Source organism: Peptacetobacter sp. (assembly GCF_029264495.1).
Classification (GTDB): domain Bacteria; phylum Bacillota; class Clostridia; order Peptostreptococcales; family Peptostreptococcaceae; genus Peptacetobacter.
On the sequence record NZ_JARIBH010000007.1, the window covers coordinates 1 to 57,671 of the forward strand.

The 57,671-nt window shown below is 27.8% G+C and carries 60 protein-coding genes (1 of these 60 running past the window's edge); 55 read left to right on the forward strand and 5 right to left on the reverse strand.

The annotated features are described in order from the left end of the window. The 21 genes from Q1J78_RS00290 to Q1J78_RS00390 all read left to right on the forward strand — a co-directional run. A partial coding sequence (locus Q1J78_RS00290) for a Ppx/GppA phosphatase family protein (protein ID WP_330683261.1) occupies nucleotides 1-422 on the forward strand: 422 nt, incomplete at its 5' end. Between the two features lie 500 nt (nucleotides 423-922). Then, nucleotides 923-1,825 carry a UTP--glucose-1-phosphate uridylyltransferase GalU gene (galU, locus tag Q1J78_RS00295; protein ID WP_300280180.1) on the forward strand — a complete coding sequence of 301 codons (903 nt, stop codon included), beginning with the start codon at nucleotides 923-925 and terminating at the stop codon, nucleotides 1,823-1,825. Between the two features lie 217 nt (nucleotides 1,826-2,042). After that, on the forward strand, nucleotides 2,043-3,428 hold the full coding sequence (gene rho / locus Q1J78_RS00300) for a transcription termination factor Rho (protein WP_300280381.1): 1,386 nt from the start codon (nucleotides 2,043-2,045) through the stop codon (nucleotides 3,426-3,428). 102 nt (nucleotides 3,429-3,530) lie between these two features. Beyond that, a complete protein-coding gene (rpmE, locus tag Q1J78_RS00305; RefSeq protein ID WP_300280183.1) occupies nucleotides 3,531-3,731 on the forward strand; it encodes a 50S ribosomal protein L31 in 201 nt (66 codons plus the stop codon). A 175-nt stretch (nucleotides 3,732-3,906) separates the two neighbouring features. Continuing rightward, on the forward strand, nucleotides 3,907-4,806 hold the full coding sequence (locus tag Q1J78_RS00310; protein WP_300280186.1) for a DUF1385 domain-containing protein: 900 nt from the start codon (nucleotides 3,907-3,909) through the stop codon (nucleotides 4,804-4,806). 27 nt (nucleotides 4,807-4,833) lie between these two features. After that, complete coding sequence (gene prmC, locus Q1J78_RS00315; RefSeq protein ID WP_300280189.1) at nucleotides 4,834-5,712, forward strand: peptide chain release factor N(5)-glutamine methyltransferase; 879 nt, start codon at nucleotides 4,834-4,836, stop codon at nucleotides 5,710-5,712. Nucleotides 5,713-5,764: 52 nt separating this feature from the next. Then, entirely contained in the window at nucleotides 5,765-6,829 is a 1,065-nt protein-coding gene (prfA, locus tag Q1J78_RS00320) for a peptide chain release factor 1 (RefSeq protein ID WP_300280192.1), read from the forward strand. A 138-nt stretch (nucleotides 6,830-6,967) separates the two neighbouring features. Then, nucleotides 6,968-7,651 (forward strand): ZIP family metal transporter, encoded by a 684-nt coding sequence (locus tag Q1J78_RS00325; protein WP_300280195.1) that lies wholly within the window; start codon nucleotides 6,968-6,970, stop codon nucleotides 7,649-7,651. Nucleotides 7,652-7,693: 42 nt separating this feature from the next. After that, nucleotides 7,694-8,752, forward strand: a complete 1,059-nt coding sequence (locus Q1J78_RS00330; protein WP_300280198.1) for an L-threonylcarbamoyladenylate synthase — start codon at nucleotides 7,694-7,696, stop codon at nucleotides 8,750-8,752. An 88-nt stretch (nucleotides 8,753-8,840) separates the two neighbouring features. Next, on the forward strand, nucleotides 8,841-9,293 hold the full coding sequence (gene rpiB, locus Q1J78_RS00335; RefSeq protein WP_300280201.1) for a ribose 5-phosphate isomerase B: 453 nt from the start codon (nucleotides 8,841-8,843) through the stop codon (nucleotides 9,291-9,293). A 214-nt stretch (nucleotides 9,294-9,507) separates the two neighbouring features. Then, on the forward strand, nucleotides 9,508-9,957 hold the full coding sequence (locus Q1J78_RS00340) for a deoxycytidylate deaminase (protein ID WP_300280204.1): 450 nt from the start codon (nucleotides 9,508-9,510) through the stop codon (nucleotides 9,955-9,957). A gap of 357 nt (nucleotides 9,958-10,314) precedes the next feature. Next, a complete protein-coding gene (locus Q1J78_RS00345) occupies nucleotides 10,315-10,746 on the forward strand; it encodes an ATP synthase subunit I (RefSeq protein ID WP_300283077.1) in 432 nt (143 codons plus the stop codon). A 3-nt stretch (nucleotides 10,747-10,749) separates the two neighbouring features. After that, on the forward strand, nucleotides 10,750-11,514 hold the full coding sequence (locus Q1J78_RS00350; protein ID WP_300280210.1) for a F0F1 ATP synthase subunit A: 765 nt from the start codon (nucleotides 10,750-10,752) through the stop codon (nucleotides 11,512-11,514). Between the two features lie 105 nt (nucleotides 11,515-11,619). Next, nucleotides 11,620-11,865 (forward strand): ATP synthase F0 subunit C, encoded by a 246-nt coding sequence (gene atpE / locus Q1J78_RS00355; protein WP_178411376.1) that lies wholly within the window; start codon nucleotides 11,620-11,622, stop codon nucleotides 11,863-11,865. A gap of 56 nt (nucleotides 11,866-11,921) precedes the next feature. After that, the gene (gene atpF / locus Q1J78_RS00360) at nucleotides 11,922-12,422 is read left to right on the forward strand and encodes a F0F1 ATP synthase subunit B (RefSeq protein ID WP_300280213.1); all 501 of its coding nucleotides are present in this window, start codon (nucleotides 11,922-11,924) and stop codon (nucleotides 12,420-12,422) included. Beyond that, entirely contained in the window at nucleotides 12,419-12,958 is a 540-nt protein-coding gene (locus Q1J78_RS00365; RefSeq protein WP_300280216.1) for a F0F1 ATP synthase subunit delta, read from the forward strand. Before atpF ends, Q1J78_RS00365 begins: the two co-directional genes overlap by 4 nt. Before the next feature lie 18 nt (nucleotides 12,959-12,976). After that, entirely contained in the window at nucleotides 12,977-14,470 is a 1,494-nt protein-coding gene (gene atpA / locus Q1J78_RS00370; RefSeq protein WP_300280219.1) for a F0F1 ATP synthase subunit alpha, read from the forward strand. Continuing rightward, nucleotides 14,471-15,364 (forward strand): ATP synthase F1 subunit gamma, encoded by an 894-nt coding sequence (gene atpG, locus Q1J78_RS00375; RefSeq protein WP_300280222.1) that lies wholly within the window; start codon nucleotides 14,471-14,473, stop codon nucleotides 15,362-15,364. Nucleotides 15,365-15,379: 15 nt separating this feature from the next. Next, entirely contained in the window at nucleotides 15,380-16,774 is a 1,395-nt protein-coding gene (gene atpD / locus Q1J78_RS00380) for a F0F1 ATP synthase subunit beta (RefSeq protein ID WP_300280225.1), read from the forward strand. 30 nt (nucleotides 16,775-16,804) lie between these two features. Then, nucleotides 16,805-17,068, forward strand: a complete 264-nt coding sequence (locus Q1J78_RS00385) for a hypothetical protein (RefSeq protein WP_300280228.1) — start codon at nucleotides 16,805-16,807, stop codon at nucleotides 17,066-17,068. 301 nt (nucleotides 17,069-17,369) lie between these two features. Then, on the forward strand, nucleotides 17,370-18,749 hold the full coding sequence (locus Q1J78_RS00390; protein WP_300280230.1) for a peptide MFS transporter: 1,380 nt from the start codon (nucleotides 17,370-17,372) through the stop codon (nucleotides 18,747-18,749). 106 nt (nucleotides 18,750-18,855) lie between these two features. Here Q1J78_RS00390 and Q1J78_RS00395 read toward each other — a convergent pair whose 3' ends face one another. Then, nucleotides 18,856-19,605: a GntR family transcriptional regulator gene (locus Q1J78_RS00395; protein ID WP_300280233.1), complete on the reverse strand. Its 750-nt coding sequence runs from the start codon at nucleotides 19,603-19,605 to the stop codon at nucleotides 18,856-18,858. Between the two features lie 320 nt (nucleotides 19,606-19,925). Here Q1J78_RS00395 and udp point away from each other — a divergent pair, with 320 nt between their 5' ends. The 6 genes from udp to acpS all read left to right on the forward strand — a co-directional run bounded on the left by udp (nucleotide 19,926) and on the right by acpS (nucleotide 25,012). Beyond that, complete coding sequence (udp, locus tag Q1J78_RS00400; RefSeq protein ID WP_300280236.1) at nucleotides 19,926-20,711, forward strand: uridine phosphorylase; 786 nt, start codon at nucleotides 19,926-19,928, stop codon at nucleotides 20,709-20,711. A gap of 32 nt (nucleotides 20,712-20,743) precedes the next feature. Further along, a complete protein-coding gene (locus tag Q1J78_RS00405) occupies nucleotides 20,744-21,946 on the forward strand; it encodes a NupC/NupG family nucleoside CNT transporter (RefSeq protein ID WP_300280241.1) in 1,203 nt (400 codons plus the stop codon). Between the two features lie 48 nt (nucleotides 21,947-21,994). Next, complete coding sequence (locus Q1J78_RS00410; RefSeq protein WP_300280244.1) at nucleotides 21,995-23,179, forward strand: phosphopentomutase; 1,185 nt, start codon at nucleotides 21,995-21,997, stop codon at nucleotides 23,177-23,179. Nucleotides 23,180-23,213: 34 nt separating this feature from the next. Beyond that, nucleotides 23,214-23,849 carry a deoxyribose-phosphate aldolase gene (gene deoC / locus Q1J78_RS00415; RefSeq protein WP_300280247.1) on the forward strand — a complete coding sequence of 212 codons (636 nt, stop codon included), beginning with the start codon at nucleotides 23,214-23,216 and terminating at the stop codon, nucleotides 23,847-23,849. A 306-nt stretch (nucleotides 23,850-24,155) separates the two neighbouring features. Next, a complete protein-coding gene (locus Q1J78_RS00420) occupies nucleotides 24,156-24,623 on the forward strand; it encodes a CBS domain-containing protein (RefSeq protein WP_300280250.1) in 468 nt (155 codons plus the stop codon). Between the two features lie 14 nt (nucleotides 24,624-24,637). Further along, entirely contained in the window at nucleotides 24,638-25,012 is a 375-nt protein-coding gene (gene acpS, locus Q1J78_RS00425; RefSeq protein ID WP_300280253.1) for a holo-ACP synthase, read from the forward strand. Nucleotides 25,013-25,041: 29 nt separating this feature from the next. Here the strand turns inward: acpS and Q1J78_RS00430 are convergent, their stop codons facing one another. Further along, on the reverse strand, nucleotides 25,042-25,626 hold the full coding sequence (locus Q1J78_RS00430; RefSeq protein ID WP_300280256.1) for a 5-formyltetrahydrofolate cyclo-ligase: 585 nt from the start codon (nucleotides 25,624-25,626) through the stop codon (nucleotides 25,042-25,044). A 218-nt stretch (nucleotides 25,627-25,844) separates the two neighbouring features. Between Q1J78_RS00430 and Q1J78_RS00435 the strand changes: the two genes are divergently transcribed. From Q1J78_RS00435 to Q1J78_RS00455, 5 genes are all read left to right on the forward strand, one after another. After that, nucleotides 25,845-27,008, forward strand: coding sequence for a S41 family peptidase (locus tag Q1J78_RS00435; RefSeq protein WP_300280259.1), 1,164 nt, complete (start codon nucleotides 25,845-25,847; stop codon nucleotides 27,006-27,008). Nucleotides 27,009-27,334: 326 nt separating this feature from the next. Continuing rightward, on the forward strand, nucleotides 27,335-28,381 hold the full coding sequence (cobT, locus tag Q1J78_RS00440) for a nicotinate-nucleotide--dimethylbenzimidazole phosphoribosyltransferase (protein WP_300280262.1): 1,047 nt from the start codon (nucleotides 27,335-27,337) through the stop codon (nucleotides 28,379-28,381). A 28-nt stretch (nucleotides 28,382-28,409) separates the two neighbouring features. Next, nucleotides 28,410-28,967, forward strand: a complete 558-nt coding sequence (cobU, locus tag Q1J78_RS00445; RefSeq protein WP_300280266.1) for a bifunctional adenosylcobinamide kinase/adenosylcobinamide-phosphate guanylyltransferase — start codon at nucleotides 28,410-28,412, stop codon at nucleotides 28,965-28,967. A 51-nt stretch (nucleotides 28,968-29,018) separates the two neighbouring features. Continuing rightward, a complete protein-coding gene (cobS, locus tag Q1J78_RS00450; protein ID WP_300280269.1) occupies nucleotides 29,019-29,810 on the forward strand; it encodes an adenosylcobinamide-GDP ribazoletransferase in 792 nt (263 codons plus the stop codon). A 104-nt stretch (nucleotides 29,811-29,914) separates the two neighbouring features. Continuing rightward, the gene (locus tag Q1J78_RS00455) at nucleotides 29,915-30,526 is read left to right on the forward strand and encodes a histidine phosphatase family protein (protein WP_300280272.1); all 612 of its coding nucleotides are present in this window, start codon (nucleotides 29,915-29,917) and stop codon (nucleotides 30,524-30,526) included. 41 nt (nucleotides 30,527-30,567) lie between these two features. Here the strand turns inward: Q1J78_RS00455 and Q1J78_RS00460 are convergent, their stop codons facing one another. Next, on the reverse strand, nucleotides 30,568-31,248 hold the full coding sequence (locus Q1J78_RS00460) for a Crp/Fnr family transcriptional regulator (RefSeq protein ID WP_300280275.1): 681 nt from the start codon (nucleotides 31,246-31,248) through the stop codon (nucleotides 30,568-30,570). A gap of 201 nt (nucleotides 31,249-31,449) precedes the next feature. Between Q1J78_RS00460 and Q1J78_RS00465 the strand changes: the two genes are divergently transcribed. Then, nucleotides 31,450-32,217: an ATP-binding protein gene (locus Q1J78_RS00465; RefSeq protein ID WP_300280278.1), complete on the forward strand. Its 768-nt coding sequence runs from the start codon at nucleotides 31,450-31,452 to the stop codon at nucleotides 32,215-32,217. An 81-nt stretch (nucleotides 32,218-32,298) separates the two neighbouring features. Further along, a complete protein-coding gene (gene hcp, locus Q1J78_RS00470) occupies nucleotides 32,299-33,945 on the forward strand; it encodes a hydroxylamine reductase (protein WP_300280281.1) in 1,647 nt (548 codons plus the stop codon). Between the two features lie 82 nt (nucleotides 33,946-34,027). On the opposite strand, the gene Q1J78_RS00475 is transcribed toward hcp, so the two are convergent. Both Q1J78_RS00475 and Q1J78_RS00480 read right to left on the reverse strand, forming a co-directional pair. After that, nucleotides 34,028-34,693: a DUF4318 domain-containing protein gene (locus Q1J78_RS00475; protein WP_300280284.1), complete on the reverse strand. Its 666-nt coding sequence runs from the start codon at nucleotides 34,691-34,693 to the stop codon at nucleotides 34,028-34,030. A gap of 1 nt (nucleotide 34,694) precedes the next feature. Then, a complete protein-coding gene (locus Q1J78_RS00480) occupies nucleotides 34,695-35,144 on the reverse strand; it encodes a LytTR family DNA-binding domain-containing protein (protein ID WP_300280287.1) in 450 nt (149 codons plus the stop codon). Between the two features lie 279 nt (nucleotides 35,145-35,423). Here Q1J78_RS00480 and Q1J78_RS00485 point away from each other — a divergent pair, with 279 nt between their 5' ends. The 21 genes from Q1J78_RS00485 to Q1J78_RS00585 all read left to right on the forward strand — a co-directional run. After that, complete coding sequence (locus Q1J78_RS00485) at nucleotides 35,424-36,035, forward strand: DedA family protein (RefSeq protein ID WP_300280290.1); 612 nt, start codon at nucleotides 35,424-35,426, stop codon at nucleotides 36,033-36,035. 96 nt (nucleotides 36,036-36,131) lie between these two features. Further along, on the forward strand, nucleotides 36,132-37,061 hold the full coding sequence (locus Q1J78_RS00490) for a CobW family GTP-binding protein (RefSeq protein ID WP_300280293.1): 930 nt from the start codon (nucleotides 36,132-36,134) through the stop codon (nucleotides 37,059-37,061). A 144-nt stretch (nucleotides 37,062-37,205) separates the two neighbouring features. Further along, nucleotides 37,206-37,931, forward strand: a complete 726-nt coding sequence (locus tag Q1J78_RS00495; protein WP_300280296.1) for a pentapeptide repeat-containing protein — start codon at nucleotides 37,206-37,208, stop codon at nucleotides 37,929-37,931. A 129-nt stretch (nucleotides 37,932-38,060) separates the two neighbouring features. Continuing rightward, nucleotides 38,061-38,234, forward strand: coding sequence for a hypothetical protein (locus tag Q1J78_RS00500; protein ID WP_300280301.1), 174 nt, complete (start codon nucleotides 38,061-38,063; stop codon nucleotides 38,232-38,234). 451 nt (nucleotides 38,235-38,685) lie between these two features. Beyond that, on the forward strand, nucleotides 38,686-39,162 hold the full coding sequence (gene purE, locus Q1J78_RS00505) for a 5-(carboxyamino)imidazole ribonucleotide mutase (RefSeq protein WP_300280304.1): 477 nt from the start codon (nucleotides 38,686-38,688) through the stop codon (nucleotides 39,160-39,162). Nucleotides 39,163-39,259: 97 nt separating this feature from the next. Further along, nucleotides 39,260-40,615 (forward strand): amidophosphoribosyltransferase, encoded by a 1,356-nt coding sequence (gene purF / locus Q1J78_RS00510; protein WP_300280306.1) that lies wholly within the window; start codon nucleotides 39,260-39,262, stop codon nucleotides 40,613-40,615. 58 nt (nucleotides 40,616-40,673) lie between these two features. Beyond that, nucleotides 40,674-41,750: a phosphoribosylformylglycinamidine cyclo-ligase gene (purM, locus tag Q1J78_RS00515; protein ID WP_300280309.1), complete on the forward strand. Its 1,077-nt coding sequence runs from the start codon at nucleotides 40,674-40,676 to the stop codon at nucleotides 41,748-41,750. After that, a complete protein-coding gene (purN, locus tag Q1J78_RS00520) occupies nucleotides 41,744-42,340 on the forward strand; it encodes a phosphoribosylglycinamide formyltransferase (RefSeq protein WP_300280312.1) in 597 nt (198 codons plus the stop codon). The genes purM and purN overlap by 7 nt, the downstream gene beginning before the upstream one ends. Next, entirely contained in the window at nucleotides 42,333-43,868 is a 1,536-nt protein-coding gene (purH, locus tag Q1J78_RS00525) for a bifunctional phosphoribosylaminoimidazolecarboxamide formyltransferase/IMP cyclohydrolase (RefSeq protein ID WP_300280315.1), read from the forward strand. Before purN ends, purH begins: the two co-directional genes overlap by 8 nt. Nucleotides 43,869-43,888: 20 nt before the next feature. Continuing rightward, entirely contained in the window at nucleotides 43,889-45,139 is a 1,251-nt protein-coding gene (gene purD, locus Q1J78_RS00530) for a phosphoribosylamine--glycine ligase (protein WP_300280318.1), read from the forward strand. Nucleotides 45,140-45,170: 31 nt separating this feature from the next. Further along, nucleotides 45,171-48,956: a phosphoribosylformylglycinamidine synthase gene (locus Q1J78_RS00535; RefSeq protein WP_300280321.1), complete on the forward strand. Its 3,786-nt coding sequence runs from the start codon at nucleotides 45,171-45,173 to the stop codon at nucleotides 48,954-48,956. A 250-nt stretch (nucleotides 48,957-49,206) separates the two neighbouring features. Further along, complete coding sequence (locus tag Q1J78_RS00540; RefSeq protein ID WP_300280324.1) at nucleotides 49,207-49,941, forward strand: hypothetical protein; 735 nt, start codon at nucleotides 49,207-49,209, stop codon at nucleotides 49,939-49,941. A 242-nt stretch (nucleotides 49,942-50,183) separates the two neighbouring features. Continuing rightward, nucleotides 50,184-51,317 (forward strand): iron-containing alcohol dehydrogenase, encoded by a 1,134-nt coding sequence (locus Q1J78_RS00545; protein ID WP_300280326.1) that lies wholly within the window; start codon nucleotides 50,184-50,186, stop codon nucleotides 51,315-51,317. A 203-nt stretch (nucleotides 51,318-51,520) separates the two neighbouring features. After that, nucleotides 51,521-52,378: a DUF5685 family protein gene (locus Q1J78_RS00550; RefSeq protein ID WP_300280329.1), complete on the forward strand. Its 858-nt coding sequence runs from the start codon at nucleotides 51,521-51,523 to the stop codon at nucleotides 52,376-52,378. A 24-nt stretch (nucleotides 52,379-52,402) separates the two neighbouring features. Next, nucleotides 52,403-52,843 (forward strand): tetratricopeptide repeat protein, encoded by a 441-nt coding sequence (locus tag Q1J78_RS00555; RefSeq protein ID WP_300280332.1) that lies wholly within the window; start codon nucleotides 52,403-52,405, stop codon nucleotides 52,841-52,843. A 28-nt stretch (nucleotides 52,844-52,871) separates the two neighbouring features. Further along, nucleotides 52,872-53,378, forward strand: coding sequence for a hypothetical protein (locus Q1J78_RS00560; protein ID WP_300280335.1), 507 nt, complete (start codon nucleotides 52,872-52,874; stop codon nucleotides 53,376-53,378). A 202-nt stretch (nucleotides 53,379-53,580) separates the two neighbouring features. Beyond that, nucleotides 53,581-55,452, forward strand: a complete 1,872-nt coding sequence (locus Q1J78_RS00565; protein ID WP_300280338.1) for a BglG family transcription antiterminator — start codon at nucleotides 53,581-53,583, stop codon at nucleotides 55,450-55,452. Nucleotides 55,453-55,483: 31 nt separating this feature from the next. Further along, nucleotides 55,484-56,500, forward strand: a complete 1,017-nt coding sequence (locus Q1J78_RS00570) for a zinc-binding metallopeptidase family protein (RefSeq protein WP_300280342.1) — start codon at nucleotides 55,484-55,486, stop codon at nucleotides 56,498-56,500. Between the two features lie 17 nt (nucleotides 56,501-56,517). Next, complete coding sequence (locus tag Q1J78_RS00575) at nucleotides 56,518-56,829, forward strand: PTS lactose/cellobiose transporter subunit IIA (RefSeq protein ID WP_300280345.1); 312 nt, start codon at nucleotides 56,518-56,520, stop codon at nucleotides 56,827-56,829. Nucleotides 56,830-56,841: 12 nt separating this feature from the next. Next, on the forward strand, nucleotides 56,842-57,168 hold the full coding sequence (locus Q1J78_RS00580) for a PTS sugar transporter subunit IIB (protein ID WP_300280348.1): 327 nt from the start codon (nucleotides 56,842-56,844) through the stop codon (nucleotides 57,166-57,168). A gap of 29 nt (nucleotides 57,169-57,197) precedes the next feature. Continuing rightward, a protein-coding gene (locus Q1J78_RS00585; protein ID WP_300280351.1) for a PTS sugar transporter subunit IIC crosses the window boundary here: on the forward strand, nucleotides 57,198-57,671 show its 5' end (the start). It continues 855 nt past the right edge of the window; the window shows 474 of its 1,329 coding nt (coding positions 1-474); the start codon lies at nucleotides 57,198-57,200; the stop codon falls past the right edge of the window.

Sequence of the window (57,671 nt, forward strand, 5' to 3'; positions counted from 1 at the left end):
TTACTGAAAAATTTTTAGCTTCAGGATATACTGATGAAGCATTTTTGAAAATGAATAGATTTATAAATGATCAAATAAAAGAGATAATATCAGATTTAAAAAAAGAAAATATAAATTGTATCTGTGGAATAGGAGGTACAATAACATCATTATCAGCTGTAAATCAGAATTTAAAAATATATTCTATGGAAAAAGTACACAAAAGTAAAATAAGTAGATATGAAGTAGAAAAAATGAGAAATAGATTTAAAAATAGTACTGATAAAGAAAGAAAATCTATAAATGGACTTCAAGCTAAAAGAAGCGATATAATTGCAGCAGGAACAGAAATACTAGTGTGTATAATGGATAGCCTCAATATAAAAGAAGTTATTGTAAGTGAGTATGACAATTTAGAAGGTATGATTTACACAAAAATTTAATATATATATATGATATACTTATTATAAAGGTAAATATATATTTTTTGTAAAAAGATGTATTTTATCAACAAAATTAACTGATTTAATCTTAATAAAATGTGGATAATTATGTTGAAAATGTTGATAACTATGTACTTTTTAAGTTCTTCTTTTTTTAGATGGTGGTGAAAACATTCAAAAATGGACGAAAAATAAAAAAATATATATGTGGATATGTTGATTGTTTTGTGGATAATATATAATGTGTATATTTAAAAATAATATAATAAAATATATTTTAATTCTAGAAAATAGTATATTATATACAAATATATAAACTGAAATAGTATATATTTAGTTTTTAAAGATTGAAATATAATTAATTTTAAAATAGATTTTTATTTTTAAATAAAAATAGAATTGATATAGAAAAATAGCTATATCAGTGTTAAAATATACGGTGATACTTTATATATTAAAATTTAAATAAAAATTGATGACAAATAAACGGAGGAGAAAAAATGCAAAGAAAAGTAAGAAAAGCTGTTATACCAGCTGCGGGTCTTGGTACTAGATTCCTTCCTGCGACAAAAGCACAACCTAAAGAAATGTTACCAATAGTGGATAAACCAACATTACAATATATAATAGAAGAAGCAGTAGCTTCTGGAATAGAAGAAATACTTATAATAACAGGTAGAAATAAAAAATCTATAGAAGATCATTTTGATAAGTCAGTAGAACTTGAATTAGAACTTGAAAATAAAGGGAAAAAAGAGTTGTTAGAAATAGTTCAAAATATATCTAATATGATAAATATACATTATATAAGACAAAAAGAACCAAGAGGTTTAGGAGATGCTATATATTGTGCTAGACATTTCATAGGAGATGAACCATTTGCAGTGATGCTAGGAGATGATATAGTAGACAATAAAGTACCTTGTTTAAAACAATTAATGGACGCATATGAAGAATATAGAACTACTATATTAGGTGTACAAAAAGTTGCAAAAGAAGATACAAATAAATATGGGATAATAGATGCTAAATTTATTGAAGATAGAGTTTACAAAGTAAAAGATTTAGTTGAAAAACCTGATGCAGATAAAGCACCTTCAAATATAGCTATCTTAGGTAGATATATAATAACTCCAGAAATATTTGATGTACTTTCAGACTTACCACCAGGAAAAGGTGATGAAATACAGTTAACTGATGCATTAAAAGAATTGTCTAAAAAGGAAGCTATGTATGCATATAACTTTGAAGGAAGAAGATATGATGTAGGTGATAAGCTAGGTTTCCTTGAAGCAACAGTTGATTTTGCATTAAAAAGAGATGAATTAAAAGATGGATTTATCGATTATTTAAGAGATGTTTGTAAAAAATACGATTCAAAAAATAAAAAAATCGAAAAATAGATAAAAAATAATAATTATATAGTATAATAGATAATTAAATATAATATATAACTCTAAAATAAAGGAGTGATAATATTGGCAAATAAAAAATTAATGACAAAAGTAATAGCGATAGGTGCTGCTGGAGTAATGGTACTTACAAGTATAACAGTATTATTATCTTTGATAGCTGGGGTATAAAAGCTATTAGAGAGGAGGTTTAAGATTGAGTATAGATATGCAGCTAGAATCAAAAACTCTTAATGAGCTTAGAGAGACTGCTAAAGAATTAGGTATAAAATCAGTTACAAAGTATAAAAAAATAGAGTTGATTGAAAAAATATTTGAAAAAGTAAGAAATGAAAAGAATCAAAATAATAATGAGGATATTGATTTAAATAAAGATGTAGATAATAATACTTTACAAAACAAAAATCAAGAAAATTATTATAAAGTTAATAAAGATGATAGAAATTTAGATACAAAACTCAAAGAAGAATCAAAAAATCCTGAAGATGATAGAGAAGATGCAGAAGGTGTTTTAGAAATGTTACCGGACGGATTTGGTTTTTTAAGGGGTTCTAATTATTTATCTACACCAAACGATATATATGTATCTCCTTCACAAATAAGAAGATTTAATATGAAAACAGGAGATAAGATAAAAGGAATTACAAGATTACCCAAAAATGGAGAAAAATTTAGAGCATTAATCTATGTAAAAAAAATCAATGATGAAAATCCTGAAACATCTAAAAATAGAAGAAATTTTGAACTACTTACACCGATTTATCCTGATGAAAGACTTACTCTTGAAACTACACAAAGCAATATAGCAACTAGATTGATAGATTTGATATCTCCAATAGGGAAAGGTCAGAGAGGTCTAATTGTTGCACCACCTAAAGCTGGAAAAACTATGCTTTTAAAGAGTATAGCAAATAGTATAACTAAAAATAATCCAGATGTAGAGCTAATAGTACTTCTTATAGATGAAAGACCAGAAGAAGTAACAGATATTAGAGAATCTATTGATGGAGATGTAATATATTCTACATTTGATCAAGTTGCAAGCCATCATGTAAAAGTTGCTGAAATGGTTCTTAATAGAGCAGAAAGATTAGTTGAACATGGTAAGGATGTTGTAATACTACTTGATAGTATAACTAGATTAGCTAGAGCATATAATCTTACTATATCTCCAACGGGAAGAACTCTTTCTGGAGGGATAGACCCAGGTGCTCTTCATGGCCCTAAGAAATTCTTTGGTGCAGCTAGAAACATAAGACAAGGTGGTTCTTTAACAATATTAGGTACAGCACTTGTTGAAACTGGTTCTAGAATGGATGATGTAATATATGAAGAATTTAAAGGTACAGGAAATATGGAGCTCCATCTAGATAGAAAGTTAGCAGAAAAAAGAATTTATCCAGCAGTGGATATATATAAATCGGGAACAAGAAGAGAGGATCTACTACTTACAGATGAAGAAAAATCAGCTCTATGGCAACTTAGAAGACAGATGAGCAACGAATCTGTATTAGAAGTTACAGATAAAGTATTAGAATTATTGAAAAGAACAAAGAATAATAGTGAATTTATAAGTATGTTAAAGTCATTATAAAATCTTCTTGAATCATACGATTAGTTGTGTTATACTAATGTAGTTGATATTGTAAAAGACAAGTTTACATACTTATTAAAAATAAAGAAAGAGGTGAAATAAATGAAAAAAGATATACAGCCAAACTACAAACCAGTTGAAGTTAGATGTGCATGTGGAAATACTTTCACAGCTGGATCAACTAAGGACGAAATAAGAGTTGAAATATGTTCTGAATGCCACCCATTCTATACTGGAAAACAGAAAAACATAGAAAAAGGTGGAAGAATCGACAAATTCAAAAAAAGATTCAACATGGAATAAGAATAATAGACATAGAGCTATCAGAAGGCAGATGTTTATATGTTTTCAATTTAAATTTGAAGATATATAAACATCTGCCTTTATTTTTATTTATTTAAAATTAATAAATAAATTAATAAAAAATAAAAAAACTTATGTTATAATACATTAAGATATATCATAAAGGGGGGATTTTATGTCGTATAAAGCAGTTGGAGGACAAGCGGTTATAGAAGGTGTTATGATGCAGTCTGATAAGAAAAAGGCTATAGCTGTTAGAACCCCAAGTGGAGAAATTAAAGTGAAAACAAATCCTATAAACAGTTGGGTTAAAAATAAACATATAGATAAAATACCTTTTCTAAGGGGAATGTTTATTCTTATAGAAACCATGATAGATGGAATAAAAAGTCTAAATTATTCTTCAGATGTTTTTATACAAGAAACAGGAGAAGATGAAGAAGATGCGATAGATAAATTTATTAAAAAAATATTTGGAGATAGAGCAAATGATATATTAATAATTATATCTATGATAATAGCGATAATTTTATCGGTTGGACTTTTTATAATGTTGCCTACTTTTATAGGAGGTATTTTTATAAAAATAACCGATAATAAAATAATATTAAATCTGATAGAAGGAATTATAAGAATTTTAATATTATTTATGTATATATATTTAATATCTAAAAATAAAGATATAGAAAGAGTATACCAATATCATGGAGCAGAACATAAAAGTATACATTGTTATGAAAGTGGAAAAGAACTTACTGTAGAAAATGCAAGGAAATTCAAACGATTACATCCTAGATGTGGTACAAACTTTTTATTTATAGTAATGGCTACATCGATAATATTATTTGCATTTTTCGGTTGGCCAAATCCATTTTTAAGAATAGTTATGAGGATAGTATGTATACCTATAGTAGCTGGAATTGCATATGAAATAATAAGATTGCTTGGGAAATATGATAATATAATTACAAAAATTATAGCTTATCCTGGGATGATGTTACAATATATGACAACAAAAGAACCAGATGATGAGCAATTAGAGGTTGCAATAGAATCATTAAAAGCAGTATTATAATAACAAATAAAATATAAAGGTGATTTAATGACTATAAGAGAGATTATTTTAAAATTTACAAATGAATTAAGTGACATAAGTGATACACCAAGATTAGATGTAGAAGTGATGCTTATGAATGTACTTGGAAAAGTAGATAAATTATATTTACACATGAATCTAAATAAAGAAATAGAAAAAGAATTATTAGAGAAACTTCAAAAAATGGTAAATGAAAGAAAATTAGGCAGACCAGTAGCATATATAGTTGGTAATAGAGAATTTATGGGACTTGATTTTTATGTACAAGAAGGAGTGCTTATTCCAAGACCAGATACAGAAATATTGGTAGAAGAAATTATAAATATTTGTGTAGAAGAAGAATATAGAAAAAAAGAAAGAATAGAAATTTTAGATATAGGAACAGGTTCAGGAGCGATAACTGTAAGTTTAGCACATTATATAAAAAATGGATTTTTGAAATCATTTGATATATCTGATATAGCTTTAAAAATAGGCAAAAAAAATGCAATAGATAATTCTGTTGAAGATAAGATAGAATTTATAAAATCAGATGTATTTTCAGCTATGGAAGAAAAAGACTCTTTAAAGGAATTAAAATTTGATATAATAGTATCTAATCCTCCATACATAAAAAAAGATGTAATACCAACTTTACACACACAAGTGAAAGATTTTGAGCCATATAATGCTTTAGAGGGTGGAGTAGATGGATTAGATTTTTATAGAAAAATAACAGAAGAATCTTCAAAATATATAAAAAAAGGTGGAGTTCTTGCATATGAAGTAGGACATGATCAAGCAGAAGATGTTTATAATATAATGAATAATAATGGATTTGAAAAAATATATATAAAGAAGGATTTAGCTGGTATTGATAGAGTTGTTATAGGACTAAAACTATGATATAATGATAAATTGACGGAATACGAGAATAATTGATGAGGTGAATATATAAATGCTAAAAAAATTAGGTGTATTAGAAGATACATATAAAGATTTAACAGAAAAAATATCTGATCCAGAAATAATAAATGATCAGAAAGTTTGGCAAAAGTACATGAAAGAACATGCAGATTTAGAGCCAATTATAATGAAATACAGAGAATACAAAACTGTATTAGACAGTATTGCTGAATCTAAAGAAATTCTTCAAGAAGAATCAGATGAAGAATTAAGAGAATTAGCAAAAATGGAATTATCTGAAATGGAGTGTCAAGTAGAACCATTAGAAGATGAGTTAAAATTACTTTTAGTTCCAAAAGACCCTAACGATGAAAAGAACGTTATAGTTGAAATAAGAGGTGGAGCAGGTGGAGATGAAGCTGCTTTATTTGCTGGGGACTTATTAAGAATGTATTCAAGATATGCAGAAAGAAGAGGATGGAAAGTATCTATGCTTAGTGCCAATGAAACTGGTGTTGGTGGATACAAAGAGGTTTCATTCATGATAAAAGGTAAAGGTGCATATTCTAGATTAAAATATGAATCAGGTGTTCATAGAGTTCAGAGAATACCTTCTACTGAATCAGGTGGTAGAATACATACTTCTACAGCGACAGTTGCTGTTTTACCAGAAGTAGAAGATGTAGAAGTAGAAATTAATGATAATGATATAAGAATAGATGTTTTCAGAGCTTCTGGAAATGGTGGTCAGTGTGTCAATACTACTGACTCAGCTGTAAGAATAACACATTTACCAACAGGTGAAGTTGTATCTTGTCAGGATGAAAAATCACAGCTTAAAAATAAAGAAAAAGCAATGAAAGTTTTAAAAGCTAGACTTTACGATAGAGCTCTTGCAGATCAGCAAAAAGAAATATCAGCAGAAAGAAAAAGTCAGGTTGGTACTGGAGATAGATCTGAAAGAATAAGAACTTATAATTTCCCTCAAGGAAGAATAAGTGACCATAGAATAAATCTTACTCTATATAAATTAGATTCATTCCTTGATGGAGATATAGATGAGATGATAGATGCTTTAATAACTGTTGATCAAACTGAAAAAATGACAGCTATATAATTTAATATTATAAAAATAAAATAATATTTATTAGAAATTTGATGTAAATAAAAGTGTCTTATTGGAATTAACTTCGAAATGAGACACTTTTTTTAGATATTTTTATTTGATTATTAAGTAATAAAGGGGGAAAAAATTTTGATTATAAAAATAACTCTTATTGGGTTGATTATAGGAGTAATTGGAACAGGAATAGGTGGAATTCTTGCTGTAATATTTAATGAAAAAGCTTCTAAGTATATGAAATTTTTTATGGGATTATCTGGAGGGATAATGCTTTCAATAGTATCGTTTGATTTGATACCAGAAGCCACAGAGAGTATAGGGTTAACAAAATCGATACTATTAATTTTAATAGGAGCAGTATTAACAAAAATTATCAAAGAAAAAGTTAAGATTAATGGTGAAAATTCATCTGGATATTTAATGCTTCTAAGTATAATAATGCATAATTTACCAGAAGGACTTGCAATAGGAACAACTTTTTTAGCAGAACCAAAACGGGGAATTGCTATGGCAACAGCAATTGGTATACACAATTTACCAGAAGGATTAGCATTGGCACTTGGATTTATATGTAATAAAGCAAATAGAAAAAAAGCAATTATAATGTCTATGATTGCCGGACTTCCAATAGCTGTTGGCTGCTTTGTTGGAGCAGCTTTTGGTAGTATTTTTGTTTCTATTACAGGAATATTATTATCTTTAGCAGCAGGAATGATGCTTTATGTAGTTTTAGATGAAATGATTCCAGAGTCAAAAAGTATATATACTATAGTAGGATTTTTAATAGGAATTATTATAGTCAATATGGTGATATAGATTTATAACTTAAATAAATTATAAAAGAAAGTTGGTAGATTTATGGAAACAGTTATAAGAAAGATAGATGAAAATAATATAGATATAAATGTAATAAAAGAAATGGCTGAAAAGATAAAAAATGGAAAAACTGTTATATTTCCAACTGAAACAGTATATGGATTAGGTGCAGATGCCATGAATGAAGATGCCACAAAAAAGATATATGAAGCAAAAGGTCGTCCAAGCGATAATCCATTAATAGTTCATATAGCAGATATTAAAGATGTTGAAAAAATAGCTCTTGAAATAGGAGAAAAAGCGAAAATTGCAATGGAAAAATTTTGGCCAGGACCACTTACTATAATATTAAAGAAAAAAGATATTGTACCAAATGTGACTAGTGGTGGTTTAGAAACAGTTGCTATAAGAATGCCTTCAAATAAAATTGCAAATGCATTAATAAAAGAATCTAAAACACAAATAGCAGCACCTTCAGCAAATATTTCAGGAAGACCATCTCCTACTAAGGCAGAACATGTTGTAAAAGAGATGGATGGAAGAGTATCAGGTATAATAATGGGTGGAGATTGTAATTTCGGACTTGAATCTACAGTTGTAGATTTTACAGAAGAAATACCCATGATATTAAGACCTGGAAGTATAACTAAAGAAATGCTAGAAGAAGTTTTAGGAAAAGTTGAAATAGATCCATCTTTAAGTAAAAAAGAAGATAATAAAAAAGCAAAAGCACCTGGAATGAAATACAAACACTATTCTCCAAATGCACAAGTATATATAGTAAAAGGTGAAGAAAATAAAGTAGTGAAAAAAATGAATGAATTATACTTAAAAAATCATGCAGAATCAAAAAAAACTGGCATAATGTGTATGCATAAAGATATTGATAAATTTAACTGCGAAAAGGTTATAGATTTAGGGGAAACATATGAAGAAGTAGCATCAAATTTATTTGCTGCACTTATAAAGATGGATGAATATGAAATGGATATTGTATACTCAGTCAGTTTTGAAAATTATGGAGTTGGACAGGCAATAATGAACAGACTATTAAAATCTGCTGCATATAAAGTAATTGATGCAGATGAAACTATTTTGTAATATACTATAAAATAAATTATGTTATAATTAAATAGTAAAGTCTATAAAATACAAATGTAAAAAATTACATCGATATGGAGGATTTAAAATGAAAATAGCATTAGCTTGTGACCATGGTGGTTATGATTTAAAAGTAGCTATAATAGCTCATCTTAAAGAAAGAGGTATAGAAGTAATAGATCTTGGAACAAATAATGGTACAGATTCTGTTAACTACCCAGAATATGGAGAAGCAGCAGCACTAAAAGTTGCTAATGGGGAAGCAGATTGCGGTATAGTTGTTTGTGGAACAGGAATAGGAATATCTTTAGCAGCAAATAAAGTTCCAGGAATAAGATGTGCTGTAGTAAGTGATACTTTCTCAGCTAGAATGACAAAAGCTCATAATAATGCAAATATGCTTGCTATGGGTGGAAGAGTAGTAGGAGTAGGATTAGCACTTGATATAGTAGATGCATACCTTGATACAGAATTTGAAGGTGGAAGACATCAAAAAAGAATAGATATGTTAATGGATATAGAAAAAAAATACACAAAATAAATCAATAAAAAAACTGCCTTTTTAAAGGCAGTTTTTTTATTGATAATTTAACAAATAAAGTAATTCTATTTGTTTCATCGTAGTATTTTATATAATAAATTTTAAATATAATTTACTTAACGATAAAAACTAATAATGCATATATAAGAAAAATAGTATAATATAAACATATGACTTGATGATACAATAAATAATGGAAGAAGAGGTGCAATATATGAGACCATCTTGGGATGAATATTTTATGGAAATAGCAGAAGTAGTAAAAAAAAGGTCTACATGCATAAGAAGACAAGTAGGAGCAATTATTGTAAAAGATAAACAAATTCTTACGACAGGATACAATGGTGCTCCTAAAAATTTAGAACATTGTCAGAATATAGGATGTAAGAGACAGGAAATGAATATTCCATCTGGAGAAAGACATGAACTTTGTAGAGCATTGCATGCAGAACAAAATGCTATAATACAAGCTGCATATAATGGTGTAAGTATAAAAGATGCCACACTTTATGTAACAACAAGACCTTGTGTTTTATGTGCTAAGATGTGTATAAATGCAGGGATTAAAAAAATAATTTATAAGGGTGATTATCCGGATGAATTATCATCTGTTTTATTAAAAGAAGCAAATGTAGAAATGGTAAAATATCCAGAAGAATTATAATATATTTAATATATCAATTATTGAAAATACATTAAAATATTTTTATATCTATAAAAAAATATTTTTGATGAAAATGAGAAAAATTTTAAATTAGATAGAATTTAGTTTGAAATTTCTTTGAAAATAAATTAATACTCTTGATAACTTAAAAAAAATATTCTATAATAAGTTAGTTTTCAAGAAGGTATATTCACAAATATGAAAAAAATAAATATTTTTTTTCAAAAAATATAAAAAATAATCTTGAATATTTAAAAATAAATTGTAAAATAAGATATAAAATATATTAAATCTATTTTAGTTTAATTAATAAATAAAGCAATGAATTTAGAAGGAGCTTTAAAAGGATGTGATTTTATGGATAAGAATATAATAAAACAGATTAAAGCTGTTGTAAAAGGAATAGTAATTTTTGACATAGTAGTAATTATAGCTTTAGGAGTACATTCTAAAATAGCTCCAGAAGGAAATACTATTATCAATAATGCTTTAAATTTAAATATTGCAGCTGTACTAGGGCTTTTAATAGGTAGTTTGGTTTCAATATTTAATTTTTATATGCTTGCATCATCAACAGAAAATATGGTGAATCAAGCAGGAAAAACAATGGTCCAATTAAAATTTGTTGGAGGATATTTTCTTCGATTTATGATATATGCTGTTGTATTATTTATATCAGCAAAATTGGACTCAATAAGCATGTTTACTGCAGTATTAGGACTTTTGAGTACACAAATAGTTTTATTAGTACAGAAAACAGCGGCTATTTTTATGAGAAAGGAGGCATAATGGATGAATACACAGGCAAGATGGTTAGTAAATATTCATGGATTTAGAATAAGTGAAACAGTAATAGTTAGTTGGTTAATAATTGCAGGTCTTGCCCTAGCATCGTATTTTTTAACTAGAAATCTAAAAAAGATTCCAGAAAGTAAAGTTCAGGTATTCCTCGAATATGCTGTTCTCAAACTTTATAATCTAGTCGAGACTACGATGGGAAAAGAGTTAGTTGAAAGGATACCGAATATAGTTCCTTACATAGGAAGTTTATTCATGTACTTTTTATGCTCAAATTTAGTTCCATTATTAGGTCTTAGATCGCCTACAGTTGATTTAGATACAACATTAGCATTATCAACTATAACAATTGTATTGATATATGCAGTATCTATAAGATTTAATGGTGGAGCATGCTTCAAAGATATGATAGAACCAACACCAATATTATTGCCAATAAACTTAGTTGGAGAGATAGCGAGACCTATTTCGTTGAGTTTCCGTCCATTTGGTAATATTTTAGGTGGAACACTTATAATGATGTTATTCTATCAGCTTATGGGATTTCTTTCTACACTAATACCTGGGGTGAATATACCTTTTGCACAATTTTTAGTGCCAGTACCACTTCATTTATACTTTGATATATTTGCAGGTACAATACAAGCATTTATATTTATAATGCTAACAATGGTATTTATAAGTAACTCAGTAGATATTGGTTTATTAAAAGAAAGAGAATCTAAAAAATTAAAAAATAAAAATGCAAAACATGCATAGTGTAAAAAATATATGAAATTAAGTTTGAAAAATTGACTAAAAAATGTCAATAAAAAGTTTAGATAAAAATAAAAGGTGAAATCAGAGGAGGAAATTATTATGGATATGGCTACAGCAATAGCAGTTGCAGGATCAGCAATAGGAGCAGGTATAGCAGTATTTACAGGTATAGGAGCAGGTTTAGGTCAAGGTTACGCAGCAGGTAAACTAGCAGAAGCAGTTGGTAATCAACCAGAAGCTAAAAGTGAAATAATGTCTTCATTTATAGTAGGTGCAGCAATAGCAGAATCAACAGCTATATACGGACTTATAATAGCAATAATCCTTATATTCGTTAACCCATGGTTATAAAATAATAGAGTAATTTATATACTGTGATTATTTTCACAAAATAGGAGGTATAGAGTATGGAATTTAAGCCATTAGTTTCACTAACTTATGAGTACTTTTTCCAGTTGGCTAATGCAGTCGTAATATTCCTTATACTTAAACATCTATTATTTAAACCTGTTATGGCTATAATAAAAGAAAGAGAAAATGATATAGCTATGGATGTACGGGAAGGTAAAAAGATAAAAGAAGAAGGAAAAGTCTTCAAAAAAGAATATGAAGAAAAACTTGGAAAAGTAGAAGAAGAAGGAAGAAATATAATAAATTCAGCGGTAGAATCTGCAAAAGAAAAATCGTATATGATAAAAGATGAAGCCAAAAAAGATGCTGAAATAATAAAAGAAAGAGCTAGACGTGAGTTAGAAGAAGAAAGAATCCAAGCTATGAATGATATGAAAGATGAAATGTCAGATCTTGTAATACTTGCAGCATCTAAAGTAATAGAAAAAGAAATAGATAAACAAAAACATCAAGAACTGATAAATGAATTTATAGATAAAACAGGTGATATAGTATGATGGATGAATCAACTCCAATATATGCTAAAGCTATGTTTGATATAGCAGAAGAAACTGAAACTACAGATTTAATATTAAATCAGTTTTCAGATGTTGTAAAAACAATAAGAGAAAACAAGGATCTTTCAAATGTATTAAAAACTCCTTTTATAGATAATGATGATAAAAAAGCTATATTAGAAAAAGTCTTTTCGAATGACATAAGTATATATCTAACAAATTTTTTAAAAGTTTTAATAGACAGAAAAAAAATTAGATACATAGATGAAATACATACAAGATTTATAAAGTTAGTCGATGATAAAAATACTTTAGAAAAAGGTACAGTTTATAGTGTCGTAAAATTATCTGATTTAGAATTAAAAGAGTTAGAAGCAAAACTTTCTAAGAAATTAAGTAGAGTTATAGAATTAGAAAATAAAATAGATGAATCTCTAATGGGAGGAGTCTTTATAAAAATTGGAAATAAAGAAATAGACGGTACTGTTAGAAGTAGAATTAAAGGATTGAAAAAAGAACTGTCTAAAATGATATAAAGAAATGGCGGTGAGAGTATGGGTTTAAATCCTGAAGAAATAAGCTCGATAATCAGACGGCAAATAAAAGATTATGACAATAGAGTTGAATTATCTGACACTGGAAGAATATTCAATGTAGGTGATAATATAGCAAGTATTTACGGACTTGATGATGTAATGGCTGGAGAACTTCTTGAATTCCCTGGAGAAGTATATGGTATGGCTCTAAATCTAGAAAAAGAAACTGTTGGTGCAGTTCTTCTTGGAGATGAAGACGGTATAAAAGAAGACGATATAGTAAAAAGAACAGGTAAGATAGTAGAAGTTCCAGTAGGAGATGCTTTAATAGGAAGAGTTGTAGATCCACTTGGAAATCCAATAGATGGAAGAGGTAGTATAAAGAGTGATAAAACTAGACCTATAGAAGCAGAAGCTCCTGGAATAATGGATAGAAAATCTGTATATCAGCCACTACAGACTGGAATAAAAGCAATAGATGCTATGGTTCCTATTGGTAAGGGACAAAGGGAACTTGTAATAGGTGATAAACAAACAGGTAAAACATCTATACTTACTGATACAATATTAAATCAAAAAGGAAAAGATATAATATGTATATATGTAGCTATAGGACAGAAAAAATCTACAGTTGCACAGTTAGTAAGTTCTCTTAGAGATTATGGTGCGATGGATTATACAATAGTAGTGTCTGCAACAGCATCAGAATCAGCACCATTACAGTATTTAGCACCTTATGCAGGTACTGCAATGGGTGAAGAATTTATGTACCAAGGAAAAGATGTACTTATAATATATGATGATTTAAGTAAACATGCAGTTGCTTATAGAGAAATGTCATTATTATTAAGAAGACCACCAGGTCGTGAAGCATATCCTGGAGATGTATTCTATCTTCATTCAAGACTTTTAGAAAGATCTGCAAAACTTTCTGATGAACTTGGTGGAGGTTCAATGACAGCAATACCAGTAATAGAAACACAAGAAGGTGATGTTTCTTCATATATACCAACAAATGTTATATCAATAACAGATGGACAGATTTATCTACAGCCAGAATTATTCCACTCAGGAATAAGACCAGCAGTTGACCCTGGTATATCAGTTTCTAGGGTTGGTGGTGCAGCTCAGATAAAATCTATGAAAAGATTATCATCAGAATTAAAACTAGCGTATTCTCAGTATAGAGAATTAGTAGCATTCTCTCAATTTGGATCTGATCTAGATAATGATACTAAAACTAGATTAGAACAAGGAGAAAGAATAGTAGAAATATTAAAACAGGATGAACATAGACCTCTTCCAGTAGAAGAACAGGTTGTAACAGTTTATTCTGTACTTAATGGATTATTTGATGATGTAGAAATTAAAGAAATACATAATTTTGAAAAAGAATTATGCTTCTATATAAGAAAAAATAAACCAAGCATATATGACAAAATTCTTAATGGAGAAGACTATGGAAAAGAACTCACTGAAGCAGTAAAAAGCTTTAAAAAAGAGGTGAGATAAATGTCAGGAGTCGGAACTAAAGAGATAAAAAGAAGAAAAAATAGTATTGAAAATACTAGACAGATAACAAGTGCAATGAACCTTGTTTCATCTTCTAAATTAATGAAAGCTAGAGAGAAGGCAGAAAAATCAAAGCCTTATGCATATGCACTATATGATATGATGATAAATACTGGTGCAGATGTAAAAACATCTTGTAAAGAATTTGTTGAAAAAAGAGAAGTTAAGAAAAGATGCTTTATAGCTGTAGCTGGAGATAGAGGTCTTGCTGGTGGATATAATGTAAATATATTTAAATCAGTTATGGAACTTCGGGATAGCGATAAAGATATGGTTGTTCCTGTTGGGAAAAAAGCATGTGAATATTTTACAAAAAAAGGATTTGAAATTCCTTATAAGATAGAAAGCACAGAACACTGTGTTTTTGAAGAAATGTATGATATAACACAAAATTTAATAAAGCTTTATGAAGATAAAGAAATAGATGAGATATACTTTATATATACAAAATTTAGATCTGCTCTTATACAGACAGTAAGATTTAAAAGATTATTTCCAATAGAACTTGAAATGCTAAAGAAAGATGAAAAAAAATCAGAAGAAAGTAGTCGAAAAAAAGAAGTTAAAAAAGTTGAACCTAGAAGACAGTATCTTCCGTCTGCAGAAGCACTTTTCAAAAGACTTATTTCTGAATATACAGCATCTCAAGTATATAATGGAATAAGAGAATCTTTCGCATCTGAACAAGCTTCTAGAAGAAATGCAATGCAGTCTGCAACTGAGAGTGCAGATGATATGTTAAATAAACTGGAAGCAGAATACAACAGAGCTAGACAGTCATCTATAACACGGGAAATAACAGAAATAGCCGGTGGGGCAGAGGCTCTGAAGTAAGGAGGTTATAATCAGATGTCAAACAAAGGTAAAGTAGTACAGGTAATAGGTGCAGTAATAGATATTAAATTTAATAGTGGAAAAGAACTTCCAAATCTATTTAATGCAATTGAGATAGAAATGGGAAATGGCCAAAAAGTAGTAGCAGAGGTTACTCAGCATATAGGTGATGATATTGCTAGATGTATATCTATGAATGCTACAGATGGAATGGTGAGAGGTGTAGATGCAATAGATACAGGTGCACCTATAAGTGTTCCAGTTGGTAAAGAAACTTTAGGAAGAGTATTTAATGTATTAGGAAATGCGGTTGATAGAAAAGGAGAACTTGAAGGTGTAAAAAGAATGCCTATACACAGACAGTCTCCAGATTTTGATGACCTAGAAACAAATTCTGAAATACTTGAAACAGGAATAAAAGTAGTAGACCTTTTAGCTCCATATTTAAAAGGTGGTAAAATAGGTTTATTCGGTGGTGCAGGTGTTGGTAAAACTGTATTAATACAAGAGCTTATAAATAATATAGCAAAACAACATGGTGGTATATCAGTATTCTCAGGTGTTGGAGAAAGAACTAGAGAAGGAAATGACTTATATCAAGAAATGACTGAATCTGGGGTTATAGAAAAAACAGCTATGGTATTTGGTCAGATGAATGAGCCACCTGGAGCAAGAATGAGAGTTGCATTAACAGGACTTACAATGGCTGAACATTTTAGAGACGAAGAACATCAAGATGTACTTTTATTTATAGATAATATATTCAGATTTACTCAGGCAGGTTCTGAGGTATCAGCACTTTTAGGACGTATGCCATCAGCAGTTGGATACCAACCAACTTTAGCAACAGAAATGGGTGCTTTACAGGAAAGAATAACATCTACTAAAGATGGTTCTATAACATCAGTACAGGCAGTATATGTACCAGCAGATGACCTTACTGACCCAGCACCAGCAACAACATTCTCACATCTAGATGCAAAAACAGTTCTTTCAAGACAGATATCTTCTCAAGGTATATATCCAGCGGTTGATCCTCTAGAATCAACATCTAGAGTTTTAGACCCTAAAATAGTTGGAGAAGAACATTATAAAACAGCTAGAGAAGTACAATCTATTCTACAAAGATATAGAGAACTTCAAGATATAATAGCAATACTAGGTATGGATGAATTATCAGATGATGACAAATTAATAGTTGCCAGAGCTAGAAAAATACAAAAATTCCTTTCACAGCCGTTTTCAGTAGCAGAACAGTTTACAGGAAAAGAAGGTAAATATGTTCCTATAAAAGAAACTGTTAGAGGATTTAGAGAAATATTAGATGGAAAACATGATGATATTCCAGAATCAGCATTCTTATTTGCTGGAACAATAGATGAAGTAGTAGCAAGAGTACAAAATGCATAGTATATCTACTTAGTAAAGGTAGGTGGAATAATGGAAAACTCATTAAAACTTAAGATAATTACACCTAATAGTATATTTTTTGATGGAGAAGTAGAATCTGTAATTGTAAGAACTACAGGTGGTGAAAGACAAATATTAAGAAATAGACGACCATTCTCTTCTGAAGTAGAAAAGGGAATTATCAAAGTTAAACTTGAAAATAAAATAGAATTAATTCATTCAGATGGTGGATTTATAACTTCAGAATACGAAAATGTAACAATACTTACAAAATCAGCTGAATGGGAAAAATAATACAAAAATAAACCAGTATAGAATATTTTTTTTAATAAAAAAAGATATACGCTGGTTTATTTTTTTTTAGTAGGTAAATAGCATTATAATATTAAAAAAAGTAGTCAAAACGAGTAATACCAATGCTTATTACATATTGTATACTTGGTGAAAAAATAACAAATAGCTTGATTATTTCGTAAAAATTGTTATATAATAAAGAAGTAGTGAATTTTCTAAACAATTTATATATTTTAAAGATAGAGAATTTACTAAGACAAAAGCAAAGCTTTTATAAAAATAAATATAGGAGGATTTCGAAATGGGAAATAGTTCAGTAAAACACCCTAAAGGGTTATACGCATGTGGAATAACATTCACTTGTGAAAGATTCGCTTACTACGGATCAAAATCGCTATTATTATTATTCTTAGCTACAACTGTTGCTCAAGGTGGATTAGGTGTAAATGCTGCTGATGCTGCTGTAATCGGTGCAAACTTAATGGCATTCACTTACTTAGCACCAGTTATAGGTGGAGTTATATCAGACAGATGGTTAGGAGCTAGATATTGTGTTGTTATAGGTGCTCTTATAATGGCAGCAGGATGGATGATAGGATATTTTGCTACATCTGTAATGCATGTACATGCTTTAATCATAGTAGTTTCTATAGGAACTGGTTTATTCAAAGGTCAGTTAAACGCATTAGTTGGGGAATTATACGATGATAATAACCAAAAAGACTCTGCGTTCTCTATATTATATTCATTTGTAAATGTTGGTTCATTCTTTGGATCATTAATATTAGGATTCTTATATGCTAATACTTTTGCAAAACAAGTTGATGGTCAATTAGTATTCGGATTTAAACAGTGCTTCGGTATATCTGGAATAATGATGATCGTTTGTGCTATAGTATTCGTACTAGGTTGGAAAGTATTAGGAGATGCTGGTAAATTACCTCAGAAAATGCTTCATCACAGTGATGAAGGTGGTGAAAAAGTTGTTTCTGCAGAACAGGCAAATAGACCTTTAACAACTGCAGAAAAAAGAAGAGTTATAGCAATAGTTATAATATCTGCTTTCACTATAATATTCTGGACAGCTTACTATCAGGCTTCTACTTCAGTTCTTCTTTACATGAACACTTATGTAAATATGAATGTTGGTAGCTTCCCAGTACCACCAGTATGGATAGAAACAACTCTTAACGGTTTACTATGTATAATACTTGGACCTGTTATGGCTGCTATATGGACTAAATTATCTAATAGACCACAAGGTGACTTAACAATGATACAGAAAGTTTCTTTAGGATTCATATTCCTAGGTGTAGCATTCGTATTCATGGTTGGTGCAGAATTCACAAGAGGAATTGGTGCTCCAGAAACAGCTAAAGCTTCAGTTATGTGGTTAATAGGATTCACAGTATTCCAGACAATAGGTGAAATGTGCTTCTCTCCACTAGGAAACTCAATGGTTTCTAAACATGCTCCAGCTAAATACTTAACAGTATTAATGGGTGTTTGGACATTAGCAACATTCTTCGCATCAAAAGCTTCTGGATATGTTCAGGGTATAATGGACAAAATGGGTATGATGCAGGTATTCATAGCTATACCAGTTACTTTAATAGTATCAGCTGTAATACTTCTTGTATTCGATAAAAAACTTGAAGCAATGCTTACTTCAAGAGACTAATACAAACTTATTGAGATTAAAATTAAAGTTTATATAATTAAAACTGCCACGTATAAAATATGTGGCAGTTTTTTTATAAAAAAATAGTACTTACAAAAAGTAAATACTATTCATTGATATTATTAAATATGTTTAAATGCATTTTAAAAATATTTAAAGGAATATAATATTTTGTAACGATAATTATATCACCATTCCCATCATAAAGACTTTCCATTACTAAAATAAACCTTTCATCATCAGAAAGTTCATATTTTATAGCAGTAAAATTACCTGTAGTAGTATGGCTAAATTCAAAAGTTGATTTTGAAGCTATAGAATAAACTCCATTTTCTAAAAAATCTTTTAAATTCTCAATATAATTTAAATCAATATTATTTTTAGAAATTGTTTCAATAGGAATGAAACTAAGAGAATATCCTTTTGTCACATTTTCAGATTTATACCATCTATCAGATATAACAACTGCTGCTGATTTATGGCCTAAAATAGTAGAAATAGCATCTGTTGGAGGCTCTATTCTAAATTCTATTTCTATATCATCAATTTTTTCACTACAACAAGAATAAAAAGGTTGTTCAATTTTTTCTATACTAAAAGCATTACTCTTATTTTCAGATTCCTTAATATAATTTCCTTTTCCTTGTATATTAGATATAAGTCCATCTTCTTGTAAAAGAGCAAGAGCTCTTCTAAGAGTCATTCTACTAACTCCCATTTGTTCTGCAAGTGTTGGTTCTGATGGAAGTTTAGAACCTACAGGATAAAAGCCTTCTTGAATCTTTTTGAATAATTGATCGTATACTTTTACATGTTTTAATTTTTTTTCTTTTTCAGATGAAATCTCTGTTATCATAATTCCTCTCCTAATCTAAATTATACAAGTCGTATTATAAGTCTAAGAAAAGTTATTGTCAACACAATAAGAAAAAGCAAAATAAGATTCAAAACAATATTTAAAAGAAATTAGACAATTATAATACTTGTCTAAAAAAATTACTAATTTTTATTGAAAAAGTTAATAAAAAACGATTTTTAGTAAAAAAATAAGTGAAAAAAATCGAGAAAACGTATTGCAGATTAGACAAGTATATGATATTATACAAGTGAAAGAAATACATAACATAAAAATACAAATTAATATACAACTAAAACAATAAAAAGGAGATAAGAATTATGCAAAATTATTCAGGAGAAGTAGGTTTACAATATCATTTACAAATAAGACCAGGAGATGTTGGACGTTATGTTATACTTCCAGGAGATCCAAAAAGATGTGAAAAAATAGCAAAATATTTTGATAATCCAGTATTAGTTGCTGATAGTAGAGAATATATAACATATACAGGTTATCTAGATGGTGAAAAGGTTAGTGTTACGTCAACAGGAATAGGAGGACCTTCAGCATCAATAGCTATGGAAGAACTTGTTCTTTGTGGAGCAGATACATTTATAAGAGTTGGAACATGTGGCGGAATAGATATAGATGTAAAAGGTGGAGATATAGTAGTTGCTACAGGTGCAATAAGAATGGAAGGAACTTCTAGAGAATACGCTCCAATAGAATTCCCAGCTGTTGCAGATTTAGATGTAACAAATGCATTAGTTACAGCTTCAAAAAGTTTAGGATATACATATCATACAGGTGTTGTTCAATGTAAAGATGCTTTCTATGGACAACATGAGCCAGAAAGAATGCCAGTTAGTTATGAGCTTTTAAATAAATGGGAAGCATGGAAAAGATTAGGATGTAAAGCATCAGAAATGGAATCAGCAGCATTATTTATAGCAGCTAGTCATTTAGGTGTTCGTTGTGGATCTAACTTCCTAGTTGTAGGAAATCAGGAAAGAAATGCAGCTGGATTAGAAAATCCAATAGTTCATGATACAGATAGTGCTATAAAAGTTGGGATAGAAGCATTAAGAGTATTAATAAAAGAAGATAAAGAAAAAAATAAATAAACTGATTTTCAGTAAATAAAGGAGAGAAATTTATGAAGGCGATATTGAATTTACTGGGAATAGTTGTAGTATTAGGAATACTTTGGTTAATCTCATGGAAAAGAAAAGATGTATCATTCAAAATGCTTATAAAAGGTGTTATAGCACAATTTGTTATAGCTTTAATATTAGTAAAAGTTCCAGCAGGAAGAATGGTAGTTTCAAAAATATCAGATGTAGTTACAGGTGTTATAAACTGTGGTTCTAATGGTCTTTCATTTGTATTTGGATCATTAGCGGATAGTTCGGCATCTACAGGAATGATATTTGCTATACAGGTATTAGGGAATATAGTATTTTTATCAGCACTTGTAAGTTTACTTTATTATATAGGAGTACTTAATTTTGTAGTAAAATGGATAGGAAAAGCAGTAGGTTGGATAATGGGAAGTTCAGAAGTTGAAACTTTCGTAGCAGTTGCTAATATGTTTTTAGGACAGACAGATAGTCCAATATTAATAAGTAAATATCTAAATAAAATGACAGATAGTGAAATAATGGTTGTTTTAGTTTCAGGAATGGGAAGTATGTCTGTTTCAATACTTGGAGGATATACAGCACTTGGAATACCAATGGAATACTTATTAATAGCAAGCGCATTAGTTCCAATAGGAAGTATAATGATTTCAAAGATAATATTACCTCAGACAGAAACAGTAAATGAAGTAGAAGATATACAGATGGATAATAAAGGAAATAATGCCAATGTTATCGAAGCTATATCTGAAGGTGCTGTTACAGGTATGCAGATGGCACTATCTATGGGAGCTTCATTAATAGCAATGGTAGCATTAGTAGCTTTAATAAATAAAGCATTAGGATTTATGGGAATAAGTTTAGAACAAGTATTCTCATATGTATTTGCACCATTTGGAGCACTTATGGGATTAGATCCTTCTGAAATATTACTAGAAGGTAGACTTTTAGGAAGCAAATTAGTAATAAATGAATTTATAGCATTTGAACAATTAGGAGGAATAATATCAAATATGGATCCTAGAACAGCTATAATGGCAACAATATCACTTTGTGGATTTGCTAACTTCTCAAGTTTAGGTATATGTGTATCAGGAATAGGTATACTTTGCCCAGAAAAAAAGGGAACACTTGCAAGATTAGTGTTTAGAGCAATGATAGGTGGAGTTGCAGTAAGTTTATTAAGTGCTATGATAGTAGGATTTATAATGTTATTCTAGTATAGAAAATAGAGTATAATATAAATAAAAAAGAAGGAGTGAATATAAATGAGTAAATATAAACGTATATTTGTCGTTGTTGTAGATTCACTTGGTATAGGGGAAATGGCCGATGCAGGAGATTATGGAGATAATGGTGCAGATACTTTAGGTCATATAGTAGAACATAGAAAGATAAATATACCAAATCTTCATAAACTTGGAATAGCCAATTTAAAAGATTTAAAAGGATTTGAGCCAATAGAAAATCCGATGGGAAGATATATGGCCTTAAATGAAAAAAGTATAGGTAAGGATACTATGACTGGGCATTGGGAAATGATGGGATTAAATGTAAAAACTCCATTTAAAACATTTACAGACACAGGATTTCCTGAAGAACTTATACAAGAATTAGAAAAAAGATGTGGTAGAAAAATAATAGGAAATAAAAGTGCAAGTGGAACAGCTATCATAGAAGAACTTGCAGAAGAAGAAATAGAAAAAGGACATTTAATAGTTTATACATCAGCAGATTCTGTTTTACAGATTTGTGGTAATGAAGAAACTATGGGCCTTGAAAATTTATATAAATATTGTGAAATTGCAAGAGAACTTACATTAAAAGATGAATGGAAAGTTGGGAGAGTAATAGCTAGACCATACACAGGAATGAAAAAAGGTGAGTTTAAAAGAACTTCAAATAGACATGACTATGCACTAAAACCTTTTGGAAAGACAGTTTTAAATGAACTTAAAGATAACGGATTTGATGTAATATCTGTTGGAAAAATAAATGATATATTTGATGGAGAAGGTATAACAGAATCAAATCGCTCAAAATCATCAGTACATGGTATGGAACAGACAATTGAAATTTCTAATAGAGATTTTAATGGATTATGCTTCGTAAACTTAGTAGATTTTGATGCACTATGGGGACATAGAAGAAATCCACAAGGATATGGAGAAGAAATAGAAAGATTTGATGAAAAATTAGGAGAATTAATGGGACACTTAAATAAAGAAGATTTATTGATAATAACAGCAGACCATGGAAATGATCCTACTTTTAAAGGAACTGATCACACTAGAGAGAGAGTACCATTTATATCTTATTCACCATCATTTGAAAAAGGTGGAAAAATAGAAGATACTGATACATTTGCAGTTATTGGAGCAACAATAGCAGATAACTTCAATTTAAAAATGCCTGAAAATACTATTGGATATTCAGTATTAGAGAATCTTTAGAAATCTTAATAAAAAATAAAAAGGAGATTTTAAAATGGAACAGAGTAAAATAATAAAAATAGTAGACCATACATTATTAAAACAGACATCTACATGGGAACAGATAAAACAATTATGTGATGAAGGAATGAAAAGAGATGCAGCATCTGTATGTATACCACCATATTTTGTAAAAGCAGCAAGAGAGTATACTGAAGGTAAATTACCAATATGTACAGTAATAGGTTTCCCAAATGGAAATATGACAACAGCAGTAAAAGTATTTGAAACAGCAGATGCAGTAAAAAATGGTGCAGATGAAATAGATATGGTAATAAACATAGGACTAGTAAAAGAAGGAAAATACGATGAAGTTCTAAAAGAAATAAATGAAATAAAAGAAGCATGTGATGGTAAATTATTAAAAGTAATAATAGAAACATGTTTACTAACAGAAGAAGAAAAAATAAAAATGTGTGAAGTAGTAACAAAATCAAATGCTGAATATATAAAAACATCAACAGGATTTTCAACAGGAGGAGCTACAATAGAAGATGTAAAACTAATGAAAGAAAATTGTGGTCCTAATTTAAAAATAAAAGCAGCAGGTGGAATAAAAACATTTGAAGATGCGGAAGAATTTATAAAAGCTGGTGCAGATAGACTTGGAACTAGTAGATTAGTAAAATAATAAATTTATAAAAAATAAAATATAAATTGGTAGTAATAAAGTTAACCTTATATAAATATATTAAATGAATAAAAAAATGAGATTTCTATTAAATGAAATCTCATTTTTTTATTATTGAAAAGTTAAATTATTATAATAATTATTAAATAGAATCTAAAAAATTAAATTAGTTTCTAATTATACTACATTTAAATAAAAATTGTAGTATAATTATAGCTATAAAGATGAATATAATAAAAGATAAATCTAAATTAAAAGGTTATATTTAAATTATATGAAATATGACTATAACAAGGAGTGAGGATAATGATGAATGATTTAAAAGCAAAAGAAATAATGACAGTAGATGTAAAAACAGCAAAAAAAGATGATACAGTATCTGATGTAGCAAAAATGCTTTTACAAGATAAAATAGGTGGACTTCCAGTTGTTGATGAAGACAATAAAGTTATAGGCATAATTTCAGAAACAGATATATTAAAAAAAGAAAAATATATAGAACCACCTCGGGTAATAAATTTTTTACAAGGATTAATATTCTTAGATGATATGAAAAATCTTGAAAAAGATTTAAAAAAAATAGCCGCATATAAAGTAGTAGATCTTATGACAGAAGATATAGTAATTGTACATGAAGATGATAAGTTTGATGATATTGCAAATATAATGATAAAAAAATCTATAAATAGAGTTCCGGTTGTAGATGATGAAGGAAAAATAAAAGGAATTATTTGTAGATACGATATAATAAAAGCACTTTATGCAGATAAATAAAAAGTAGGAGATTTATGGAAATATTTGGTATAGGAACAGATATTATAGAAATACATAGAATTAAAAAAAATATAGAAAATGAAAAATTTATAAAAAAAATATTTACTGAAAACGAAATAGAGTACTTTAAAAAAAGAAAAATGAAACGGGAAAGTATAGCTGCAACATTTTCAGCAAAAGAAGCAGTGAGCAAATCAATAGGTACAGGAATAAGAGGATTTAACTTTATTGATATTGAAATTCTTAGAGATGAAAAAGGAAAACCATATGTAAAATCATATGGAGGTTTTAAGAAATTTTGTATAGATAATAATATTTATGAAATAAAATTGACTTTGTCTCATTGTAAAGAATATGCAACAGCAACAGCAATAGCGTTAAGCAATTAAAAATCATCTGTAATAGATTAACTATTCTATTACAGATGATTTTTTTTGAAATTAAATACCTCGTTTTCAGTTACTAAAATATCCATTTTTTTATCATGACTTTCAGGAAAAATATTATCTATCACTTGAAAAGAAAATGCAAATCCTATTTTTATAGCATTTGTTTTTTCTAAGAACCTATCGTAGTATCCACCACCGTATCCTATTCTATATCCTGAAATATCAAATACAGAACCTGGAACAACAACGACATCTAGTAAAGAAGGATCAATAGAACTAGAACTATAACTAGGTTCTAAAATTCCATAAGAACCAATTTTTAAGTCATTAAGAAAATTAACCCTTTTTGGAATAATTTTTTTTTCATCTTTTATTGTGATTGGTAGATAAACTTCTTTTTTATTTTTTATTAAAATTTCTATTATTTCTCTTGTTTTAACTTCATTTCTAAAATCAGAATAGAGCATAAATTTAGAAGCGTTTTTTATGTCTTCAATTGCAAAGAAATTTTTTAAAATTTCATTAGATAATATAGTTATTTTTTCTTCACTCAATGTATTTCTAATATCAATAATTGATTTTCTTAATTTGATTTTTTTATTTTTATTTTCCATATCTATATTTGTGAGTAAAAAATGATTCACAACCTCTCTAAAATTTAAATATTTCATAAAAAATTCTATAATATATGTTAAAATTAAGCTATTACAAATTAAATATTAATTATACAATAAATATTAATAAAAAAATATAATGAAATATTTAAAAATAATATAGAATATATGACAAAAAAAGTCAATTATTAAATATCTAAAATAATGGTTATAAGGAGATGGTCGTATTGAAATGTAAATTCAATAAAAATAAGATTATAACAATACTTTTGACTATAGTAATTACAGTATGTGCAACTATTTTAGGAGAGGTATCATTAGGATTAGTAACTGTAGTTCCTAAAGGAGATTATGAAAAGTACAAAAAATTCAATAAATTAATAGCAATGGAAGAAATGATAAATAAAACATACTATAAAAAAGTTAATGAACAAGACCTTATAGATGGAGCTATGAAAGGTTTATTTTTAGGAACAGGAGATTTATACTCTGGATATTTTACTAAAGACGAGATGAAAAGTGTAATGGATTCATCTACAGGTAATTTTGTTGGAATAGGTGTAACGATATTATCAAATCCAGAAAATGGTGTTGTGACAATTGCAAAATCTTGGGAAACAGGACCAGCATATAAAAGTGGAATAAGAGCAGGAGATGTACTTTATAAAGTTGATGATTTATATGTAACATATGATACAGTTGATAAGGCTGTAGCTATAATGAAGGGTAAAAAAGATTCTTATGTAGATGTATCAGTAAAAAGAGATGGAAAAATAAAGACTTTCAAAATAAAAAGAGCTGAGGTATCAGAACCTAGTGTTAGCTCAAAGATGCTTAAAGATAATATAGGATATATAGAGTTATCTACATTTGTAGAAAATACTCCAAAAGATTTCAATAAAGCATTAGATAAATTAAAAAAAGAAAATATGAAAGCTCTTATTTTAGATTTAAGAGATAATGGTGGTGGACTTGTAGATAAATGCTGTGAAATAGCAGATACACTTATAGGAAAAGGAACAATAGTATATACAGAAGATAGAAATGGAGATAGAAAAACAGAAGTATCAGATGAAAATAAATTGGGACTTCCTATAGTTATACTTACAAATGAAAATACAGCATCATCATCTGAAATCTTAACAGGAGCTATACTTGGAAATAAAGCAGGTATTTCAGTAGGAACAAAGACATTTGGAAAGGGAATAGTACAATCTGTTATAAGTTTAAAAGATGGAACTGGATATAAATTAACAACAGAGCAGTATTTTACACCAGATGGAAAAACAATACACAAAAAAGGAATAAAACCAACTATAGAAGAAAAAAATAGAGAAAAACAGTTACAAAGAGCAGTTGAATATATAAATAATAAAAAATAAATTATTATAAATAAAATAAAGGATAATTTCTCAAATATATAGAATAAAACAATTAAAGGGATTCGAAATTTATACTATTTGATTTTAATATTTTATATTGAATTAGGAAGTGAGCTTATGGAAGAATCTGAAAACAAAATTTTATATTTTGAGGAATATAAAAAGAAAAAGGAAAACTCTGAAGTGGATAGAAAAGAACTTTTAGAGCTTATTAAAAAGTATATAGAGAGTAAATAAATAAAGAACTGTCTACATTTTATATGTGACAGTTCTTTGACGTAAAGAAATATAACGAATAAATAAAAATAATTATTAGAGGTGATATAATGCATTTATTAAGCAGTATTTCAAGAAATATTTATCCTTTGAATAATAGGAGTATGGATGCAGCAAAAAAAAGATGGGATACTCTTATACATCCAAAAGGAAGTCTAGGAAAAGTTGAAGATATATGTATACAAATTGCTGGTATATATGAAACAGAGAAATTTACAATACCTAAAAAAGCGATAATAGCTTTTGGAGCAGATCATGGAGTTTATGAAGAAGGAGTCGCTCCAAATTCACAAGAAATTACCAAAATTCAATTCCCTAATTTTAAAAAAGGAATATGTGGAGTTGGATCACTTTCAAAATATGTAGGTTCAGATATTATAGCTGTTGATGTAGGTATAAACTGTGATGAAGAACTTGAAGGTGTGATAAACAGAAAAATAAGAAAAGGAACATCAAATATAGCAAAAGGACCAGCTATGACAAGAGAAGAGGCGGTAGAATCTATAGAAATAGGTATAGAAATTGCTGAAGAATGTATAGTAAAAGATTATAAAATAATAGGTATAGGAGAAATGGGAATAGCGAATACTACACCTAGTACAGCAATAATTTCTGTTATGACTGGAAAATTACCAGAAGAGATAACAGGAAGTGGATCAGGTCTTTCTGAAGAAAAAATAAAACATAAGGCACAAGTTATAGGAAAAGCTATAGAGTTAAATAATCCAAATCCTACAGATGGAATAGAAGTGCTTGAAAAGATAGGTGGATTTGAAATAGGTGCTATGACAGGGGTTATAATGGGATGTGCAGCAAATAGAATACCTGTTGTTATAGATGGATTTATATCTTATGCAGCAGCACTTATAGCATACAAAATAAATCCTGGAACAAGAGATTATTTAATAGCATCTCATAAATCAAATGAACCTGGAAGTGATGCAGCACTTAAAATGTTGAATTTAGATCCAATATTAAATATGGATATGAGATTGGGAGAAGGTAGTGGAGCAGCTTTAGCGTTTAATATAATAGATGCATCTATATTTACATATAATAATATGGCTACTTTTGAAGAAGTCGGTATGAAAATTTAAGATTAAAAATTATTTTAGAGGTAGATAAATGAGTAAAATTATTTTTGTAACAGGTGGTGCAAAATCAGGAAAAAGTGCATTTGCAGAATCAATTTGTGAAAAAAGAAAAGATAAAACAGTATACATAGCAACATCTATCCCATTTGATGAGGAAATGAAAGAAAAAGTAAAAAAACACAAAGATAGAAGACCATCTGATTGGAAAACATATGAGGTATATGAAGATATATATAAATTAATAGAGAATATATCAAAAGAATGTAATACTGTTATGTTAGATTGTATTACACTTATGGTAAATAATCTTATGTTTAAGTTTGATATGAATCCTCAAGAACTTTCAAAAAAAGAATTAGAAAAAATGGAAAAATACATATTAGAGCAATTTATAAAATTAATTGAAATGATAAGAAAAACAGAGTTATATTTTGTGTTTGTAACAAATGAAATAGGTATGGGGGTAGTTCCAGACAATAAGCTTACAAGAATATACTCAAATATTGCAGGGAAGGTTAATCAATATGTAGCTGAAAATAGTGATGAAGCGTATTTAATTGTAAGTGGAATACCTATTAAGATAAAATAAAGGTTTGTATAATAAAATTTTAAAGAAGTATATCTGAAAGGAAGTAATGTAATGAAAAGATTTTTAAATACTTTACGGTTCTTAACTAGAATACCTGTTAGAACAAGTGGAGAATTTGATGAAGAATTTTACAAAGGAATGTACTATTTTCCACTAATAGGATTTATCATCGGTTTAATAATGTATGTTGTAAGTTTATTATTGGGGATATTATTGCCAGGTGATGCACTTGTTATATCTATAATGGTCGTATTTTTAGAAGTAATTATTACAGGTGGTCTTCATTTAGATGGATTGGGAGATACAGCAGATGCTTTTTTCAGTAATAGGGACAAAGAAAAGATGCTGGAAATTATGAAAGATTCCAGATTAGGAACAAACTCTCTATTAGCAATATTATTCAATATACTTATAAAAGTGGGAATTATAACTACATTTTTAAATCGGGGGATGTCTTATATGATAGTTGCAATGCCGGCTATATCAAGACTTGTAGTTATTTTACTTGCAAAGAAAACAGAAAGTCCAAGAGAAAATGGAATGGGAAATGTATTTATAGGTAAGGCTACAAATTCAATGATCATTATTGGATTTGTTTATACTATGATAATATTGGCAGGATTTTTATATCTAATAAATGGTATGCAAATAACTGGAATGTATGCTCCTATGGGATGTATATTTATAGGAATAGTAATAACTGCTTTAGTTGAAAGTTTAATAAAAAAGAGTTCAATTAAAAAAATTGGTGGAATAACAGGGGATGTTTTAGGATACGGAATAGAAGTTGCAGAGATAGTATTTATAATAGTCGTTTATATTTCTGCGGTATTATTATTCTAAATATAGAATAATGTAATTAATAAGATAAGAAATGTGGAGAGGATTTTCCTCTCTATATTTTTTATAAAGTATTATATTTCTTGGGAAATAAAATGGAGTTATATATGAAAAGATTAATATTAATAAGACACGCTACAACTATTTCAAATGAAAAAAAAGTTTTATCAGGTAGAATAGAAGCTAAAATAAGTGAAAAAGGGCTTTTAGAAATAGATAGTTTAAATAAAAAATTAGATGAGTTATTTTTAAAAAAAGGAATATCAATAGATAAAATATATACATCAAACTCTAAAAGAACGGAAGATACAATAAAAGAGTTTGCATGTAAAAATAATATACAAATAAAAAAAATAGAAGGCTTATCAGAAATTGATTTTGGAGATTTTGAAGGCAAGGATTTTGAATATATAAAAAAAGAATACCCTATAGAATACAAGAAACTATGCGAGGAAGGATTTGAATATAAATATCCAAATGGAGAAAACGCAATAGATGCATATGAAAAAAATAAAAAAGCAATAGATTTTATAGTTGATGATATAATTGAAAATCAAACAGCTATAATATGCGCACATGGTGGAAGCATAAGAAACATATTATCATATTTGATAAATAAAACTTATAAAAATCATTGGAATTTTAAAATTAGTAATGCAAAGATTACAATAGTAGAAATAGATTTTGGTTTTCCAGTTTTAACCAAATTAAATTTATAAAATATAAATTAAATAAATATAGATAAGGAGTAGTTAAATAACTACTCCTTATCTATATTTATAGTAAATTTATTCTTTTTAAAAGAAATTAGTCCATCAGATTTCATTCTAGAAAGTTCTGAAGATAAAGCGCTTCTATCAACAGAGAGATAGTCTGCCAATTGTTCTCTATTAAAAGGGATTTCAAAAGAAGTAGAATTATTTTTTGAAGAAATATAATTCAGATAAGATAGTACTTTTTCTCTTGTGTTCTTTTGTGTAATATGTTCTAACTTTCTTGTAAAAGAGATGTTCTTCATAGCGAAAACAGATAACATATTTTTTATTAAAAAATTATGAAAAGAACAAGCAGATGGACATGTAGTAATAATTTTATTCATATTTATTGTTAGTATTTCACAATCTGATGTTGCAACAGCATCGACCATAAGAGGTTCGTTTACAACACAAGCATAACTTTCTGCAAAAATATCACTTGAAGATAAATTAGAAAATATTTTTCTTTTTCCCCAAATATCTGTATTTTCAATACTAACAGATCCAGATAAAATTAAACATAAATAATCTATACACTCGCCTTGATTTAAAATATATGTTCCTTTTCTATAAAATTTTTTTTGAGCAGATAAACAAGACATCATAGAAATTATATCTTTTTCATTTATTCCTCTAAATATAATTGACTTTTTTAAAGTTTCAATATTCTGTTTGTCTAAATTCATAAAATCAATCCTCTCTATTATCTTAAAAGTATTATATTCAATAAAAAATTTATAAACTATAAATAATATTATAAAAATAAAATATTTATAATTACGTTGTAAAAACAACGTAATTTATTTCTATAATTTAATATAATATATTCACGAAATAAATTAAAGTAAAATATAAAAATATATAACTATAAATTTTGGAGGAAGATTATGATTAGAAGAATAATAAATATAAATCAAGAAAAATGTAATGGTTGTGGACTTTGTGCAGATGCTTGCCATGAGGGTGCAATAGGTATGATAAATGGTAAAGCAGAACTTTTAAGAGATGACTATTGTGATGGACTTGGGGATTGCCTTCCTGTATGTCCAACAGGAGCAATATCTTTTGAAGAAAGAGAAGCAGCAGAATACGATGAAGAAGCTGTAAAAAAAAGAATGGAAGAAAGAAAAAGAGAAAAATCAATTATAAATAATAAACAAGGAGAAAAATTACCTTGTGGATGTCCTGGAAGTCAAAGTAAAGCTATAAAAAGAGACAGTATACTTGAAAATAAACCTAATAGAGTAGAGCTAAATGTCAAAAGAAATGTATCTAACTTAGAAGAATCAGTTAGTGCTTTATCACAATGGCCAGTTCAAATAAAATTGGCACCTATAAATGCACCTTATTTCGATGGAGCAAAACTGCTTATAGCTGCAGATTGTACTGCTTATGCATATGCAAAATTCCATGAAGATTTTATAAAAGGTCATATAACACTAATAGGATGTCCAAAATTAGATGAAGGTGACTACTCTGAAAAATTAACTGAGATAATAAAAAATAATGATATAAAAAGTGTGAAAATAGTAAAAATGGAAGTACCTTGTTGTAAAGGGATAGAAAGAGCTGCAATAGCTGCTATGAAAGGTAGTGGTAAATTTATACCTTGGCAGGTAGTCACTATAAGTACTGATGGATTTATAATTGAGTAAATAAATAATAATTATAAATACAAAAATAAAAATTTAAAATAAAAATATTATAAAAAATAGATAATATGATAGGAGAAAAATATGAAAACAATAGATAGTAAAATGTTTTGTTTCCAATGTCAGGAAACAGCAGGATGTTCAGGATGTAAAATAAATGGAGTTTGTGGGAAAAAAGCATCTACAGCAAACCTTCAAGATTTATTAATATATGTTACTAAAGGAATATCTGAAGTTACAACAGAAATGAGAAAAAAAGGGAAAATAGTAGATAAGAAAATAGATAGAATGATTAGGGATTCGCTATTTACAACAATAACAAATGCAAATTTTGATGATAAAGTAATAATAAATAAAATAAAAAATATAATAGATGAAAAAGAATTATTGATATCTGAATTAGAAGATAAATCATCTCTTTCAAAATATGCTATTTATAATGAAAAAGATGATGAAAAATTAAAAATTAAATCTGAAAATGTCGGTATATTAGATACAGAAGATGAGAATATAAGAAGTCTTAGAGAACTTATAATATACGGATTAAAAGGAATGGCAGCATATTTAAAACATGCAGGTGTATTAGGATTTGAAAAAGAAGAAATAGATGCATTTTTACAGAAAACACTTAGAGATACTACAGATGATAAATTAACACAAGAAGAATTAATAAATTTAGTTATGGAAACTGGAAAATATGGTGTAGAAGCTATGGCACTTTTAGATAATGCGAATACAAGCACTTATGGAAATCCAGAAATAACAAAAGTAAACATAGGTGTTAGAAATAATCCTGCAATATTAGTATCAGGACATGATTTAAAAGATATAGAGCAGTTATTAAAACAGACTGAAGGAACAGGCGTAGATGTGTATACACATTCTGAAATGTTACCAGCAAATTACTATCCAGCATTTAAAAAATATGACCACTTTGTAGGAAACTATGGAAATGCTTGGTGGAAACAGAAAGAAGAGTTTGAATCATTTAATGGTCCAATACTTCTTACTACAAACTGTTTAGTACCACCATCAGAAAGTTATAAAGAAAGAGTATATACTACAAGTGCTGTTGGATTTGAAGGATGTAAACACATAGAAGGTGGATATGGGGAAGTAAAAGATTTTACAGAAATAATCGAGCATGCAAAAAGATGTAATCCTCCAAAAGAAATAGAAAATGGAGAAATAGTTGGTGGATTTGCACATAATCAGGTTATGCAATTAGCGGACAAAGTTGTAGATGCAGTTAAGTCTGGTGCAATCAAAAAATTTGTAGTTATGGCAGGATGTGATGGTAGACAAAAAGGAAGAAGTTATTATACAGAATTTGCAAAAGCTCTACCAAAAGATACAGTGATACTTACAGCGGGATGTGCAAAATATAGATATAATAAATTAGACTTAGGAGATATAGGTGGAATACCGAGAGTATTAGATGCTGGACAATGTAATGATTCTTATTCACTTGCAGTAATAGCAATGAAATTACAGGAAGTATTTGGACTTGAAGATATAAATGACCTTCCAATAGTATATAATATAGCTTGGTATGAACAAAAAGCTGTAATAGTATTATTAGCTCTTTTATATTTAGGAGTAAAAAATATACACTTAGGTCCAACTCTACCAGCATTTTTAACTGAAGATACTGCTAAATTCCTTGTAGATAATTTTGGAATAGCTGGAATAGGAACAGTAGAAGAAGATATAGAAAATTTAATAAAATAAATTTAAGAGAATAATCTAAGTAAAAGAAGAGGATATAATATACAAAATATTACTTAATATGTATATAATATCCTCTTTTTGTTTATAAAGTTTTTAGTGATATGGCTATGATAGGAGTACCAATTATACTATAATATTCTGTTATATCGGCTTCATATAGTACATTATCTATTTTTAATTTAGTTGGTATACCTAAAGATATATATTCCACATTTTCAAATTGCAAACAATATCTATCTAGTTCTTCTAAAAACTCATCTACAGAATTTATCTTTTTATTTAGCTCTATATAAATAGTTTTATATTTTTTAGAAGAATTAAAAGTATTTAAGTCATTTGCAGTATTTTTTAGATATAAGTATTCTAAAAACCACATAGATAGAATTGTAACTATTGTAGAATTTATAAATAATTTAAATATAAAAGGAGTAATAATAGATAAAACAGGAATAAAGAATGTAATTATCATAATCCAGTAAATTCCACTAATACCATTTAAGATATTGTAATTATATCGAATATCTTGATTTATATTTCTAAAAAATATAATAAAGAATCCAATAGTTAAAGATAAAATAAAAAATATTGGAGCTAAACTTTGATTAGATACAACATTTTCAATATTCATTATAAAAACTAAAAGCATAAAAATTGAAAATATAATAAAGCCTAAATAAGAACCATAGATAATAGAATTTTTTATATACTCTTTATAATTATTTTTGATTAAATATAATGTATTCTTCATTTTATTTTCCTCCAGATAAAAATTCTTTTACTTTTTTTACATAGTGTCTAGAAATATAAACATCTTTATTATTTATAAGTTTAGCCTTCATAAGTCCACTTGGAGCAGGTTTATATATTTTTACAAACTTTAAGTTTAAAATAGTAGATTTAGAAATCCTAGAAAAATGCTTTGGAAGTATCTTTTCTAGTTCATATAATCTTTTGCTACAATTATAAGAATTTGTCTGAGTATGTACTATTTGTATATTTTTATAACTTTCTATAAAAACTATCTCAAAAAAAGGAATATAATGAAATTTTCCATCCTTTGTACAGACAATAGTTTCCATTCTAAAATTTTCTTTTTCTAAAAAGGATACAATTTCATCAGAATATTTATTTGATTTATGCAAATTTAAAATAGCATTTTCTTCAAAAATTTCATCTATATTATTAACTTTAACTTTCAAAATAAGACCTCCGTAAAAGTAATTATGATTTGAGATAATCATAACTTAAAGATAAATCTATGTCCATAAAAAATAAATAAGAGGTAAGAAAATTATGTATAAGAGGTAAGTATTTGGATTAGAAGATAAATATATAAATGAATGTAAAACATTTATAATAATTCTTAAAAGTGGAATAAGAAATTTAATTAAGGTATAATATTGAGAGTATACAAATAAATTAAATTATATTTAAAAATTTATATTTTAGTATAGATATATTTTGGAAAGGAGCTATAGATGGAAGAAAGTATTATAGAAGTAATAAATGAATTTGGATATATAGGAATATTATTTTTAATGGCGATAGAAAATATTTTTCCACCGATACCATCAGAAATAGTATTGGCATTTGGAGGTTTTTCTACAACATATACAAGTATTAAAAAATTTGGAGTTATATTAGCTGCTACACTAGGTTCTTTGATTGGAGCAATAATATTGTATTATATAGGATATTTGATAAGTGCTGAAAGAATAAATACTCTAATAAATAGTAAATTAGGGAGAACTTTGAGATTAAAAAGAGAAAACTTAAAAAAGGCTGAAAATTGGTTCAAAAGACATGGGTATAGAACAGTATTTTTTGCTAGATTTGCACCAATAGTAAGAAGTATAATATCAGTTCCAGCGGGAACATCTAAGATGAAACTCGGAAAATTTTTATTGTTTACAGCAGCAGGGACAATAATATGGAATACGGTTCTTGTTCAAGTTGGAAGTATGCTTGGAAATACATGGAATAGAATTGTAAAATATATGGATATGTATTCTCTTATTATATTTAGTTTAATACCTATTGTTTTAATAATATTTTCATTCATATTTTATAAAAATAAGAATAAGATATAGATAGACCAGAGTAAAATATCAATACACATTGACGTATATCGATATAAAATGTATAATTTAAAATATCGATATATATCAATGTATGAGGTGGAATATATGAAAACAAAACTATATTTATTTACAGGATTTTTAGGTTCAGGAAAGACAACTATTCTTCTTGAAATGTTAAAAAAACTTGAGAATAATAAAATTGGTGTTATACAAAATGAGATAGGTAAAATAAGCATAGATGGCGAAATATTAAAAAAAGATGGAATTCAAATGGTAGAATTGAATAGAGGTTCTATATTTTGCTCTTGTTTAAAATTAAATTTTGTACAAGCTCTTTCAGATATGAGTGAAAATAATTTTGAATATATGTTTGTAGAAAGTTCTGGAATAGGAGATCCATCAAATTTAGATGAAATTTTAAAAGCTGTAAAAGTTGTTGCAGGTGATAAATATGATTTTAGAGGATCTATATGTATAGTTGATGCTTTAAATTTAGATAATCAATTAAAAGAAGATGAGACAGTTGAAAGACAGATAAAACATTGTAATATGGCAGTAATAACTAAAACTGATATATGTGGAGATGAAAAATTCGATACGATTTTTGAAAAAATAAAAGAAATAAATCCTATTTGTAAAATTGAAAAAAGTGTAAATGGAATAATGGATTATTCCTTTTTAGAAGAAGATTTAATGAAATACAAATGGGCAGAATCTGAAGAATCTATAAATTCTATAGATACAAAACCGAAGACATTATTTTTAAACTTTGAGGGAGAAATAGAAAAAACAAAATTAACACAATTTCTTGAAGAGATGACAGAAGATGTGTATAGGATGAAAGGCTTCTTTAAAATTAAAGAATATGGATGGAATCAAGTCGATGTAGTTGGAAAGAAAATAGATTATAAAACTTGTACAGATAAAGGAAGTTCTCAACTTGTATTTATATCAAAAAAAGGTCCAACTATAATAAGAAAAATTTTTTCTAGCTGGGAAAAAATAGTTGGATTAGAAATGAAATTAAAAAACTAATTTAGAATTGGAAAAGATGCAGAAATAATACTATTAAAAGAGACTGTTATCAATTATTTTAATTGTAGTAATGGTCTCTTTTTATATGAAAAACAATGATATATAATAAAATTAATTATAAATATCATAAAGGTGGCGATTGTATTGAAAAAGTTTTTATTCAAAGAGGATTTAGAGCAATTTTTAAGGGAAAATAGAAGAGATAAAAAAGAAAAAATAGATTTAAAAAATACGATATTTGAAGAATTAGATTTAACAGGAATGGATTTGAGCAATATAGATTTTGAATGGTCTGACTTTAAAAATGTAAGATTATCTCATGTAAATTTTGAAAATTCTAATTTAAGTAATGTTTTTTTAGAAAATGCAGATTTATCCAATTCTAATTTTAAAAATTGTACAATGCATGGAACAAATTTAAGATATACAAATCTAGAAAATATAGATTTATCTGGAGCAGATATATTTTGTGCAAATTTGGAAGAAGCAAAAATGGATGGAATAAAAACAGATGAAAATACAAAGCATTATAAAATGATTTGTCCAGAAACAGGAGCTTTTTTAGGATGGAAAACTTGTTTTAATAAAAGACTTGTTAGGCTTTTGATTCCAGCAGATGCAAGAAGAACTAGTTCAACAATGAATACTTGTAGATGTGATAAGGCAAAAGTTATAAGTATATCTGATTCAGATGAAAAAGAAAAATTTGATGAAGCTGTATCTTATGTAGATGGGGATTTTGTATATAAAGTTGGAGAAATGGTATATGCAAAAGGATTCAATCCTGATAGATGGAGAGATTCTACAGGTGGAATTCATTTTTTTATGACTAAAGAAGAAGCTCTTGGATATTTAATGAGTATAAGTTAGGATTAAGATAAGTTATAAAGTTTATCAGAAATTAATAGTTAAAATTGATGTAGTTTAATTTATATAATAGACATAGTAGCTATAATATGTTAATATATAATTCGAGTTGCTATGAAAGGTGGATAAAAGATGAACACAATAATAATGTTGAAAAGACTTTTTGCTATATGTATATTATGTTTAGCTTCAAATATGATTGTTGATAAAATAAATAAAGATTTAAAACTTTCAAAAGTTATGAAAAGAGTACTTTTAATAGTTTTCTATATTGGAGTAGTAGCTCTTGTAACATGGTTATTTTAAGTACAAATACATAAATTGATTTTAATTATTAAAAATTAGATATAAAATTGCCTAAAAAGCGTTGAGTGCTGCTTCAAATAAATGACGGTACTTGACGCTTTATTTTTATTAAAAAATATTATCTTTAAAAAAAGAGGAATTAGTAATATAAAAATGGAAATATATAAAATACACTTCAAATATACAATTTATGAACTATATTTTAAATTAATTGAATTTTGAGACTTTAAAATTGAAAATACGAATAAAAATTATAAAATATCGCTATAAACACCAAAAACACGAACAATAATCACTTGAATTTTAAAAAATTTTTAATTATTTCAAAAAAAAACAAAAAATATATTGATAATATATGGATATTAATATAATATTTATATATAATAGTTCGTATAATGATACGAATTTTTGACTGAGATTAAAAGAGAGATATAAAGGAGAGGGAAGAATAATGAAAGTTGCAGTAATAATGGGATCTAAATCAGATTTTCCAAAAGTAGAAGAAGGAATAAAAGTATTAAAAGAATTTGGTATAGAAGTAGTAGTCAGAGCTTTATCTGCTCATAGAACACCGGTTCAGTTAACAGAATGTTTAGAAGGGCTAGAAGACAATACAGATGTAATAATAGCAGCAGCTGGTAAAGCAGCACATCTTCCAGGTGTTATAGCAGCACAGACATTAATTCCAGTAGTTGGGCTTCCAATAAAATCATCAACTATGGATGGACTAGATTCGCTATTATCAATAGTTCAAATGCCAAAAGGTATACCAGTAGCTACAGTAGCTATAGATGGTGGTTTAAACTCTGCATTAATGGCTATACAGATGATGTCATTAAAATATCCTAAATTAAAAGAACAGTTAAAATCATACAGAGATGAAATGGCTAAAAAAGTTCTTGAAGATGATGAAAGCTTAAATATATAATTAAAAAATTTAGAGTTATAAATTGAGAAATAATTAAAAATTAAAAATAGAAAGTAATAAAAATTTTAAAATAGATATTTATAAAAGGAGTGAGTGTATGAGCGGAATAGTAGGTATTTACTCAGATAATAAAGTATCAAAAGAGCTATATTATGGAATTTATTCTATGCAACATAGAGGTCAAGAAAGTTGTGGTATGGCTGTTTACGATTCTGAGAAAAAAGAAATAGTTTATAAAAAAGAAAAAGGTTTAGTTGGAGATGCTTTTAAAGAAGACGAATTAAAAAATTATAATGGAAATCTTGGGATAGCACACGTTAGATCTTCTTCAGTTGGACACAATCACATTGCAAATACACAGCCATTCGTAGGAAGCTGTAGAAATAGAAATCTTGCAATAGTTGATAATGGAAGTTTAGTTAATGCAAATTATCTTAGAGAAACAATGGAAGAAGAAGGATTTATGTTCCAAACTAATTCAGATGCAGAGGTTATACTTCACATTCTAGCTAGATATTATAAAGGTGATATAGTTGAAGCTGTAAAAGTTACTATGGATTATATAAAAGGGTCTTATACATTAGCTATAATATGTGATGATTCTCTAGTTGCAGTTAGAGATCCTCATGGATTTAGATCACTTCTTTTAGGTAAAAAAGGAAATGAATATTTAATTGCTTCTGAAAATAGTGCAATAGAAATACTAGGTGGAGAAGTAATAAGAGATGTTGAACCAGGAGAAATAATAGTTATAAAAGATGGAGAATTAAAATCTTACAATTATTCAGATACATATAAACCAGTTAAAAAAAGCTGTATATTTGAACACATATATATAGCTAGAAATGATGCAACATTAGATGATTTAAACGCATATGAATTTAGAATAAATTGTGGTGCTTATCTTGCAAAAGATGAAGATGTAAAAGCTGATTGTGTTGTTCCAGTTCCTGATTCAGGTTGGGCAGGTGCTATTGGTTATGCAAATGCCAGTGGCTTACAGTTAAGTGAAGGATTAGTAAAAAATAGATATGTTGGTAGAACTTTTATAAAACCAACACAAGAAGAAAGAGAAATAGCTGTTAGAATAAAATTAAACCCACTAGTACCAGCATTAAAAGGTAAATCTATAATATTAGTAGATGACTCAATTGTAAGAGGTACAACTTCTAAACAGCTAGTTAAATCATTAAGACAGGCGGGAGTTAAGGAAGTTCATTTAAGAATAACTTCACCTCCAGTAAAATATCCTTGTTATTATGGAATAGATACACCAACAAGAGAAAGTTTACTTGCATCAGATCATTCAGTAGAAGAAATGAGAGAATACATAGGATGTGATACATTAAAATTCATATCTTCTGAAGGAATGAAGGAAGCAGCTAAAGGAATGAATACATTCTGTAAAGCTTGTTTTGATGGAGATTATGCAGTAAAAAAAATAGATAAATAAGTGAAAGTTTTAAAGTCGGTTTTGGTAAATAAAAAGCAAATCTAGGAGGAAATTAATAATGCTAACATACAAAGCTTCAGGAGTAAATATAGACGAAGGTAATAGAGCAGTAGACCTAATAAAAGGAAAAATAAAAGAAACATATGATGATAATGTAATAGGAGATTTAGGTAACTTCAGTGGTCTTTATAGTATAGCTGAATTTTCAGGAATGAAAGAACCAGTTATAATGGGAGCAACAGATGGAGTTGGAACAAAATTAAAAATAGCTCAGATGATGGACATACATCATACAGTTGGTATAGATTTAGTTGCAATGAGTGTTAATGACCTTATATGCCAAGGTGCTAGACCATTATTCTTCCTTGACTATATAGCTCTTGGAAAATTAGTTCCAGAACATATAGAAAAAATAGTTGAAGGTGTAGCGAATGGATGTAAAATGTCTGGCTGTGCATTAATCGGTGGCGAAACTGCTGAAATGCCAGGAATGTACGGAGAAGAAGATTACGACTTAGCAGGATTTGCTGTTGGTATAGCAGATAAATCAAAAGTTGTAACTGGTAAAGATGTAAAAGCTGGAGACGTTTTAGTAGGTATAACTTCAAGTGGTATACATTCAAATGGATTCTCATTTATAAGAAAAATATTCTTAGAAGAATTTAAATATGATATGGATCAATATGTTGAAGAATTAGGAATGACAGTAGGTGAAGCACTACTTACTCCAACAAAAATATATGTTAAATTAGCACTAGATTTAATAGAAAAACACAATATAAAAGCAATATCACATATAACTGGTGGTGGTGTTATAGAAAATATAACAAGAGTTATACCAAAAGGATTAGGACTTAATATAAACACTAAATCATGGGAAAAACCACCAATATTCAAAATGATAGAAGGATTCAATGCTGTTGAGCAGAGAGAATTACACAAAAGTTTCAATATGGGTATAGGACTTGTTCTTATAGTGAACAAAGAAGATGCTCAAAGTGTTGTAGATTACATAAATGCTAGACCAAGCGATAATAAATGCTTTGTTGAAGAAAAATATGCTGACCTTATGGAAGATAATGCATATATTATAGGTGAAGTTGTAGATACTCATGAAGGAGTAGAATTATGCTAAAAAATATTGCTGTTTTAGTATCAGGTGGAGGAACAAATCTTCAATCAATAATAGATGCAACAGAAAATGGAGAAATAAATGGTCAGATAAAAGTAGTAATTTCTAATAAAGAAAATGCGTATGGTCTTGAGAGAGCGAGAAAACATAACATAGAAGCTATTTTTGAAAATGATGAAAAAAAAGTAATAGAGATATTAAAAGAAAAAGAAATAGATGTAATAGTAATGGCTGGATATTTAAAAATAATTAGCTCAGAATTTGTAAATGAATTTAGCAATAAAATAGTAAATATTCACCCTTCTCTAATACCTTCTTTCTGCGGAAAGGGGTATTATGGGAAAAGAGTTCATCAAGGAGTTTTAGATTATGGAGCAAAAGTTACTGGAGCTACAGTTCACTTTGTAACAGAAGGAGCAGATGAGGGTCCAATAATAATGCAAGAAGCTGTAATAGTAGAACAAAATGATGATGCAGATACTCTAGCTGCTAGAGTACTTAAAGTAGAACATAAGATACTTAAAAAAAGTGTAGCACTTTTATGTGAAGACAAAATAAAAGTTGATGGAAGGAGAGTATATATAAATGAGTAAGAGAGCTTTAATAAGCGTAACAGACAAAACAGGAGTAGTTGAATTTGCAAAAGCATTAAATGAACTTGATTTTGAAATAATTTCTACAGGTAATACATTTAAAATCCTAAAAGAAAATGGAGTAAATGTAATGCAGGTTGAAGATGTTACTAAATTTCCAGAAATATTAGATGGTAGAGTAAAAACTTTAAATCCATTTATACATGGTGGAATACTTTACAGAAGAGATTTAGAATCTCATGTAGAAACAGTAAAAGAACATAAAATAAATTCAATAGATCTTGTATGTGTTAACCTTTATGATTTTGAAGGAACTTTAAAAGCAGGAAAAAGCCACGATGAAATGATAGAAAATATAGATATCGGTGGACCTTCAATGATAAGATCTGCTGCAAAAAATTATAAAGATGTTATAGTTGTTACAGACATAAAAGATTATGATCTTATAATAGAAGAGCTTAGAAAAGGTGAATTATCAGAAGAAGAGAGAAGAAAATTAGCATATAAAGCATTTTCAACTACAGGAAGATATGACGCAATGATATCAACTTACTTTGCTGAACAAGTTGGAGAAGAATATCCAGAGTTCTTAAATCTTACTTTCCAAAAAGAACAGACTTTAAGATATGGTGAAAATCCACATCAAAATGGAATACTATACTCTCAGCCAAATGCTAAAAATCCAATATTAAACTATGAACAGTTAAATGGAAAAGAATTATCTTTCAACAATTTAAATGACTTACATGGATGCTTAGAAGTTATGAGAGAGTTTAAAGATAGCAAAGAAGTAGCTGCAGTAGCTATAAAACACACAAATCCATGTGGAGTTGCGTTAGGAGAAACAGCATTAGAAGCATACACAAAATGCTATGAAGCTGATAAAACTTCTATATTCGGAGGAATAGTTGGTATAACTTCTACAGTTGATAAAGCTACAGCTGAAGAACTTCATAAAATATTCCTTGAAATAGTAGTTGCATATGATTTTACAGATGAAGCTTTAGAAGTTTTAAGAACTAAGAAAAATCTTAGAGTATTAAAACTTGCTAAAATAGAAGATAGCAAACAAAAATATGAAATGAAATATCTTGATGGAAAACTTTTAATTCAAGATAAAGATGTTAAATTAGCAGATAAATATGAAACAGTAACTAAATTAGAACCAACAGAAAAAGAATTAGAAGATATGAAATTTGGTATGAAAATAGTTAAAAATATGAAATCAAATGCTATAGCAGTTGTTAAAGATGGTCAGACTCTTGCATTAGGTTGTGGTCAGACTTCAAGAATATGGGCATTAAAAAATGCATTAGAAAATAATAAAGATGAAAAAGACTTTACAGGAGCAGTATTAGCTTCAGATGCATTCTTCCCATTTGATGATTGCGTAACATTGGCTCATGAATTTGGAATAAAAGCTATTGTACAACCAGGTGGATCAATAAGAGATAATGATTCAATAGAAGCTTGTGACAAATTTGATATGTCTATGGTATTTACAGGAGTAAGACACTTTAAACACTAATCAATAAGGAGAGTATGGATATGAAAATACTTGTTGTAGGCGGTGGCGGAAGAGAACACGCTATATGTTGGAAATTAAAACAAGAAAAAGATGTTGAAAAAATATATTGTGCTCCAGGAAATGCAGGAATAGCAGATTCAGCAGAATGTGTTGATATAAAAGATAATGATATAGAAAACCTAGTTAAATTTGCAAAAGATAATTCTATAGACCTTACAGTTGTAGGACCAGAAGTTCCACTTGTAATGGGAATAGTAGATGCTTTTGAAAAAGAAAATTTAAGAATATTTGGTCCAAATAAACAATGCGCTACTTTTGAAGGAAGTAAAGCATTTTCTAAAGATTTTATGATAAGAAATGATATACCAACTGCTAAATATAAAGAATATACTTCTTTAGATGAAGCTATATCAGAAATAGATAGCTTTGGATATCCAGTAGTTATAAAAGCAGATGGTCTTGCTGCAGGAAAAGGTGTTGTAATACCAGAAAATAGAGAAGATGCTATAAATACTTTAAAAGAAATGATGGAAGATAGAAAATTTGGAGATGCTGGAGATAAAGTTGTAATAGAAGAATTTTTAACAGGTATAGAAACTTCAATACTAGCATTTGTAGATAACAATACTATTGTTCCTATGGAAAGTGCAAAAGACCATAAAAAAGTAAATAATGGAGAAAAAGGACTAAATACAGGTGGAATGGGAACATTCTCTCCAAGTGAATTATGGACAGAGGAACTAGCAAATGATATAAAAGTTAATGTACTTGATAAAACTCTTAAAGGATTCCAAAATGATGGATTAGATTATAGAGGAATATTATTTGTTGGAATTATGATTACAAAAGAAGGAATAAAAGTACTTGAATACAATGTTAGATTTGGAGATCCAGAAACACAGTCAGTTCTTTTCAGATTAGAAACAGACTTAAACAAAATAATGAATGCTGTAATAGATAATAAACTTTCTGAAGTTGAGATTAAATACACAGATGAAGAAGCAATATGTGTTATGTTAACATCAGGAGGCTATCCAGAAGCCTATGAAAAAGGCAAAGAAATAAAAGGTCTTGACAAATTAGATGAAGAAATAGTAGTATTCCACAGTGGAACTAAAATGTCAGATGGTAAATTAGTTACAAACGGCGGTAGGGTTATAGGTATAACTGCTAAGGCAAAAAATGTATCTGAAGCTGCCGATAAAGTTTATGAAAATATAAAAAGAATAAACTTTGAAGGAATGCACTACAGAACTGATATAGGTCTGTAAAATTTCCGAAAAAAAATTTGGAGGAAGAGAAATGGATAAAAACGTCAAAAGAGTACTAGTCGAAAAAAGAAACGGCTTTGATCTTGAAGCAAGAGCTCTTAAAAAAGACATTGTTGAAAGTCTTCATATTGACTCTGTAGATTCTTTAAGAGTACTAAATAGATATGATGTAGAAGGCATATCTGAAGAAGTTTACCAAAATGCAGCAAACTCAATATTTTCAGAACCAAATATTGATGTTACTTATTTTGAAGAAATTCCAAATCTTAAAGATGAAAGAGTATTTGCCGTTGAATATCTTCCAGGACAGTATGACCAGAGAGCCGATTGGGCTGCTCAGTGTATACAGATATTAAATCAGGGAATGAGACCTGAATTAAAATCTGCTAAAGTATATATACTTTCTGGAAATATAACAGATGAAGAGTTCGACAGAATTAAAGGGTATATAATAAACCCTGTAGACAGTAGAGAATCTGATTTGGCAAAACCAGAAACACTTGCGATGGTTACAGAAATACCAACAGAAGTAGCTACACTAGATGGATTTATAGAACTAGATGAATCAGGACTTGAAGACTTTGTAAAATCTCAAGGATTAGCGATGACTCTAGAAGATTTAAAACATGTTCAAGTTTACTTTAGAGATGAAGAACATAGAAATCCAACTATAACAGAAATAAAAGTTTTAGATACTTATTGGTCAGACCATTGTAGACACACTACTTTCATGACAGAACTTGAAAATGTAGAAATAGCTGAAGGTAAATATACTGATGCTATAAAAGACACTTTCGAAGACTACATGAATACTAGAAAAGAAATTTATGTAGACAGAAAAAAAGATGTTTGCTTAATGGACATAGCTACTTTAGCAATGAAAAAACTAAAGAAAGAAGGAAAATTAGCAGACCTTGATGAAAGTGAAGAAATAAATGCTTGTTCAATAAATGTAGATGTAGAAATCGACGGAAAAAATGAACAATATTTAGTAATGTTTAAAAATGAAACACACAACCATCCGACAGAAATAGAACCATTTGGAGGAGCAGCTACTTGTTTAGGTGGAGCAATAAGAGACCCATTATCAGGAAGATCTTATGTTTACCAAGCAATGCGTGTAACTGGTGCTGCAGATCCAAGAACTTCATTAGAAGATACACTACCAGGAAAATTAATGCAGAAAAAAATAGTTACAGAAGCAGCAAATGGTTATAGTTCTTACGGAAACCAGATAGGTTTAACAACTGGTCAAGTAGCAGAAGTATACGATGAAGATTTCGTAGCTAAGAGAATGGAAATAGGTGCTGTAATAGCAGCAGCTCCAAAAGAAAATGTAGTAAGAAAAAGACCAGAAGCTGGAGATGTAATAGTTTTACTTGGTGGTAAAACAGGTAGAGATGGTTGCGGTGGAGCAACTGGATCTTCAAAAGAACACAGTGAAGAATCAATAAATACTTGCTCAGCTGAAGTTCAAAAAGGTGATGCACCTAATGAAAGAAAAATCCAAAGATTCTTTAGAAATAAAGAAGCAGCTCAAATGATAAAAAGATGTAATGACTTTGGTGCTGGTGGAGTATGTGTTGCTATAGGTGAAATTGCAGAAAGTTTAGATATAAACTTAGATTTAGTTCCTAAAAAATATGATGGACTTGATGGAACAGAACTTGCAATCTCAGAATCACAAGAACGTATGGCAGTTGCAATAGATGCTGCTAATAAAGATAGATTTATAGAATTAGCAAGAATAGAAAATCTTGAAGCTACTCATGTTGCTACAGTTACTGATACAGGATATATGAGATTATTCTGGAATGGTAAAACAATAGTTGACTTAAAAAGAGCATTCTTAGATACTAATGGTGCTAAACAAAAAACTAATGTAGTAGTCGAAAAAGTAGATGAAGAAAATACATTCTTTGATAATACAGATATAGTAGAAGGTGCTGAAACTGTAAAAGAAAAATTCCATAAAGCATTATCAGATTTAAATGTTTGTTCTCAGAAAGGACTAGTTGAAAAATTTGATAATACTATAGGTGGTAATACAGTTGTAATGCCATTTGGTGGAAAATATCAGGCAACTCCAGAACAAGGTATGGTTGCAAAAATACCAGTACTTGGAGGAGAAACTAATACTTCTACAATAATGACTTATGGATATAATCCTAAAATAGGTAAATGGTCTCCATACCATGGTGCACTATATGCAGTAGTTGAATCTGTTGCTAAATTAGTTGCTCTTGGAGGAAATTATGCTACTACAAGACTTACATTCCAAGAATACTTTGAAAGACTTGGAAAATCTCCAGAAAGATGGGGTAAACCATTTGCAGCTTTACTTGGTGCATACTATGCTCAAGAACAATTTGAAATACCTGCAATAGGTGGTAAAGACTCTATGTCAGGAACATTTAAAGATATAGATGTACCTCCAACATTAGTTTCATTTGCAGTTGATACTGTAGATGCTAAAAATGTAGTTACTTCAGAATTTAAAAAAGCTGGATCAAAAGTAGTTAAAATATCAGCAGCTACTTTAGATAATGGAGTAGTAGACTTTGATGAATTAAAGAAAAATCTTACAAAAGTAAGAGAATTAATATTAGAAGGAAAAGTGCTTTCAAGTTATGCACTTGGATTTGCTGGTGTTGGTGAAGCTATAGCTAAAATGGGATTTGGTAACCAAATAGGATTCAAATTCAGTGAAGAAGCTGTAGAAGCTTATGAAAATACAGATGATTTATTTGCTGCAGATTATGGAACAATAATATTAGAATTAGCTGAAGATGATTTATCATCATTAAAAGGATATAGATGCATATTACTTGGAGAAACAACAGAAACTCCTGCGATAGAATTTGCTGATGAAAAAGTATGCCTAGGTGACTTATATAAATCACATTGTAATACTTTAGAAACTATATACCCAACAAAATCTACTGAAATAAAATCAGAAGTTAAAAATATAAGCTATGTTAGAACTGGTTCTCCAGCAAAATCTTCATTAAGTATAGTAAAACCTAAAATATTAATTCCAGCATTCCCTGGAACAAACTGTGAATATGATTCTGCTAGAGCTTTTGAAAGAGCTGGTGGAGAAGCTAATATAAAAGTATTCAGAAACTTATCTTATAAAGATATAGAAGAATCAATAGATATAATGGTTGAAGAAATCAAAAAATCACAGATAATAATGCTTCCTGGTGGATTCAGTGCTGGAGATGAACCAGATGGTTCTGCTAAATTTATAGCAACAGTATTTAGAAATCCAAAAATGAAAGAAGCTGTTCATGAATTCTTAAATGAAAGAGATGGATTAATGCTAGGTATCTGTAATGGATTCCAGGCTCTTATAAAACTTGGCTTAGTTCCATATGGAAAAATAATAGAGCCTTGTGAAGAAGCTCCAACTCTTACTTACAACAATATAGGTCGTCATCAGGCCAAAGTTGTAAATACTAGAATAGCATCAAATAAATCTCCATGGCTTGCTCAGACAGAAGTTGGAGATATACACAGTATACCAATATCACATGGAGAAGGTAGATTCGTTGCAAGTGAAGAAGTAATGAAAAAACTTATAGAAAACGGACAGATAGCTACTCAGTACGTAGACTTCAATGGAAATGCTACATATGATATAGAACACAATCCAAATGGTTCATTCTATGCAGTAGAAGGTATAACAAGTGAAGATGGTAGAGTATTTGGTAAAATGGGTCACTCAGAAAGATTAAGTGACAATGTTACTAAAAACATACCAGGAGAAAAAGATCAGAAAATATTCGAATCTGGAGTTCTTTACTTCAAATAGAATAACGGAAAAAATCATATCGTTAAATTAAATATAAAAAAGTAAAATCGTGAATTAAATATATAAGAAGGACTAAATTCTTAAAAGACTACCCGCTCAAATGTCTAAAGAATTTGGTCCTTTTTAATATTTTATTTATAAATATAATAAATAAAAAAAGAGAATTAAAATTATAAAATTAATTAAACAATAATGTTATATTTGTAGTATAATTTTAATAGATAAATTATATTTTATAAGGAGGGCAAATATGAATATAGAAAACTTTACAAAAGAGACTTTAGAGAGCCTTCAAAAAGAATTAAGTAGTACAATAGAAAGTATAAGAAAAATAAAATTCAACGGAAATACGCTTTATATAGTAATAGATAAAGAAGAAATAAGTCCTGAGATAATAGATATTATGAAAACATATATTATAACAAAATCAGGAATAAGCTATGGAATAAATATAGTATTTTTAAATGAAAGTGATTTAATTGATCTTGGTCTTAGAAAAATAGCTGAAATACAAATGTCTAAGAATTTTTCAGAAGATGATAAAGAAGAAAAAGAAAGTACTATAGAAGTAAAAAGACCTGATGAAGAAAGTTCAAAATCTGAAGAAAAAGAAGAATATAAAGAAGAAGCAGATATAAATAGAATAGATGCTATGGATGTTTGGAAAGTTATGCTAGGAAGAATACAAGAACTTATAAGTCCAGCAGTATATAAAGCATTATTTAAAGATAGCAAACAAATAGATTATAAAATGGGGATAGTTTATATATTAGTTGGTGATACTAGAGTTGTACAGATAATGGAAACACAATATTTAAGATTTTTACAAGATGTTTCAGAAGATTTATTTGGAATTAGGTTATCATTTAGATTTGTTGTAGATGAAAAAGAAAATATAAATAAAAATGATGAAGAAGTGTATCCAGCTAGTATGAATGATTTAAATGATTTTTTTACTTTTTTAAATAATATATATAATAAATAAGGTATAAATCTAAAATACAGTTTACATAAAATTTAAGGTTGATTATAGAGAAAGAGAATACTAAATTTTACAGCAGAGATTAGTATTCTCTTTTTCTATATAAAAAATATAATAAACTTTAAATTTAATAAATGTTCAAAGTATCTTCATTGAATAAAAAAAATTAACTGATATACTTAGTATATAAGAAAATAATAGCTTGTTATTAATTAAAATAGACTTTTAGAAATGGGGCGAAAATAATGGAATTTAATTACAATTTACCAGTAAATATTATATTTGGTCGAGGAAAAGTAAATGAATTAGGAAAAAGAAGCATAAAATATGGGAACAAAGCATTAGTAGTAACAGGAAAAAATAGTTCTAAAAAATCAGGACTCCTTGATAAATCAATAAAACTTTTAGAAAAAGAAGGTATAGAAACTATTATATTTGATAAAGTAACTAAAAATCCATTAATATCTACAGTTGAAGAAGGTGCAACTATTATAAAATCTGAAAAATGTGATATGGTTGTAGCTATCGGAGGGGGTAGTATAATGGATGCAGCAAAGGCAATTGCTTTTATAGCTGTAAATGAAGGAAATATAAAGGATTATATGTATGGAGAAAAAGAATCAGATAAAGCACTTCCAATTATATTAGTTCCAACAACATCAGGAACAGGTAGTGAAGGGAATTGTTATTCTGTTTTAACAGATGAAACAAACAATGATAAAAAATCTCTTAGAACACCAGCGATATATGCAAAAGAATCTATAGTAGATCCAGAGCTTATGATAACTATGCCTAAAAAAGTAAAATCAGCGGTAATATTTGATGCAGCTGCACATGCTATGGAAGCCGCAGTTAGTAAGAAGAGAAATCCACTTTCAGATATGTATTCACTTTATGCTATGAAACTTATAGCAGATAACGCAGAAAATGCAGTAAATGATGAAAATATAGATTACGATATATGGGAAAAAATAACTTTAGGAAGTACTTTAGCAGGCATGGCGATAGGTTGTTCAAGTTGTGCATTACCTCATGCACTAGAACATCCTGCAAGTGGACTTAAAGATATTGTACATGGAGAAGGATTAGCAGCTATAACTCCAACTATTATTGAATTATCATGGGAAAGTGATCCAGAAAGATACGCAGCTATATCAGCTCTTTTAGGAGGAAATAGTGCATTAGATTGTGCAGATAGAGTAAGAGATTTCTTAAAAAGAATAGATTTAGATGTTACTCTAAAAGATTTAGGGATAGAAGAAAAAGATGTAGATTGGATGGTAGAAAATGCTTTTAAAGTTTCAGCAGGAAATATAGCTAATCATCCAAAAAAATTTAGTAAAGAAGAGATAAAAGAAATATACTTAAAATCTCTTTAAAATAAATATCAAATTAAAATTTAAAAACAAAATACAATATAAAACTCCTTATTAAATAGATATTCTAATTAAGGAGTTTTATCTTATATACAATTAAATTTGAGAAACTAACTAAATATATTCAAAAGTATTAGTATAAATTAAGGTGTATATAAGAATTTATATATATTATAATAAGATATATATAAGAAAGAAGGTATTTTATGTTTGGGTATGTAAAAATAAATAAAATGGATTTGACATTTAGAGAATATGAATATTATAAAAGTTACTACTGTGGTCTTTGTAAAACATTGAAAAAAAATCATGGAGAAGTATCTAGGTTTTCTTTAAACTACGACATTACTTTTTTAATAGTGCTTTTATCAGCTATATATAATCCAGAATCAGAGATTACAGAAGAAGTGTGTATAGCAAATCCAATAAAAAAGAAAAAGGTTCAAAAAAATGAAATAACAGAATATGCAGCAGCTATGAATGTTTTACTAGCATATTTTAAATTAAAAGATAATGTAAAAGATGAAAGAAGAATAAAAGATAAAATAGCGTATAATATGTATAAAGGAAGTTTAAAAGATACAAAAAATAAGTATAAATATAAAGCAGAATATATAGAAAAATGTTTATATGAACTAGAAGTTTTGGAAGCTGAAGATTCTATAGATTTAGATGATGTATCAAATACTTTTGGAAAATTAATGGGAGAAATTTTTGCATACAAAAAAGATGAGTATGAAGAAATTCTTAGAAATATAGGATTTAATATAGGTAAATATGTTTACATATTAGATGCTTATGAAGATTTACCTGAAGACATAGAAAAAAATAGATATAATCCATTTAAAGAATATAAACCCAAGAGTGAAGAATTAAAGAAAAAAGTAGATAGAATAATATCGATGAGTTTAGGAATGCTTGGTAGAAATATAGATATGTTAAATCTCAAAAGAAATGTAGGTATAATAGAAAATATAATATATTCTGGTGTATACTTAAGATATAAAAATATATTATATGGAGATGGTAAGGATAAAAATGGAGATGTAAGTCATATAAACTAATAAAAATAGAAAGGAATGTAAATTATGTACGGTGAAGCTATAAATAGAAATACATACAATGAAGCTAGAAGATTAATATCTAATGGAAAATTTTCTGAAGCATATAGAATTTTAAAAGAAGTAATTTCAAGTGATAGAACTGCTGAATGGTTTTTCTTAACAGGAATGGCAGCTATGAAAATGGGTAGATATGATGAAGGTGAAGATTATATAAAAAGAGCAAGATTTATGGATCCAGAAAATAGAGAATATGATGAAGCGTATAATCAATTTAGTTCATATAGAAATGATTATGATAATAGAGCTAGATACTACAATGAAAGAAGAAGATATGATTCTGGTGGATGCTGTTGCAATCCTTGTTGCTGTTGTTGTGGAGACGATTGTGCGAATACATGCTGTCAGTTATGGTGTTTAGATTCATGCTGTGAATGTATGGGTGGAGATTTTATAACTTGTTGTTAAAATATAAAATTGAAATGGAAGTTTTCATATGGATAATATAAATAAAAAAATATCTCTAGGTGGAATGTTATTGGCCATAGAATCTATTATATTTATGCTAATAAATTTTATTCCTTCGAATACAATTTTTTTAATGGTAATTGCTTCTTTTATATCTTCAATACTTATATATGAGTATGGTGAAAAAATAGGTGTTGTATTTACTATTGCATCAATAATTTTATCTTTTTTTATAATAAGTAATAAGATACATTGGTTTTTATATGCAATATCATTTTCAATATATGGATTAATCAAATCTATTATTGAAAGAGGAAGAAGTAGAATAGTTGAATATGGAATGAAATTTGTATTTGCAAATATAATATTTTTAATAATAGTATATGTACTAAAAAGTTTTATACAATTTGATTTTAAAATAATAATGTTTTTATTTTTAAATATACTATTTTTAGTATATGATATTTTCTATAGCCAATTTATAAGATTTTATAAAAATAATATAAGAAATAAGATAATTAAATATATAGAATAGTTAAAAAGTATCTCTAATAATTTTAGAGATACTTTTTTTTATGAAAGAATATAAAAGATTTATTATGATAGTGATAAAAATTGCACTTTAAGATGTATAACTTGAAGTTTTTATTCTTATGATAAGAGATTATAATTTAAATATAGGGATTGGGAAAACATTTTTAAACTTATGATATATAATTTATATGGGAGGTGTAAAGGTGAGAACTTTAAAGATAATAAAAGAATTATCGAGCACAAATAAGTACTTATCAATAGATTATTTTATAAATAAATTATCTATATCAAAAAGAACTATTCAAAAAGAACTTTCTTATATAAATAAAATAAGTAAAAAAAATGGTTTTGATTTAATACAAAAAAGAGGAAAAGGATATTTATTGCGAATAGATGATACAGAAAAATTTGGAAATTTCCTCAAAGAACTTGATTATTATGAAATAAAAGAATTTACAATTGATAATCTTATAGCATATCTATCTATACAAAATAATTATGTAGTAACAGAAGATATAGCGAATTATTTTGAAGTCAGTGTATCAAGTATTAGAAATCAAGTTAGAAAAATAGACTTTTATTTAGAAAAATTTAATTTGAGTATAGATAGAAAAGCTCATTATGGTTTAAAAATAAAAGAAGAATTAATAAATAGAAAAAATCTAATAAATCAACTTTTAAGTAAGAAAAATAAAATTATACTTGAAGAAATGAATGATACATTCAGTGATAGATTTAAAAATTTAAAAAGAATAATATCAAATTATATAAAAGAGAAAGAATATTCAATAAATGATTCAGAAAGAGAAAAAATTATAAATAACATTAAAGTCATTCTATATATAAATAAGAAAAATGAAATATTAAAAAGACAATCTTACAAAGATAAATATATAAATGATATACAAGACTATTATGAAATAGGAATTTCATTAAACGATTATAAAGAAATAACAAATACATTTGATAAATTTGTAATAAATAAAGAAAAATCAGAAAGTAAAATAACAATAGAAAATCTAAAAAAAGATATTAATATTTTTATAAAAGAAATTGATAAAGAATATAATACTAATTTTTATAAGGATGAAGACTTTAAAAGGTTACTTACAACTCATGTATCATTACTTATAGAAAGATTGAGGTTGAAAGTATCTTATACAAATGTTTTAATAGAAGAAATTTTAATAAGGTACCCTATGATATTTAATATAGCTATTAAATTTGCGAATATGATTTCAGAGAAATATGAAGTAATTATTACAGAGGAAGAGGTTGGATTCATAGCAACACATTTTTGTGTTCATATGGAAAAGGAAGGATATAGAAATTATCTAAATATAGAGAAAATAGCAATAGTTTGTTCTAGTGGAGGAGGCAGTTCCTACTTACTACAGATGAAAATAATTAATTTATTTAAAAATTCAAATATAAAGACATTCTCATTTTATGATATTAAATCTATTGAAGAATTTGAACCAGATATTATTTTTTCTATAAAAGAATTAGATTTAAGTATAAGTGTTCCAGTAATAATAATAAAAGAATTTTTAGATGATAATGATATGTTAAATATAAAAAAATTATTACTATTTACAGATAGAGATAAACAAGTTTCTTTAAATGAAACAAAGAATGTATTTATAAAAAATATATTGAAAAAAGAATATTTTAGCATAGATTATACAAATGAAAATTATATAGATATAATATCAGAAATGGCAGAAGAAATAGAAAAAGATGGTATAGGTGGAGCAGAATATAAAAATAGAGTATTAGAAAGAGAGAGTTATGTTTCAACCATTTATACAAATGGAATAGCAATTCCACATCCAATAGAAATGGGATCAAATGAAGATTTAGTATCTATAAAAATATTAAAAAATGAAGTTTTTTATAAAGATAAAAAAGTAAATATAATTTTTATGGTTTCATTACAAAAAAAGAATTATGAGTTACAAAAAGAAATTACAAAAAGTTTATATAATTTAATACAAGATATAGAAATTATAAAAAAATTGCATAAAGCAAAGACATATGAGGAGTTTATAGCAATTATAGAACCATTTATATAGAAAAGATAATTATAAAAAGGAGGAGATAAAAATGGATAAAAAATTTTTAGAAGAATTATGTGAAATAGATGGAATAGCCTCTAATGAATTTGATGTTGCGTTTAAACTAAAAAATAAATTTAAAAATGCAGATAGAATGTTAATTGATGGATTAGGTAGTCAAATATTTGAATACTCAAGTGAAGGACCCAAAATTATGTTTGCAGCACACATGGATGAAGTTGGTTTTATGATAAAAAATATTAGAGAGAATGGTCTAATAGATTTAATACCTATTGGCGGAGTAAAAGAAACTGCAAAAGGATTTCAAAAAGCTAGAATCACAACATCTGAAGGAAGTAAAATTATAGGATTAATAAATTCTACAGATGATAAATTGTATATGGATATTGGTGTAGATAGTGATAAATCAGTTGAAAATCTAGGAATAGATATAGGAGATATGGTGTGTTTTGCTAGTAAATCTGAATGGTTAAATGAAGATATTTTAATGGCAAAAGCATTAGATGATAGAATAGGAAATTTTATATTATCAGAAGTAGCAAAAGAAATAAATAATCTAAAAGAAAGAAAAAATAGTATATATTTATGTAATACAGTGCAAGAAGAAGTAGGCACAAGAGGTGGTAAATGTAGCACAGATATAATAAAACCAGATGTATTTTTTGCTATAGATGTTGCAACAGCACCAGATTTAAATAGAGGTTGTGATAATCATAGAAAAATAGGAAATGGTTTTATGATATTACATTATGACAAAACTATGATCCCCAATAAGAAATTTTTGAATTATATAAAAAATTTAGCAAAAGAAAATAATATAATTTTTCAAAAAGATATGTTTGGTGGAGGTGGAACTGATGCAGGTAATGCACATTTAGTTAGCGGAGGTAGACTTGCAATAGTTCTTGGAGTGCCATTAAGATATTGCCACGGAAATTATTCTATGGTGAATATGAAAGATGTAGAATCGCTTATAAAGTTTATAGTTGAAATAATAAAAGATTTAGATACTGATAAACTTAAAGATATAAAAAAATATGTTTAAATTTAGTGGAGGTTTAAATGAACGAATTAGAACAAAAAATAATAGGAATAATTTCATCTGCCGGAGAAAGTAAGGCAAAAGCATTTGAAGCACTTAGAAAAGTAAAAGATAGAGATTTTGAAGCAGCGAAAAAACTTATGGAAGAATCAAAAGAAATAGATTTAGAAGCACATAAAATTCAAACTGAATTAATAGTTGCTGAAATGCAAGAAGATAAAGAAAATAAACCTGAAATAAGTTTATTAATGGTACATGCACAAGATCACTACATGACTTCTCAATTAGCAAGAGATATTGTAGATGTTCTGATAGATATATTTGATAATTAGGAGGAATTAAAAATGAGAATAGTATTATGTTGCGCAGGTGGTTTTTCAACAACAATGTTAATGGAAAACATGAAAAAAACAGTAAAAGAAAGTAAAAAATTAGATGAAAGTAAATTTGACTTTATAGCTATACCAGTTGATACATTATCTCAAGAAATTGATAATTGTGATGTATTAGTTATAGGTCCTCAAATAGCACACAAATTAGAATCTTTAAAACCTATGTTAGAAGAAAAGAAAGTTCCATATACAGTAATTGATAGAGATACTTACGGTAAAATGGATGGAGCAACAGCTTTCAAAATGGCTCTTATAGCTCACAAAAAAGCTAATATGTAATAATTATAAATTGGGAGGAGAATTTATATATGTTCAAAAAGATAGAAAGTTTTATGAATAAATATCTACTACCACTTGCACATAAAGTAGATAAACAAAAACATCTTAGTGCAATAAAAAAATCTATGGTAGCAATGACACCATTAATAATGATAGGGAGTTTATGTCTAATACCAGAAGCTATACCTAATCTTATAGGGCAAGAAAATCCTATTTCAGTATGGATAATGAATAATTTAGATACTATATATTTACCATTTACATATGGTATGGGATTCATGAGTTTATATGTTGCAGCTAGTATTGCTTATAATTTAGGTAAATCATACAATATGAATATACCTGGATGTTTAAGTATGGGAATAATAGCATTTTTATTAGTTACTTTATATAATGATCCTGAAACAGGAGAATTATCAGTTAAATATCTAAGTACAAAAGGTCTTATAATGGGTATGCTAGCTCCAATGTTAGCAGTTGAATTATATAGATGGTGTCTAAAA

Bases quoted from the DNA above. Each gene is read 5' to 3' on its own strand.
- galU (WP_300280180.1), top strand. From the start codon at position 923: ATGCAAAGAAAAGTAAGAAAAGCTGTTATACCAGCTGCGGGTCTTGGT.
- rho (WP_300280381.1), top strand. From the start codon at position 2,043: ATGCAGCTAGAATCAAAAACTCTTAATGAGCTTAGAGAGACTGCTAAA.
- rpmE (WP_300280183.1), top strand. From the start codon at position 3,531: ATGAAAAAAGATATACAGCCAAACTACAAACCAGTTGAAGTTAGATGT.
- Q1J78_RS00310 (WP_300280186.1), top strand. From the start codon at position 3,907: ATGTCGTATAAAGCAGTTGGAGGACAAGCGGTTATAGAAGGTGTTATG.
- prmC (WP_300280189.1), top strand. From the start codon at position 4,834: ATGACTATAAGAGAGATTATTTTAAAATTTACAAATGAATTAAGTGAC.
- prfA (WP_300280192.1), top strand. From the start codon at position 5,765: ATGCTAAAAAAATTAGGTGTATTAGAAGATACATATAAAGATTTAACA.
- Q1J78_RS00330 (WP_300280198.1), top strand. From the start codon at position 7,694: ATGGAAACAGTTATAAGAAAGATAGATGAAAATAATATAGATATAAAT.
- rpiB (WP_300280201.1), top strand. From the start codon at position 8,841: ATGAAAATAGCATTAGCTTGTGACCATGGTGGTTATGATTTAAAAGTA.
- Q1J78_RS00340 (WP_300280204.1), top strand. From the start codon at position 9,508: ATGAGACCATCTTGGGATGAATATTTTATGGAAATAGCAGAAGTAGTA.
- Q1J78_RS00345 (WP_300283077.1), top strand. From the start codon at position 10,315: ATGGATAAGAATATAATAAAACAGATTAAAGCTGTTGTAAAAGGAATA.
- Q1J78_RS00350 (WP_300280210.1), top strand. From the start codon at position 10,750: ATGAATACACAGGCAAGATGGTTAGTAAATATTCATGGATTTAGAATA.
- atpE (WP_178411376.1), top strand. From the start codon at position 11,620: ATGGCTACAGCAATAGCAGTTGCAGGATCAGCAATAGGAGCAGGTATA.
- atpF (WP_300280213.1), top strand. From the start codon at position 11,922: ATGGAATTTAAGCCATTAGTTTCACTAACTTATGAGTACTTTTTCCAG.
- Q1J78_RS00365 (WP_300280216.1), top strand. From the start codon at position 12,419: ATGATGGATGAATCAACTCCAATATATGCTAAAGCTATGTTTGATATA.
- atpA (WP_300280219.1), top strand. From the start codon at position 12,977: ATGGGTTTAAATCCTGAAGAAATAAGCTCGATAATCAGACGGCAAATA.
- atpG (WP_300280222.1), top strand. From the start codon at position 14,471: ATGTCAGGAGTCGGAACTAAAGAGATAAAAAGAAGAAAAAATAGTATT.
- atpD (WP_300280225.1), top strand. From the start codon at position 15,380: ATGTCAAACAAAGGTAAAGTAGTACAGGTAATAGGTGCAGTAATAGAT.
- Q1J78_RS00385 (WP_300280228.1), top strand. From the start codon at position 16,805: ATGGAAAACTCATTAAAACTTAAGATAATTACACCTAATAGTATATTT.
- Q1J78_RS00390 (WP_300280230.1), top strand. From the start codon at position 17,370: ATGGGAAATAGTTCAGTAAAACACCCTAAAGGGTTATACGCATGTGGA.
- Q1J78_RS00395 (WP_300280233.1), bottom strand. From the start codon at position 19,605: ATGATAACAGAGATTTCATCTGAAAAAGAAAAAAAATTAAAACATGTA.
- udp (WP_300280236.1), top strand. From the start codon at position 19,926: ATGCAAAATTATTCAGGAGAAGTAGGTTTACAATATCATTTACAAATA.
- Q1J78_RS00405 (WP_300280241.1), top strand. From the start codon at position 20,744: ATGAAGGCGATATTGAATTTACTGGGAATAGTTGTAGTATTAGGAATA.
- Q1J78_RS00410 (WP_300280244.1), top strand. From the start codon at position 21,995: ATGAGTAAATATAAACGTATATTTGTCGTTGTTGTAGATTCACTTGGT.
- deoC (WP_300280247.1), top strand. From the start codon at position 23,214: ATGGAACAGAGTAAAATAATAAAAATAGTAGACCATACATTATTAAAA.
- Q1J78_RS00420 (WP_300280250.1), top strand. From the start codon at position 24,156: ATGATGAATGATTTAAAAGCAAAAGAAATAATGACAGTAGATGTAAAA.
- acpS (WP_300280253.1), top strand. From the start codon at position 24,638: ATGGAAATATTTGGTATAGGAACAGATATTATAGAAATACATAGAATT.
- Q1J78_RS00430 (WP_300280256.1), bottom strand. From the start codon at position 25,626: ATGGAAAATAAAAATAAAAAAATCAAATTAAGAAAATCAATTATTGAT.
- Q1J78_RS00435 (WP_300280259.1), top strand. From the start codon at position 25,845: ATGGTCGTATTGAAATGTAAATTCAATAAAAATAAGATTATAACAATA.
- cobT (WP_300280262.1), top strand. From the start codon at position 27,335: ATGCATTTATTAAGCAGTATTTCAAGAAATATTTATCCTTTGAATAAT.
- cobU (WP_300280266.1), top strand. From the start codon at position 28,410: ATGAGTAAAATTATTTTTGTAACAGGTGGTGCAAAATCAGGAAAAAGT.
- cobS (WP_300280269.1), top strand. From the start codon at position 29,019: ATGAAAAGATTTTTAAATACTTTACGGTTCTTAACTAGAATACCTGTT.
- Q1J78_RS00455 (WP_300280272.1), top strand. From the start codon at position 29,915: ATGAAAAGATTAATATTAATAAGACACGCTACAACTATTTCAAATGAA.
- Q1J78_RS00460 (WP_300280275.1), bottom strand. From the start codon at position 31,248: ATGAATTTAGACAAACAGAATATTGAAACTTTAAAAAAGTCAATTATA.
- Q1J78_RS00465 (WP_300280278.1), top strand. From the start codon at position 31,450: ATGATTAGAAGAATAATAAATATAAATCAAGAAAAATGTAATGGTTGT.
- hcp (WP_300280281.1), top strand. From the start codon at position 32,299: ATGAAAACAATAGATAGTAAAATGTTTTGTTTCCAATGTCAGGAAACA.
- Q1J78_RS00475 (WP_300280284.1), bottom strand. From the start codon at position 34,693: ATGAAGAATACATTATATTTAATCAAAAATAATTATAAAGAGTATATA.
- Q1J78_RS00485 (WP_300280290.1), top strand. From the start codon at position 35,424: ATGGAAGAAAGTATTATAGAAGTAATAAATGAATTTGGATATATAGGA.
- Q1J78_RS00490 (WP_300280293.1), top strand. From the start codon at position 36,132: ATGAAAACAAAACTATATTTATTTACAGGATTTTTAGGTTCAGGAAAG.
- Q1J78_RS00500 (WP_300280301.1), top strand. From the start codon at position 38,061: ATGAACACAATAATAATGTTGAAAAGACTTTTTGCTATATGTATATTA.
- purE (WP_300280304.1), top strand. From the start codon at position 38,686: ATGAAAGTTGCAGTAATAATGGGATCTAAATCAGATTTTCCAAAAGTA.
- purF (WP_300280306.1), top strand. From the start codon at position 39,260: ATGAGCGGAATAGTAGGTATTTACTCAGATAATAAAGTATCAAAAGAG.
- purM (WP_300280309.1), top strand. From the start codon at position 40,674: ATGCTAACATACAAAGCTTCAGGAGTAAATATAGACGAAGGTAATAGA.
- purN (WP_300280312.1), top strand. From the start codon at position 41,744: ATGCTAAAAAATATTGCTGTTTTAGTATCAGGTGGAGGAACAAATCTT.
- purH (WP_300280315.1), top strand. From the start codon at position 42,333: ATGAGTAAGAGAGCTTTAATAAGCGTAACAGACAAAACAGGAGTAGTT.
- purD (WP_300280318.1), top strand. From the start codon at position 43,889: ATGAAAATACTTGTTGTAGGCGGTGGCGGAAGAGAACACGCTATATGT.
- Q1J78_RS00535 (WP_300280321.1), top strand. From the start codon at position 45,171: ATGGATAAAAACGTCAAAAGAGTACTAGTCGAAAAAAGAAACGGCTTT.
- Q1J78_RS00540 (WP_300280324.1), top strand. From the start codon at position 49,207: ATGAATATAGAAAACTTTACAAAAGAGACTTTAGAGAGCCTTCAAAAA.
- Q1J78_RS00545 (WP_300280326.1), top strand. From the start codon at position 50,184: ATGGAATTTAATTACAATTTACCAGTAAATATTATATTTGGTCGAGGA.
- Q1J78_RS00550 (WP_300280329.1), top strand. From the start codon at position 51,521: ATGTTTGGGTATGTAAAAATAAATAAAATGGATTTGACATTTAGAGAA.
- Q1J78_RS00555 (WP_300280332.1), top strand. From the start codon at position 52,403: ATGTACGGTGAAGCTATAAATAGAAATACATACAATGAAGCTAGAAGA.
- Q1J78_RS00560 (WP_300280335.1), top strand. From the start codon at position 52,872: ATGGATAATATAAATAAAAAAATATCTCTAGGTGGAATGTTATTGGCC.
- Q1J78_RS00570 (WP_300280342.1), top strand. From the start codon at position 55,484: ATGGATAAAAAATTTTTAGAAGAATTATGTGAAATAGATGGAATAGCC.
- Q1J78_RS00575 (WP_300280345.1), top strand. From the start codon at position 56,518: ATGAACGAATTAGAACAAAAAATAATAGGAATAATTTCATCTGCCGGA.
- Q1J78_RS00580 (WP_300280348.1), top strand. From the start codon at position 56,842: ATGAGAATAGTATTATGTTGCGCAGGTGGTTTTTCAACAACAATGTTA.